Source organism: Amycolatopsis sp. lyj-84, from assembly GCF_046549075.1.
GTDB lineage: Bacteria > Actinomycetota > Actinomycetes > Mycobacteriales > Pseudonocardiaceae > Amycolatopsis.
In genome coordinates this window covers 390,373-447,023 of the sequence record NZ_JAJPWO010000008.1, presented here as the reverse complement: position 1 = coordinate 447,023, position 56,651 = coordinate 390,373, and the positions used below count along the sequence as shown (strand labels likewise).

General features: G+C 68.8%; 57 protein-coding genes (2 of these 57 only partly in view). 9 read left to right on the top strand and 48 right to left on the bottom strand.

Annotated features, from left to right (window positions below; all coding sequences use genetic code 11):
• The 22 genes from ACLJRM_RS26040 to ACLJRM_RS25935 form a co-directional block, all read right to left on the bottom strand.
• A protein-coding gene (locus ACLJRM_RS26040) for a hypothetical protein (protein WP_410664516.1) crosses the window boundary here: on the bottom strand, positions 1-358 show its 5' portion. The gene continues 251 nt to the left of window position 1, outside the view; only the first 358 of its 609 coding nucleotides appear in the window; it begins with the start codon at positions 356-358; its stop codon lies off the left edge, out of view.
• Positions 359-390: 32 nt separating this feature from the next.
• A complete protein-coding gene (locus ACLJRM_RS26035; protein WP_410664515.1) occupies positions 391-2,010 on the bottom strand; it encodes an alpha/beta hydrolase in 1,620 nt (539 codons plus the stop codon).
• Entirely contained in the window at positions 2,010-2,330 is a 321-nt protein-coding gene (locus ACLJRM_RS26030) for a hypothetical protein (protein ID WP_101612057.1), read from the bottom strand. Before ACLJRM_RS26030 ends, ACLJRM_RS26035 begins: the two co-directional genes overlap by 1 nt.
• 136 nt (positions 2,331-2,466) lie before the next feature.
• On the bottom strand, positions 2,467-4,032 hold the full coding sequence (nuoN, locus tag ACLJRM_RS26025; RefSeq protein WP_101612056.1) for an NADH-quinone oxidoreductase subunit NuoN: 1,566 nt from the start codon (positions 4,030-4,032) through the stop codon (positions 2,467-2,469).
• Positions 4,033-4,035: 3 nt separating this feature from the next.
• Positions 4,036-5,586, bottom strand: coding sequence for an NADH-quinone oxidoreductase subunit M (locus ACLJRM_RS26020; RefSeq protein WP_101612055.1), 1,551 nt, complete (start codon positions 5,584-5,586; stop codon positions 4,036-4,038).
• A complete protein-coding gene (nuoL, locus tag ACLJRM_RS26015) occupies positions 5,586-7,484 on the bottom strand; it encodes an NADH-quinone oxidoreductase subunit L (protein WP_410664514.1) in 1,899 nt (632 codons plus the stop codon). The genes ACLJRM_RS26020 and nuoL overlap by 1 nt, the downstream gene beginning before the upstream one ends.
• Positions 7,485-7,497: 13 nt before the next feature.
• On the bottom strand, positions 7,498-7,797 hold the full coding sequence (gene nuoK / locus ACLJRM_RS26010; RefSeq protein ID WP_101612053.1) for an NADH-quinone oxidoreductase subunit NuoK: 300 nt from the start codon (positions 7,795-7,797) through the stop codon (positions 7,498-7,500).
• Complete coding sequence (locus tag ACLJRM_RS26005) at positions 7,794-8,639, bottom strand: NADH-quinone oxidoreductase subunit J (RefSeq protein WP_101612052.1); 846 nt, start codon at positions 8,637-8,639, stop codon at positions 7,794-7,796. Before ACLJRM_RS26005 ends, nuoK begins: the two co-directional genes overlap by 4 nt.
• The gene (nuoI, locus tag ACLJRM_RS26000) at positions 8,636-9,178 is read right to left on the bottom strand and encodes an NADH-quinone oxidoreductase subunit NuoI (RefSeq protein ID WP_101612051.1); all 543 of its coding nucleotides are present in this window, start codon (positions 9,176-9,178) and stop codon (positions 8,636-8,638) included. Before nuoI ends, ACLJRM_RS26005 begins: the two co-directional genes overlap by 4 nt.
• Complete coding sequence (gene nuoH / locus ACLJRM_RS25995; protein ID WP_101612050.1) at positions 9,165-10,502, bottom strand: NADH-quinone oxidoreductase subunit NuoH; 1,338 nt, start codon at positions 10,500-10,502, stop codon at positions 9,165-9,167. The genes nuoI and nuoH overlap by 14 nt, the downstream gene beginning before the upstream one ends.
• Positions 10,499-12,970, bottom strand: coding sequence for an NADH-quinone oxidoreductase subunit G (locus tag ACLJRM_RS25990; protein ID WP_410664513.1), 2,472 nt, complete (start codon positions 12,968-12,970; stop codon positions 10,499-10,501). Before ACLJRM_RS25990 ends, nuoH begins: the two co-directional genes overlap by 4 nt.
• A complete protein-coding gene (gene nuoF / locus ACLJRM_RS25985; RefSeq protein WP_101612048.1) occupies positions 12,967-14,247 on the bottom strand; it encodes an NADH-quinone oxidoreductase subunit NuoF in 1,281 nt (426 codons plus the stop codon). The genes ACLJRM_RS25990 and nuoF overlap by 4 nt, the downstream gene beginning before the upstream one ends.
• Positions 14,247-15,119, bottom strand: a complete 873-nt coding sequence (gene nuoE / locus ACLJRM_RS25980; protein WP_101612047.1) for an NADH-quinone oxidoreductase subunit NuoE — start codon at positions 15,117-15,119, stop codon at positions 14,247-14,249. Before nuoE ends, nuoF begins: the two co-directional genes overlap by 1 nt.
• Positions 15,116-16,456 (bottom strand): NADH-quinone oxidoreductase subunit D, encoded by a 1,341-nt coding sequence (locus ACLJRM_RS25975; RefSeq protein WP_101612046.1) that lies wholly within the window; start codon positions 16,454-16,456, stop codon positions 15,116-15,118. The genes nuoE and ACLJRM_RS25975 overlap by 4 nt, the downstream gene beginning before the upstream one ends.
• Positions 16,453-17,214 carry an NADH-quinone oxidoreductase subunit C gene (locus tag ACLJRM_RS25970; RefSeq protein WP_410664512.1) on the bottom strand — a complete coding sequence of 254 codons (762 nt, stop codon included), beginning with the start codon at positions 17,212-17,214 and terminating at the stop codon, positions 16,453-16,455. Before ACLJRM_RS25970 ends, ACLJRM_RS25975 begins: the two co-directional genes overlap by 4 nt.
• A 5-nt stretch (positions 17,215-17,219) precedes the next feature.
• Entirely contained in the window at positions 17,220-17,768 is a 549-nt protein-coding gene (locus tag ACLJRM_RS25965) for a NuoB/complex I 20 kDa subunit family protein (RefSeq protein WP_005151847.1), read from the bottom strand.
• 6 nt (positions 17,769-17,774) lie between these two features.
• Positions 17,775-18,182, bottom strand: coding sequence for an NADH-quinone oxidoreductase subunit A (locus ACLJRM_RS25960; protein ID WP_076164505.1), 408 nt, complete (start codon positions 18,180-18,182; stop codon positions 17,775-17,777).
• A gap of 628 nt (positions 18,183-18,810) precedes the next feature.
• A complete protein-coding gene (locus ACLJRM_RS25955; protein ID WP_410664511.1) occupies positions 18,811-20,097 on the bottom strand; it encodes a geranylgeranyl reductase family protein in 1,287 nt (428 codons plus the stop codon).
• Positions 20,098-20,099: 2 nt separating this feature from the next.
• Complete coding sequence (locus ACLJRM_RS25950) at positions 20,100-20,852, bottom strand: demethylmenaquinone methyltransferase (RefSeq protein WP_233223080.1); 753 nt, start codon at positions 20,850-20,852, stop codon at positions 20,100-20,102.
• A gap of 68 nt (positions 20,853-20,920) precedes the next feature.
• The gene (locus ACLJRM_RS25945) at positions 20,921-21,691 is read right to left on the bottom strand and encodes an AfsR/SARP family transcriptional regulator (protein WP_410664510.1); all 771 of its coding nucleotides are present in this window, start codon (positions 21,689-21,691) and stop codon (positions 20,921-20,923) included.
• Positions 21,692-21,758: 67 nt separating this feature from the next.
• Positions 21,759-22,862, bottom strand: coding sequence for a glycosyltransferase family 4 protein (locus ACLJRM_RS25940; RefSeq protein WP_410664509.1), 1,104 nt, complete (start codon positions 22,860-22,862; stop codon positions 21,759-21,761).
• A 1-nt stretch (position 22,863) separates the two neighbouring features.
• Entirely contained in the window at positions 22,864-23,982 is a 1,119-nt protein-coding gene (locus ACLJRM_RS25935) for a glycosyltransferase family 4 protein (protein ID WP_199192950.1), read from the bottom strand.
• A gap of 111 nt (positions 23,983-24,093) precedes the next feature.
• On the opposite strand from ACLJRM_RS25935, the gene ACLJRM_RS25930 reads away from it, so the two are divergent.
• On the top strand, positions 24,094-24,924 hold the full coding sequence (locus tag ACLJRM_RS25930) for an inositol monophosphatase family protein (RefSeq protein ID WP_101612041.1): 831 nt from the start codon (positions 24,094-24,096) through the stop codon (positions 24,922-24,924).
• A gap of 157 nt (positions 24,925-25,081) precedes the next feature.
• Here the strand turns inward: ACLJRM_RS25930 and ACLJRM_RS25925 are convergent, their stop codons facing one another.
• The 3 genes from ACLJRM_RS25925 to menD all read right to left on the bottom strand — a co-directional run bounded on the left by ACLJRM_RS25925 (position 25,082) and on the right by menD (position 28,863).
• Positions 25,082-25,534 carry a DUF3592 domain-containing protein gene (locus ACLJRM_RS25925; RefSeq protein ID WP_410664508.1) on the bottom strand — a complete coding sequence of 151 codons (453 nt, stop codon included), beginning with the start codon at positions 25,532-25,534 and terminating at the stop codon, positions 25,082-25,084.
• A 22-nt stretch (positions 25,535-25,556) separates the two neighbouring features.
• Positions 25,557-27,077, bottom strand: coding sequence for a M1 family metallopeptidase (locus ACLJRM_RS25920; RefSeq protein WP_101612037.1), 1,521 nt, complete (start codon positions 27,075-27,077; stop codon positions 25,557-25,559).
• A gap of 109 nt (positions 27,078-27,186) precedes the next feature.
• The gene (gene menD / locus ACLJRM_RS25915; RefSeq protein WP_168214481.1) at positions 27,187-28,863 is read right to left on the bottom strand and encodes a 2-succinyl-5-enolpyruvyl-6-hydroxy-3-cyclohexene-1-carboxylic-acid synthase; all 1,677 of its coding nucleotides are present in this window, start codon (positions 28,861-28,863) and stop codon (positions 27,187-27,189) included.
• Positions 28,864-28,920: 57 nt separating this feature from the next.
• Between menD and ACLJRM_RS25910 the strand changes: the two genes are divergently transcribed.
• The 4 genes from ACLJRM_RS25910 to ACLJRM_RS25895 all read left to right on the top strand — a co-directional run bounded on the left by ACLJRM_RS25910 (position 28,921) and on the right by ACLJRM_RS25895 (position 32,206).
• Positions 28,921-29,844 (top strand): 1,4-dihydroxy-2-naphthoyl-CoA synthase, encoded by a 924-nt coding sequence (locus ACLJRM_RS25910; protein WP_101612035.1) that lies wholly within the window; start codon positions 28,921-28,923, stop codon positions 29,842-29,844.
• A 53-nt stretch (positions 29,845-29,897) separates the two neighbouring features.
• A complete protein-coding gene (menE, locus tag ACLJRM_RS25905) occupies positions 29,898-31,022 on the top strand; it encodes an o-succinylbenzoate--CoA ligase (RefSeq protein WP_410664507.1) in 1,125 nt (374 codons plus the stop codon).
• A gap of 62 nt (positions 31,023-31,084) precedes the next feature.
• The gene (locus tag ACLJRM_RS25900; RefSeq protein WP_168214479.1) at positions 31,085-31,243 is read left to right on the top strand and encodes a hypothetical protein; all 159 of its coding nucleotides are present in this window, start codon (positions 31,085-31,087) and stop codon (positions 31,241-31,243) included.
• Positions 31,244-31,336: 93 nt separating this feature from the next.
• Positions 31,337-32,206, top strand: a complete 870-nt coding sequence (locus tag ACLJRM_RS25895) for a 1,4-dihydroxy-2-naphthoate polyprenyltransferase (RefSeq protein ID WP_410664506.1) — start codon at positions 31,337-31,339, stop codon at positions 32,204-32,206.
• A gap of 398 nt (positions 32,207-32,604) precedes the next feature.
• Here the strand turns inward: ACLJRM_RS25895 and ACLJRM_RS25890 are convergent, their stop codons facing one another.
• From ACLJRM_RS25890 to ACLJRM_RS25880, 3 genes are read right to left on the bottom strand one after another with little or no spacing between them, the layout of a single operon-like run.
• Positions 32,605-33,687, bottom strand: a complete 1,083-nt coding sequence (locus ACLJRM_RS25890) for a PLP-dependent cysteine synthase family protein (RefSeq protein ID WP_410664505.1) — start codon at positions 33,685-33,687, stop codon at positions 32,605-32,607.
• Positions 33,684-33,962, bottom strand: a complete 279-nt coding sequence (locus ACLJRM_RS25885) for a DUF4229 domain-containing protein (RefSeq protein WP_101612032.1) — start codon at positions 33,960-33,962, stop codon at positions 33,684-33,686. The genes ACLJRM_RS25890 and ACLJRM_RS25885 overlap by 4 nt, the downstream gene beginning before the upstream one ends.
• An 11-nt stretch (positions 33,963-33,973) precedes the next feature.
• On the bottom strand, positions 33,974-34,447 hold the full coding sequence (locus ACLJRM_RS25880) for an Lrp/AsnC family transcriptional regulator (RefSeq protein ID WP_168214478.1): 474 nt from the start codon (positions 34,445-34,447) through the stop codon (positions 33,974-33,976).
• Positions 34,448-34,713: 266 nt separating this feature from the next.
• Between ACLJRM_RS25880 and ACLJRM_RS25875 the strand changes: the two genes are divergently transcribed.
• A complete protein-coding gene (locus ACLJRM_RS25875; protein WP_016330944.1) occupies positions 34,714-34,926 on the top strand; it encodes a BldC family transcriptional regulator in 213 nt (70 codons plus the stop codon).
• A gap of 149 nt (positions 34,927-35,075) precedes the next feature.
• Positions 35,076-35,258: a hypothetical protein gene (locus ACLJRM_RS25870; protein ID WP_101612031.1), complete on the top strand. Its 183-nt coding sequence runs from the start codon at positions 35,076-35,078 to the stop codon at positions 35,256-35,258.
• Here ACLJRM_RS25870 and ACLJRM_RS25865 read toward each other — a convergent pair.
• The 8 genes from ACLJRM_RS25865 to hemL all read right to left on the bottom strand — a co-directional run bounded on the left by ACLJRM_RS25865 (position 35,255) and on the right by hemL (position 43,889).
• Positions 35,255-36,610, bottom strand: a complete 1,356-nt coding sequence (locus ACLJRM_RS25865) for a MinD/ParA family protein (protein WP_410664504.1) — start codon at positions 36,608-36,610, stop codon at positions 35,255-35,257. The two genes, ACLJRM_RS25870 and ACLJRM_RS25865, sit on opposite strands and share 4 nt — an antisense overlap.
• 79 nt (positions 36,611-36,689) lie before the next feature.
• Entirely contained in the window at positions 36,690-37,670 is a 981-nt protein-coding gene (gene ccsB, locus ACLJRM_RS25860) for a c-type cytochrome biogenesis protein CcsB (RefSeq protein ID WP_410664503.1), read from the bottom strand.
• Between the two features lie 5 nt (positions 37,671-37,675).
• Positions 37,676-39,175 (bottom strand): cytochrome c biogenesis protein ResB, encoded by a 1,500-nt coding sequence (locus ACLJRM_RS25855; RefSeq protein ID WP_233223112.1) that lies wholly within the window; start codon positions 39,173-39,175, stop codon positions 37,676-37,678.
• A 74-nt stretch (positions 39,176-39,249) separates the two neighbouring features.
• On the bottom strand, positions 39,250-40,035 hold the full coding sequence (locus ACLJRM_RS25850; RefSeq protein WP_410664502.1) for a cytochrome c biogenesis CcdA family protein: 786 nt from the start codon (positions 40,033-40,035) through the stop codon (positions 39,250-39,252).
• Between the two features lie 360 nt (positions 40,036-40,395).
• On the bottom strand, positions 40,396-41,067 hold the full coding sequence (locus tag ACLJRM_RS25845) for a rhomboid family intramembrane serine protease (protein WP_101612027.1): 672 nt from the start codon (positions 41,065-41,067) through the stop codon (positions 40,396-40,398).
• Positions 41,068-41,377: 310 nt separating this feature from the next.
• The gene (locus tag ACLJRM_RS25840) at positions 41,378-41,959 is read right to left on the bottom strand and encodes a TlpA family protein disulfide reductase (RefSeq protein ID WP_410664501.1); all 582 of its coding nucleotides are present in this window, start codon (positions 41,957-41,959) and stop codon (positions 41,378-41,380) included.
• Entirely contained in the window at positions 41,956-42,588 is a 633-nt protein-coding gene (locus ACLJRM_RS25835) for a histidine phosphatase family protein (protein WP_101612025.1), read from the bottom strand. The genes ACLJRM_RS25840 and ACLJRM_RS25835 overlap by 4 nt, the downstream gene beginning before the upstream one ends.
• On the bottom strand, positions 42,585-43,889 hold the full coding sequence (gene hemL, locus ACLJRM_RS25830; protein WP_410664500.1) for a glutamate-1-semialdehyde 2,1-aminomutase: 1,305 nt from the start codon (positions 43,887-43,889) through the stop codon (positions 42,585-42,587). Before hemL ends, ACLJRM_RS25835 begins: the two co-directional genes overlap by 4 nt.
• A gap of 122 nt (positions 43,890-44,011) precedes the next feature.
• On the opposite strand from hemL, the gene ACLJRM_RS25825 reads away from it, so the two are divergent.
• Complete coding sequence (locus ACLJRM_RS25825) at positions 44,012-44,503, top strand: TspO/MBR family protein (protein WP_101612023.1); 492 nt, start codon at positions 44,012-44,014, stop codon at positions 44,501-44,503.
• Here the strand turns inward: ACLJRM_RS25825 and ACLJRM_RS25820 are convergent.
• From ACLJRM_RS25820 to hemB, 4 genes are read right to left on the bottom strand one after another with little or no spacing between them, the layout of a single operon-like run.
• On the bottom strand, positions 44,500-44,874 hold the full coding sequence (locus ACLJRM_RS25820; RefSeq protein ID WP_101612022.1) for a hypothetical protein: 375 nt from the start codon (positions 44,872-44,874) through the stop codon (positions 44,500-44,502). The genes ACLJRM_RS25825 and ACLJRM_RS25820 overlap by 4 nt on opposite strands.
• Positions 44,852-45,307, bottom strand: coding sequence for a hypothetical protein (locus tag ACLJRM_RS25815; protein ID WP_410664499.1), 456 nt, complete (start codon positions 45,305-45,307; stop codon positions 44,852-44,854). The genes ACLJRM_RS25820 and ACLJRM_RS25815 overlap by 23 nt, the downstream gene beginning before the upstream one ends.
• A complete protein-coding gene (locus tag ACLJRM_RS25810) occupies positions 45,304-45,849 on the bottom strand; it encodes a hypothetical protein (RefSeq protein ID WP_410664498.1) in 546 nt (181 codons plus the stop codon). The genes ACLJRM_RS25815 and ACLJRM_RS25810 overlap by 4 nt, the downstream gene beginning before the upstream one ends.
• Before the next feature lie 10 nt (positions 45,850-45,859).
• On the bottom strand, positions 45,860-46,831 hold the full coding sequence (hemB, locus tag ACLJRM_RS25805) for a porphobilinogen synthase (protein WP_410664497.1): 972 nt from the start codon (positions 46,829-46,831) through the stop codon (positions 45,860-45,862).
• 150 nt (positions 46,832-46,981) lie between these two features.
• Here hemB and ACLJRM_RS25800 point away from each other — a divergent pair, with 150 nt between their 5' ends.
• Entirely contained in the window at positions 46,982-48,268 is a 1,287-nt protein-coding gene (locus ACLJRM_RS25800) for an Nramp family divalent metal transporter (protein WP_410664496.1), read from the top strand.
• A 279-nt stretch (positions 48,269-48,547) separates the two neighbouring features.
• On the opposite strand, the gene ACLJRM_RS25795 is transcribed toward ACLJRM_RS25800, so the two are convergent.
• The 8 genes from ACLJRM_RS25795 to ACLJRM_RS25760 all read right to left on the bottom strand — a co-directional run.
• On the bottom strand, positions 48,548-48,916 hold the full coding sequence (locus ACLJRM_RS25795; RefSeq protein ID WP_410664495.1) for a hypothetical protein: 369 nt from the start codon (positions 48,914-48,916) through the stop codon (positions 48,548-48,550).
• Positions 48,917-49,338: 422 nt separating this feature from the next.
• Entirely contained in the window at positions 49,339-50,871 is a 1,533-nt protein-coding gene (locus tag ACLJRM_RS25790) for a uroporphyrinogen-III synthase (protein ID WP_101612017.1), read from the bottom strand.
• 60 nt (positions 50,872-50,931) lie between these two features.
• Complete coding sequence (gene hemC / locus ACLJRM_RS25785) at positions 50,932-51,879, bottom strand: hydroxymethylbilane synthase (protein WP_168214476.1); 948 nt, start codon at positions 51,877-51,879, stop codon at positions 50,932-50,934.
• Positions 51,876-53,192, bottom strand: a complete 1,317-nt coding sequence (locus ACLJRM_RS25780) for a glutamyl-tRNA reductase (RefSeq protein WP_101612016.1) — start codon at positions 53,190-53,192, stop codon at positions 51,876-51,878. The genes hemC and ACLJRM_RS25780 overlap by 4 nt, the downstream gene beginning before the upstream one ends.
• 2 nt (positions 53,193-53,194) lie before the next feature.
• Positions 53,195-54,022, bottom strand: a complete 828-nt coding sequence (locus ACLJRM_RS25775) for a redox-sensing transcriptional repressor Rex (protein WP_369862300.1) — start codon at positions 54,020-54,022, stop codon at positions 53,195-53,197.
• 349 nt (positions 54,023-54,371) lie between these two features.
• On the bottom strand, positions 54,372-55,907 hold the full coding sequence (locus tag ACLJRM_RS25770) for a molybdopterin-dependent oxidoreductase (RefSeq protein WP_410606025.1): 1,536 nt from the start codon (positions 55,905-55,907) through the stop codon (positions 54,372-54,374).
• 57 nt (positions 55,908-55,964) lie between these two features.
• A complete protein-coding gene (locus ACLJRM_RS25765; protein ID WP_101612013.1) occupies positions 55,965-56,201 on the bottom strand; it encodes a glutaredoxin family protein in 237 nt (78 codons plus the stop codon).
• A 48-nt stretch (positions 56,202-56,249) separates the two neighbouring features.
• On the bottom strand, positions 56,250-56,651 hold the end of the coding sequence (locus tag ACLJRM_RS25760) for an AMP-binding protein (RefSeq protein WP_410664494.1). Its footprint extends 1,083 nt past the window's final position; the window shows 402 of its 1,485 coding nt (coding positions 1,084-1,485); the start codon falls outside the window, past its right edge; the stop codon is at positions 56,250-56,252.

The following is a 56,651-nucleotide window of genomic DNA, read 5'->3' as shown; positions in this document are numbered from 1 at the left end:
CGAGCCACAGATACTCGTTGGGCCGATTGTTGTCCAGGACCCGAAAGTCATGAGTGCCCGCCCAGGCCTTCACCGCGGTGAAGTACGACGGAATGTTCTCCTTAGGCAAACCGAGGACTTCGTAGCTTCGATTCGCGACGACACGTTTGTTCGACCCGCCATCCGTCGGATCAAGGCATGGACCTTGCTCCTCGGCACGCTTCAATTCGTAACGGGCTTCGACAGGCAAAGCCTCCCGCACTCGGGTCAAGTGGTCCTCGACCCTCTGATTGGCTTGCTTGATGGTGATAGTCGGTTTCATGTCACTCCCTCCTGAGCAACCGGCCACCAGCGTGACCAGCATCGCAAATGCCGCCATTGTCATCGAGTACCGCATGGTGTCCGATCCAGTCAGGAGGTGGGCTTACCGGCGATGATCCGCCCCATGTTGATCAGTGCCCTGTTTTCAGGATCCCAGTACTTCGAATGTGCCGCTTCGTCGTATCCCTCCCACGAAGACGGTGGCGGCGCGTTCAGCTGTCCCGAAGCGAACACATCCGCGCCCTCGAAATGTTGCGGCTCTATCCCGTGGATCGGCACCAACTGGATCGGATCCTTAGGATCCACGGTCGCGTGAACACGGTCGGCGGGCAGGCCGAGTTCCTCCGCCTGGTTGACCCCGACACCAGGACTCGCGACGAAAACGATGTCGTCGACCGCCAAGTGCTCGTCACGCGCGGCGTGCCCGATGACGGTCGTACCGTAGCTGTGCCCGATCACCGTATTGTGCGACGGGGTTCCTTCGTGCGTGGCCCGCAAGCCATCCTGGAAACGGTCAAGGTCCTTCTTCGCGTTGTACGCATAGCTCTCACTCATCGCGTTCGGAACGACATCGTCCGGCGCGTCGTAACCGACCCACGAGATCACAGCTGTCGATGGTGAGCCCCCTCGCATCGCAGCTTCCACCATCCGGTCGGAGCGGATTATTTCACCGCCGATTCCCGCCAGGTCCGCGCCAGTGCCCGGAACGTAAGTGGCGACATTCACTGTCTTGTCGGGGTTACCCGCCGAAATGATCGCCTTGCCGTCTCCGTTCACGTCCAGTCCGAGCAGAAATGCCTGCTGGTCACCAGGCCCCGGATGATCGAGACGGCTTTGGATCGCCCGCAGCCCGTCCAGTTTCGCCGCGATTTCGTCGAGCTTCTCCTTACCCGCCCAGTCGCCCTGGTTCGGCGTGCGCGGATCGTTCGGGTTGGCGCGCGAAATCTCGGTCGCCTCGCTTTGCAGGCGGTCGATCTCCCGCTGCAGAACGGCGCGGTTGGCCGAGTCGCGATCGACCGCCGGGACACCGTCCAGGTTGCGGATCAGGTCCGGCGCGTTCTGCAGCAGGGCGACCTTCGCCGTGTCGGACAGGCTGTCCCACCACGCCTTGTTGTCGCTCGGCGTGCCACCTTCGGGCGGACCGATGATCGACAGTCCGCTTTGCGCGGCACCGACGTCGGCGGCTTGGGCGAGGGTGCCGACGCCCTGTTCGCTGATCTCGCCGCGCATCGCCCTGGTCATGATCGCGGCGAAATCGGCGTCCACGTCCGTCGCCCGGCGCAGGATCTGCTCGACCTTGTCCGCGATCTCCGTTTGAACCCGGTGACGGATCGCCAGCACCTCCGGCGCGAGCGGCGGCTGACCGGGGATCGGCACCACACAACCGTCACCGATCGTCAGCCCGTGACGATAGGTGAGGTCTTCGGTCTCCCGGACGAACGCGCTGATCCGCTCGAGCGCGATCTGCACCTCATGGGCACCTCGGCGGACGGCCGATGCCTGCGCGACCAACTGTTCCGCGGTGGTGATCAGCGAGTTTCCCCGCGTCGAAGCGGCGACGGACGCGTCGCCGGTCCAGCCGTCGAACCGCGCCATCGCTTCGACGTCGTCGTTCGCGCCGATGATCCGGGTGCACCACGCGTTGAGGTCGTCGGCGACCCGCCCCACCGCGGCCGGATCCCATCGTCGGACGTCGGCCCACGTGACCATCAGACCGGCCTCCGCCCACCGCCGGGGGCCATCGGACGCAGGTCGTGGACGGCGGACTGTTCGTTCGACCGGTATCGCGCCGCGGCCTGGTCCAGCTGGGCCGAGTAGGCATCGACGTTCTCGACCCACGTCGGCACCGCGCGGCCCCAGGCGTCGGCGAGCAGCCTGGCCGCTTCACCGGAGACACCGCCGGGCAGTCCTGCCGCGACGCCGGTCAATCCCGCCGCGAGATCTGTCGGCCGGACCACCTCGGCCGCGCGCTTCGCCGCACCGGCCGAAGACTCGATCGCCGTCAAGACGACCTCATACCCGCCTGACATCGCACCCCTCCCCAAGCGTGACAACGTGACCACACTATGACGCGCGAAGCGTGCTCGCGGACCCCTCACCGGGCAACTACCCACATACGCGTGAAGGCCCCCTCACAAGAGCGAGGGGGCCTTCACGCGCGAAGAACTACTTGAGGGCGAAGCCGCCCGAGGCCGCCCAGTCGAGGGCGAACGCCGGGATCAGGCCGAGCACCAGCGTGACGATGACGCCGAGCGTGATCGCCGTCGTGGTGAACGCGCCGGGCACGGTGACGGTCGGGCCGTCGGGGGCCGGCTCGGAGAAGTACATCAGCACGATCACCCGCAGGTAGAAGAACGCGGCGACGGCGCTGAAGATCAGGGCGATGACGACCAGCGGCGCCATCCCGTCGGACAGGGCCGCCGAGAACACCACGAACTTGCCGACGAAACCACTGGTCAGCGGGATACCGGCCAGGGCGAGCAGCAGGAAGGTGAACACGCCCGCCAGCACCGGAGACCGTTTCGCCAAGCCCGCCCACGCGGACAGGTGCGTCGCCTCGCCGTTCGAGTCCCGCACCAGCGAGACGACACCGAACGCGGCGAGCGTGGTGAAGCCGTAGGCCAGCAGGTAGAACAGCGTGCTCGACAGGCCTTCCTCGGTCATCGTGATCGCACCGATGAGCAGGAAGCCGGCGTGCGCGATGGACGAGTAGGCGATCATGCGCTTCACGTCGGTCTGCGTGAGGCCCAGCACCGCGCCGATCAGCATCGAGATGATCGCGACGCCCCAGAGCACGCCGCGCCATTCCCAGCTGGTCGATTCGAACGCCACCGAGAACACCCGCAGGATCCCGCCGAACGCGGCGACCTTGGTGCAGGCGCCCATGAACGCGGTGACCGGGGTCGGCGCGCCCTGGTAGACGTCCGGGGTCCAGGTGTGGAACGGGCCGACCGAGCCCTTGAACAGCAGGCCGACAGCGAGCAGGCCGAGCCCGGCGAACAGCAGTGTGTCCGAACGGTCCGAACCGGCGGCGGCGTTGGCGATGTCCGACAGCTGCACGGAGTTCGCGTAGCCGTAGAGCAGCGCGAGACCGTAGAGGAAGAACGCCGACGAGAACGCGCCGAGCAGGAAGTACTTGACCGCGGATTCCTGCGAGAGCAGGCGACGCCGCCGCGCCAGACCGCACATCAGGTACAGCGGCAGGCTCAGCACTTCGAGCGCGATGAACATGGTCAGCAGGTCGTTGGCCGCGACGAACGCCATCATGCCGCCGAGCGCGAACAGCGTCAGCGGGAAGACCTCGGTCTGCATGCCGGTGGTGCCGACCTGCGCGCGGTCCTGGACGGTGCCCGGGCGGATACCGGCCTGTGCGACGAACGCGCCGCCCGGTTCGACCGAGCGGTCCGCGATCAGCAGCAGCGCGCCGAGCGCCAGCGCCAACAGGGTGCCCCACAGGAACAGCGACGGCCGGTCGACGGCGATCGCGCCGCTGAAGGTCGTGACACCGCCCTCCGGCGCGGACGAGCTGGCGTACCAGGCCAGGAAGACACCCGCCGCCCCGATCCCGAGCAGGGAGAGGAAGACCTGCGACGGCCACCGCATGTGCTTGGGCAGGAAGGCTTCGAACAGCACGCTGACACACGCCGCGCCGAGGATGATCAAGATCGGCGTGACGGCGAAGTAGTCGATCGACGGCACCTTCACCGGTGGCGCCTGAGTCAAGAAGAGCACTGTTTACTTGCCTCCCTGTACGGACGACATCGTCGCCTGCACCGACGGGGTGATCGTGTCGAGCACCGGCTTGGGGTAGAACCCGAGCGCGATGATCAGCACCACCATCGGCGCCAGGATCGCGATCTCCTTGCCGCCGAGGTCCTTGATGGCCTTGGTCGCGCCCAGTTCGGGCGCGATAGCCGTGCCCGGGCCCCCACCGGCGCCCATCAGGGCGTCACCGCGGACGGGGCCCTGCATGACGCGCTGGTAGAGCCAGAGCACGTACGCCGCGGCCAGCACCATGCCGACCGTCGCGATGATCGTGTACACCGGATAGTCCACAAAGGATCCCAGCAGCACCAGGAACTCACTGATGAAGGAGTTCGTGCCCGGCAGGGACAACGTGGACAGACCGGCGATGAGCAGCATCCCGCCGAGCAGCGGGGTCACCTTCGCCATGCCGCCGTAGTCGGAGATCTTGGTGGATCCGCCGCGCATCACGATGAGCCCGACGACCACGATCAGCATTCCGGTGGCGAGGCTGTGGTTGAGCATGTACGACACCGAGCCGACCATCGCCTGCTCGTTGAAGGTGAAGATGCCCAGCGCGATGAACCCGAAGTGGGCGATCGACACGTAGGCGATGAACCGCTTCATGTCGCGTTGCCCGGCGGCGAGGATCGAGCCGTAGAGGACACCCGCGACGGCGAGCACCAGCACCCACGGCGCGAGTTCCTTGCTGGCCTCCGGGAACATCGGGAGGCAGTAGCGCAGGAACCCGAACGTGCCGACCTTGTCCAGCACGCCGACCAGCAGCACCGCGACGCCGATGGGCGCCTGGCCCGCGGCGTCCGGCAGCCAGGTGTGGAACGGCACCAAAGGGGCCTTGATCGCGAACGCCAGGAAGAACCCGAGGAACAGCCAGATCTGGGTGCCCGTCGGCGCGTCGCGGACGACCGTGACGAGCGTTTCCCAGTCGAAGGTGCCCTTGCCGAGTTCGTCCGACGCCATCGAGTACGCCCCGATGGCCGAGGCCAGCATGATCAGGCCGCCGAGGAACGAGTACAGGAAGAACTTGACCGCCGCGTACTGCCGGTTCGCGCCGCCGTAGCCGCCGATCAGGAAGTACATCGGGATCAGCATGATCTCGAACAGCACGTAGAACAGGAAGACGTCGGTCGCGGCGAACACCGCGATGGTCAGCGACTGCTGCACCAGGATCAGCGAGAGGTACCCGCCCGCCGAGCGCCCGGCCGGGAGCTTGTCGGTCAGGCCGAGCGAGCCGACCACGATCGGCACCAGCAGCCCGATGACCGCGATCATCACCAGCGCGATGCCGTCGATGCCGAACGAGATGTGGATGCCGAAGTTCGGGATCCAGTCCATCGAGGACTTCTGCTGGATCCGGTCCCCCGTCGGCGAGTAGCTCGCCCACAGCGGGATCACCAGCAGGAACGTCAGGATGGACACGCCGAGCGCGGTGAGCGTCGCCAGGCGATCGTTCTTCTTCAACCCCGCCACGACCGCCGCGCCTACCAGCGGCACCAGGATGGTTGCCAGGAGCCAAGTCATCAGGAGAACCTCACCAGCAGGAGTGCCGCCAGAAGCAGGAATGTGCCGCCCAGCATGGACAGTGCGTAGGAGCGGACGAAGCCGGTCTGCAGGCGGCGCAGGCGCCCGGATCCGCCGCCGAGCGCGGCGGCGAGGCCGTTGACCGCGCCGTCGACCCCGCGGTTGTCCACGTAGACCAGCGCGCGGGCGAGCCAGGTGCCCGGACGGGCGACCAGCGTCTCGTTCAGGGTGTTGCCGTAGAGGTCGTTGCGCGCGGCCTTGACCACGGCGGAGACCCGCTCGGGGCGTTCCACCGGAACGTCCTTGCGACCGACGAAGAGCCACGCGGCCACCGCACCGAGCACGGACAGCGCCACGGTGAGGAACGGGACCAGCAGGTGCGGGATGACACTGTGGCCACCCTCTTCGAGCGGTCCGACCACCGGCGAGAGCCATTCGGCGAACCGGTCGCCGAGGGCGAAGAACGCGCCGGCGCCGATCGAACCGACGGCCAGGATGATCATCGGCCACTTCATCACCGCTGGGGACTCGTGCGGGTGGAAGTCGCGGCCGTCGCTGCTCTTGATCTCCTTCCAGCGTTCCTTGCCGAAGAAGGTCATCACCATCAGGCGCGTCATGTAGAACGCGGTGAGCCCGGCGCCGAGCAGTGCCGCGCCGCCCATCACCCAGCCGCGCCAGCCGCCCTGGGACAGGGCCGCTTCGATGATCGCGTCCTTGGTGAAGAAGCCGGAAAGCGGCGGGATGCCGATCAGGGCGAGGTAGCCGAGGGCGAAGGTCCAGAAGGTGACCGGCAGGTGCTTGCGCAGCCCGCCGAACTTCCGCATGTCGACCTCGTCGTTCATGGCGTGCATGACCGAACCGGCCCCGAGGAACAGCCCGGCCTTGAAGAAACCGTGCGCCACCAGGTGCATGATGCCGAGCGCGTAGGCGATCGGCCCGAGGCCGACGGCGAGCATCATGTAGCCGATCTGGCTGACCGTGGAGTACGCCAGGACCTTCTTGATGTCGTCGTAGGCGCAGCCGATGATGCACCCGATCAGCAGCGTGACCGTACCGACGAGGGTGACGATCAGGCGGCCGTCCGGAGTGGCGTTGAAGATCTCGTGCGCGCGGGCGACCAGGTAGACGCCGGCGGTGACCATCGTCGCCGCGTGGATGAGGGCCGAGACCGGGGTCGGGCCCTCCATCGCGTCGGGAAGCCAGGCCTGCAGCGGGAACTGACCGGATTTACCGCAGGCGCCCAGCAGCAGCAGGATCGCGATCGCGGTGACCGCGCCGGTCGGGATCTGGCCGACGGCGCCGAAGACCTCGGCGTAGCCGGTGCTCCCGACGTACTTGAACATCAGGAAGATCGCCAGCGCGAGCCCGACGTCGCCGACGCGGTTCATCAGGAACGCCTTCTTCGCCGCGGTGGCCGCGGACGGGCGGTCCTGGTACCAGCCGATGAGCAGGTACGACGCGAGGCCGACACCCTCCCAGCCGAGGTACAGCGTCACGAAGCTGTTGCCCAGCACCAGGATCAGCATCGAGGCGACGAACAGGTTGAGGTACGCGAAGAACCTCGACCGGTCGCGGTCCTCGGCCATGTAGCCGATCGAGTAGAAGTGGATCAGCATGCCGACGCCGGTGATCAGCAGGACGAAGGTCAGCGAAAGCGCGTCGATCCGGAGTCCGAAGTCGACCTGCAGCGCCGAGACCGGGATCCACGAGAACAGCTTGACGTCCGCGATGTTCTTCGTGTCGGCCGCGAAGAAGAGGATCAGGCCGTACACAAAGGACAGTGAGACGGTCGCGCTGCCGAGGAGGTGCCCCCAGGGACGAGCGCGTTTACCGGCCAGCAGGAGAACAAGGGCGCCGAGGGCAGGGAAGGCCACCAGCAGCCACGATGATGCGGTCACTTTCGGTGCTCCCTCAGTACTTCAGCAGGTTGGTGTCGTCGACCGAGGCCGAGCGCCGGGTGCGGAAGATCGCCATGATGATCGCGAGGCCCACCACGACTTCGGCGGCGGCGACGACCATCACGAAGAACGCCATCACCTGACCGTCGAGTCCGCCGTTGATCCGGGCGAACGTGACCAGGGACAGGTTCGCCGCGTTCAGCATCAGCTCGATGCACATGAACACGACGATCGCGTTGCGGCGCACCAGAACCCCGACAGCGCCGATGGTGAACAGCAGCGCGGACAGGAGCAGGTAGTACGTCGGGGTCATTCCTCGTCCCCTTCTTTCTTGCCGACGAGCGCGTGGGCGTCCGGGCCCGGTTCCGCACCGGACACCTGCTTGCGCTCGTCCTCCAGTCGCGAGGCCGAGGTCGACTCGATGATGTCCGAGAGCGACTCCGGGGCGATCGAGCCGTCCGGCAGCAGAGCCGGGGTGGCGATCGAGTTGGCCGTCGCGAAGACACCCGGGCCGGGCAGCGGCGAAGGCCTGTCGTGCTTTCCGGTGAACCGGTCGACGACGAGTTCCTTCTGCGACTTCTTGCCGCCCTTGGCGTGCCGGTCGGTGAAGGCGAGCACCATCGCGCCGAGCGCGGCGGTGATCAGCAGTGCCGACGTGAGCTCGAACGGGAACAGGTACTTCGTGAAGATGAGCCGTCCCAGCCCACCGGGGCCGCCGCCGTCGACGTTCGCCGGGTCGAGCGGCAGCGCCGGGGTGACGTTGGCCAGCGAACGGGCGAGCCCCGCCGCGAGCAGGCCGCCGACGCCGACGCCGAGCAAGGTCGCCATGACCCGTTGCCCGCGCAGGACTTCGACGACCGAGTCGGAACTCTCCCGGCCGACCATCATCAGCACGAACAGGAACAGCATCATGATCGCGCCGGTGTAGACGATGATCTGCGTGAAGCCGAGGAACGGCGCCTGCTGGATCATGTACAGCGCGCCGAGGCACAGCATCGTGAGCACCAGCCACAGCGCCGAGTGCACGGCGTTGCGGGAGAAGATCATGCCGAGCCCGCCGAGCAGCGCGAGCGGGCCGAGCACCCAGAACGCGATGGTCTCGCCGGTGGTGATCCCGGCCGAAACGTCGGTCTGGGCGAGGAAGGCCGTAATCACTTGGCGGCCTCCGTGCTCTCGACGGGCTTGGGGCGCGCCAGTTCCGGGCCGTTGACGTAGTAGTCCTGCTCGTTCTCGCCGAGCCGCATCGGGTGCGGCGGCTGCTCCATACCCGGCAGCAGCGGCGCGAGGAGGTCTTCCTTGGTGTAGATCAACCGCTGCCGGTCGTCGTCGGCCAGCTCGTAGAAGTTGATCATCGTCAGGGACCGGGTCGGGCAGGCCTCGACGCACAGCCCGCAGCCGATGCAGCGCAGGTAGTTGATCTGGTAGTCGGCGCCGTACCGCTCACCGGGCGAGAAGCGTGCCTCTTCGGTGTTGTCGCCGCCTTCGACGAAGATCGCGTCCGCCGGGCAGGCCCACGCGCACAGCTCGCAGCCGACGCATTTCTCCAGCCCGTCCGGATGCCGGTTGAGCTGGTGCCTGCCGTGATAGCGCGGAGCGGCGGGGGCGCCGGCCTCCGGGTACTCCTCGGTGGCGACCTTCTTGAACATCATCCCGAAGGTGACACCGAAACCCTTGATGGGATCAAACATCCCCATCGCCGGCCTCCCTTCCACTGGAAACCGCCGCGGGCTTGCGCTTGGCCGCCCGGGCTTCGGCCTTCTCTAGGGCCTTCTGACGCGGAGTCTTGTCCGGAACCTGGAGGTCGAGCGGTGGCACCGGGAACCCGCCGCCGGTCACCGGGACGTAGTCGTCGTCCGGGACCTTCTTGTCCGGCAGCAGCAGGCTCAGGATGACGACGACGAGAATGAGCGCGCCGCCGCCGATGAGGATCTGCGGGGTGGAGAGCCCGCCCGAGTTCTTGATCGCGCGGACCGAGACGATCACCACGATCCAGACCAGGTTGACCGGGACCAGGACCTTCCAGCCCAGCCGCATGAACTGGTCGTACCGCAGCCGCGGCAGCGTGCCGCGCAGCCAGATGAAGCCGAACAGCAGGATGAACAGCTTCGCGGTGAACCACAGCAGCGGGAGCCAGCCCTGGTTGAGCGCGTGCTCGGCGCCGACGAACGGGAACTTCCAGCCACCGAGGAACAACGTGGTCGCGAACGCCGAAACGATCACCATGTTGACGTACTCGGCGAGGAAGAACATCGCGAACTTCATCGAGCTGTACTCGGTGTGGAAACCGCCGACCAGCTCGGATTCGGCCTCGGGGAGGTCGAACGGCGCGCGGTTGGTCTCACCGACCATGGAGATCAGGTAGATCACGAAACTCGGCAGCAGCAGGTAGAAGTACCAGCCGGTCTGCTGCGACTCGACGATCTGCGAGGTCGACATCGAACCCGCGTAGAGGATGACGCCCACGATGGACAGGCCCATCGCGATCTCGTAGGAGATCACCTGCGCGGCCGAGCGGAGCCCGCCGAGCAGCGGATACGGGGAACCGGAAGACCAGCCGGCCAGCACGAGGCCGTACACGCCGATCGAGGAGCAGGCCAGGATCACCAGCACGCCGACCGGCAGGTCGACCAGCTGGAGCGTGGTCCTCTCACCGAAGATCGAGACCACCGGGCCGAACGGGATCGCCGCCAGCGCGATCAGCGCGGGCACCGCGGAGATCACCGGCGCGAGGAAGTACACCTTGCGGTCGGCGGTGTCCGGGATGATCTGTTCCTTGAACGGCAGCTTGATCGCGTCCGCGAGGGACTGCAGGTAGCCGCCGGGCCCGACCCGGTTGGGGCCGGGACGGTTCTGCATCCGGCCGACGGCCTTGCGCTCCCAGACGATCAGGAAGATCGTCAGGATCGGGCCGATCAGCAGGATGACGACCGTCTTGATCAGAATCAGCCACAACGGGTCGTCCGCCAGCAGCGCCGCCCGCTCGGCGGCGTCCGGCATCTGGGTGAGCAACGGAGTCACTTCTCACCTCCGGTGAGGGTGACGGCCGAGCCGTGTCCGGCCGCGAGCGCGGCGCGGACGGCTGAGCCGTCGGAGTTGCCCGGGAGCCACACGACGCCGTCCGGCAGGTCCGCGACCTCGATCGGCAGCGTGATGGAGCCGCGTTCGGTGGAGACCTTCACGGTGCCGCCCAAGCCTTCGGCGGTCTTCGCCGAGAGCTTCGCGACGACCTCGCGCTGTGTGCCCTTGAGGTGCGGCTCGTCGTCCTGCAGCGAACCGTTGTCGATCAGCTGACGCCAGGTGGCCAGCAGGACCTTGCCGTTCCCCGCGATCGAGGCCGCCGCGGCGGCGATCGGCTCGAAGGCCGCGGGCTCGGTCTTGCCCTGCAGCTTGGCCAGATCGGCGGCGGAAGCGGCCGGGGTCTGGGTGAAGATGTCCGCGTCCATTTCGACGGCGAGGGTGTCGAGCACCCGGCAGTCCGGCAGGGCGCCGGTGCCTTCGAGGGTGACGGCGAACTCGCGGCGGCGGCCTTCCCAGTTCAGGTAGCTGCCCGCCTTCTCGACCGCCGGGGCGATCGGGAGGACGACGTCCGCGTGCTCGGTGACCGCGCTGTGCCGCAGTTCCAGGCTCACCACGAACTTCGCGTTCTCGAGGGCGCGACGGGCCAGATCCGGGTCCGCCAGGTCGTCCGGGTCGACGCCGCCGACGAGCAGGCCGTCGAGGTCGTGACCGGAAGCGGCCTTGAGGATCGCGGTGGTGTCGCGGCCCGCGGCGGCGGGAAGCGTGACGCCCCAGGCCTTTTCGACCTCGGCGCGAGCCGAGGCGTCGGTGACCGGCCGGCCGCCGGGAAGCAGCGTCGGCGTCGCGCCCGCCGCCAGGGCACCGCGCTCACCCGCACGACGCGGGATCCACGCGAGCCGGGCGCCGGTGCGCTCCACCAGCCGGTGCAGGGCCGAGAACAGGCCGGGGACCTCGGCAGCGCGTTCGCCGACCAGTACCACCGAGCCGTCACCTGACAAGTGTTCGTCCAGATCGCGTGCGTGCTGCGCGATGCCGTCGAGCGCGGCGGCTTCGCTGCCCGGCGCGCAGGCCAGCAGCTCACCGAAGGTCTTGCGGACCGAGGAGGTGGTCCACTGTCCCAAGTGGACGACGCGGGTGCGGTTCTTGCGGGCCGCCTTGCGCAGCCGCAGGAACACGATCGGCGCCTCGTCCTCCGGCTCGAACGCCACGCACAGCACCGTGCGCGCCCGCTCGATCTCGCCGAAGGTGACGCCGCTCTCCGGCGTCGTCCCGACCACGTGCGACGCGAGGAAGTTCAGTTCCTCGGCCGAATGCGGACGGGACCGGAAGTCGATGTCGTTGGTGCCCAAGGCGATCCGCGCGAACTTCGAGTACGCGTAGGCGTCCTCGACGGTCAGGCGACCGCCGGTCAGCACCGCGGCGCCCTTGCCGTCCCGCGCCTCGGTGAGCCCGGCGGCGGCCGCGCGCAGCGCGTCGGTCCAGGAAGCCTCTTCCAGGACACCGTCGGCGTTGCGGACCAGCGGACGGCGGATGCGGTCTTCGGCGGAGGCGTAGCGGAAGGCGAACCGGCCCTTGTCGCAGAGCCACTCTTCGTTGACCTCGGGGTCGTCGCCCGCGAGCTTCCGCATGACCTTGCCGCGGCGGAAGTCGGTCCGCTCGGCGCAGCCGGACGAGCAGTGCTCGCACACGCTCGGCGCGGACACCAGGTCGAACGGCCGCGAACGGAACCGGTACGCGGCCGACGTCAGCGCGCCGACCGGGCAGATCTGGATGACGTTGCCGGAGAAGTACGACTGGAACGGCTGGCCCGATGTGGTGCGGGAAGCCAGGTCCAGCACGTCGGCCGTCTCGGCCGTGCCGATCTGCTGGTGGGCACCGCGTTCGAGCAGCTCGATGAACGGGTCACCGGCGATCTCGCGGGAGAACCGGGTGCAGCGCTGGCAGAGCACGCAGCGCTCCCGGTCCAGGAGCACCTGCGAGGAGATCGGCAGCGGCTTCGCGAACGTCCGCTTCGTGTCGACGAAGCGGGATTCCGCGCGGCCGTGCGCGAGCGCCTGGTTCTGCAGCGGGCATTCGCCGCCCTTGTCGCAGATCGGGCAGTCCAGCGGGTGGTTGATGAGCAGCAGCTCCATCACACCCTGCTGGGCCTTGTCCGCGACGGCCGAGGTCAGCTGGGTCTTCACGACCATGCCGTCGGCGACCGTCATGGTGCACGAGGCCTGCGGCTTCGGCATCGGACGGCCACCCATTTCGACCTCGACGAGGCACTGGCGACAGGCACCGGCCGGGTCGAGCAGCGGGTGGTCGCAGAAGCGCGGGATGACCGTGCCGAGCCGTTCGGCGGTGCGGATCAGCAGCTCGCCCTTGGGCGCGATGACCGTTTCACCGTCGATGACCAGCTTGACGTGGCCTTCGGGAACCGGAATGTCCTCTGTGGACGTTTCGGGCTTGTCGGGTGCGATCGTCATGCCTGCGCCCCCACCAGTTCGCGCTTGTTTGCGTTACACAAAGCCAGGAATTCATCCCGGAAGTACTTGATCCCGCTCTGGATCGGCGAGACCGCGCCGTCACCGAGGGCGCAGAACGACCGGCCGAGGATGTTGTCGCAGACGTCGAGGAGGGTGTCGATGTCCTCTTCGGTGCCCTTGCCCTCGACCATGCGCTCCAGGATCTGCGCCAGCCAGTACGTGCCCTCGCGGCACGGCGTGCACTTGCCGCAGGACTCGTGCTCGTAGAACTGCGTCCACTTCATCACGGCCCACGGCACGGAAACGGTCTCGTTGAAGACCTGAACGGCCGTCGTGCCCAGCATCGACCCGGCTTCCGCCGCGCCTTCGAAGTCCAGCGGAACATCGAGGTGTTCCTTGGTGAACATCGGCGTGGACGAACCACCCGGCGTCCAGAACTTCAGCGGGACACCGTCCTTCATGCCGCCGGCCATGTCCAGCAGCTCGCGCAGCGTGGTGCCGAGCGGGCATTCGTACTGGCCGGGATTCTCGACGTGGCCGGAGATCGAGTAGATCTTCGGGCCGGGCGACTTCTCGCGGCCCATCTGGCGGAACCAGTCGGACCCGCCGTTGATGATGTACGGCGCGCTGGCGATGGTCTCGACGTTGTTCACCGTGGTCGGCGCGGCGTAGAGACCCGCGGCGGCCGGGAACGGCGGCTTGAGCCGCGGCTGGCCACGACGGCCTTCCAGCGAATCCAGCAGCGCCGTCTCCTCGCCGCAGATGTACGCCCCGGCGCCCGCGTGCACGGTGATGTCGAGGCCGAATCCGGAGTCGAGGATGTTCGGGCCGAGGTAGCCCGCTTCGTACGCCTCGCGCACGGCCGCGTTGAGACGGCGGATGCAGTGCAGCGCCTCGCCGCGGACGTAGATGAAGCAGTGGTGCGAGCGCATCGCGTACGAGGCGATGATGCAGCCCTCGATCAGCGAGTGCGGGTCCGCCATCATCAGCGGGATGTCCTTGCAGGTCCCCGGCTCGCCCTCGTCGGCGTTGATCACCAGGTAGTGCGGCTTGTCCTCGTTCGGAGGCATGAAGGACCACTTGATGCCGGCCGGGAAGCCCGCGCCGCCACGGCCGCGGAGGCCGGAGTCCTTGACCAGCTGGACGATCTGCTCGGGAGTGCCCTTGAGCGCCTTGCGGATCGCGGTGTAGCCCTCGAGGGCTTCGTAGGACTGGATCGTCCAGGAGTTGGGCGAAAGCCAGCGCTTCGTGAGGACCGGAGTGATGGGGTCTGCCATTACTTCTTCTCCACTTCAGGGAGCGCTACGTCCTTCATGGCGGGCGCCGTCCAGCCGCGGTCCTGCGCGACCTGCGCGCCCCGCAGGGTTTCGACGGCCTGCGAAGGACCGTCGACGTCCGTGCGGTACTGCTGCGCGTCGTCGGGGAAGAACCCGGCGAGCTGCAGCTCGGCGCCCTTGAAGCTGCTCAGCGGCGCGCCGCGCGTCGGGGCGGGCTTCTTGCCCGCCTGCAACGCGTCGACCAGCGCGACGGCCTTGTCCTCGGTCTGGTTGTCGAAGTACTCGTAGTTGACCTGGATGACCGGGGCGAGGTCGCAGGCCGCGAGGCATTCGGCGTGTTCGAGGGTGATCGAGCCGGGCTCGTTCGGCGTGCCCGCGGTCTCGTTGTGCCCCAGCGGCTTCTCCTCGGAACCGAGGTGCGTCTGGAGCTTCTTGTAGATCGCGTCGCCGCCCATGGCCGCGCAAAGGGTGTTGGTGCAGACGCTCACCAGGTGCTCGCCGCACGGGCGGCGCTTGTACATGGTGTAGAACGTCGCGACCGCGCTGACCTCGGCGTCGGACAGGTCCAGCTGCGCGGCGCAGAAGGCGATGCCCTCCTGGCTCACGTAACCCTGCACCGACTGCACGAGGTGCAGCAGCGGCAGCAGCGCCGAGCGCGACTGCGGGTAGCGCGAGATCAGGTTCTGCGCCCTGGCGTAGGTGTCGGCGTCGAAGATGTCTTCGAGCTTCGCGTTCTCCAGGATCCCCTCCGCCTCGGCGGGATCCGGCGCGATCGCGATCACGTCGACGTCACCACCGGCGGCGACGTGGGTCTGCTCGGCGAAACTGGTGCCGGGCTCGGGCGTCGGTGTCGTTCCGGGCTGGGTGCTCAACGGTCCACTCCCCCCATGACGGGGTCGATCGAGGCGATGGCGGCGATGACGTCCGCCACCAGGCCGCCTTCGGCCATCGCGGGCATCGACTGCAGGTTCACGAAACTCGGTTCGCGCACGTGGACCCGCAGCGGCCGGGTGCCGCCGTCGGACACGAGGTGCACGCCGAGCTCGCCACGCGGCGACTCGACCGTCGTGTACGACTGGCCCGCCGGGACCTTGAAGCCCTCGGTGACCAGCTTGAAGTGGTGGATCAGCGATTCCATCGACTGGCCCATGATCTTGCGGACGTGTTCGAGCGAGTTGCCCAGGCCGTCGCTGCCGAGCGAGAGCTGCGCGGGCCAGGCGACCTTCTTGTCCTCGACCATGACCGGGCCCGGCTCGAGCTTCTTCAGGCACTGCTTGATGATCCGCAGGCTCTGGTGCATCTCCTCGACGCGGATCAGGTACCGCGCCCAGCAGTCCGCGTCGGTCGAGGTCGGGATGTCGAACTCGAACTCGTCGTAGCGGGAGTACGGCTCGGTCTTGCGCAGGTCCCACGGGAGACCGGCGCTGCGCAGCACCGGGCCGGTGACACCGAGCGCGAGGCACGCGTCCACCGGCAGGTAGCCGACGCCCTTGAGCCGGTTGCGCCAGATCGGCTGACCGGTGAAGAGCTTGTCGTACAAGGGAAGCCGCTCGTCCATCGTCTTGACGAACGCGCTGACGACCTCTTGGTAGTCGTCCGGCATGTCCTGCGCGAGGCCGCCGGGGCGGATGAACGCGTGGTTCATCCGGAGACCGGTGAGGTGCTCCAGCAGGTGCAGGACCTCTTCGCGCTCACGGAAGCCGAGCGTCATCGCGGTGGTGGCGCCGAGTTCCATGCCGCCGGTGGCGATGTAGACCAGGTGCGAACCGATGCGGTTGATCTCCAGCAGCATCACGCGCAGCAGTTCGGCACGGCGCGGGGCCTGGATGCCGAGCAGCTTCTCGACGCCGAGGCAGTATGCGAGTTCGGTGGAGAGCGGCGCGAGGTAGTCCATGCGCGTCACGAAGGTGACGCCCTGGGTCCACGTACGGTACTCGCAGTTCTTCTCGATCCCGGTGTGCAGGTAGCCGATGACCGAGCGGAGCTGGGTGACGGTCTCGCCCTCCATCTCCAGCACGAGCCGGAGCACGCCGTGCGTCGACGGGTGCTGCGGGCCCATGTTGATGACCATGCGCTCGTCGTGGCGCGAGTCCTCGATGACGTCTTCCCAGTCACCGCCGGAGACGGTGTAGACGCGACCTTCGGTGGTGTCCCGGGAATCGGCCTCGGGGACTTCCGTTGCTTCTGCTGCGTTCTCGCTGATGCTCACGAGTACGACCTCCGCTGGTCCGGCGGCGGGATCTCCGCGCCCTTGTATTCGACCGGGATCCCGCCGAGCGGGTAGTCCTTGCGCTGGGGGTGGCCGTCCCAGTCGTCCGGCATGAGGATGCGGGTCAGGGCCGGGTGACCGTCGTAGACGATGCCGAACATGTCCCAGGTCTCCCGCTCCTGCCAGTCGGCGGTCGGGTAGAGCCCGACCAGCGACGGGACGTGCGGGTCCTCGATGTCGAGGGTGACCTCGATGCGGATGCGGCGCCGGTAGGTCATCGACGTGAAGTGGTAGACCGAGTGCAGCCGCTGCGGGACGTCGACGCCGTAGTCCACGCCGGACACCGAGCTGAGCAGCTCGAACCGGAGACCGGTGTCGTCGCGCAGGGTCCGCGCGATCTCGACGAGGTGCTCGCGGGCGACGTAGAAGGTGATCTCGCCGTGCGCGACCGTCGTCTGCAGGACCGCGCTCGCCGGAACCTTGTTGTCCGCCAAGGCGGCGTAGAACTCGTCGGCGAACTCGTCGAACCAGCCGCCGTACGGGCGCTCCGCCGGGGGCGGGTTGTACGCGGGGAGACGGACGCCGCCGTAACCGGAGGTGTCACCGGTGCCGTGCACGCCGAACATGCCCTGGCGCTCTTTACCGGTGACGACCGGTTCGGCCGGGCGGACGCCTCGCGGCTCCAAGCCGCCTTCGGGCCGGTCGGCGCTGGACTGCTCGCCGCCGGTCTCCGGGGTTTCGGGGGTCTCTTCAGGCACGTCGCTCACTTCTTCGCGTACTTGATCGAGGAGGCGATCAGCTCGGTGCGCTCACCACTCGCGGCGCGGATCGCGGCGCGACGGGCGTTGATCGGTTCGTCCTGGATCTTGGCGTGCAGTTTCAGGATCGCGTCGAGCAGCATCTCGGGGCGGGGCGGGCAGCCGGGGAGGTACATGTCGACCGGGACGATGTGGTCGACGCCCTGCACCACGGCGTAGTTGTTGAACATCCCGCCGGACGAGGCGCAGACGCCCATCGCCAGCACCCACTTGGGCTCGGCCATCTGGTCGTAGATCTGGCGGAGCACCGGCGCCATCTTCTGCGTGACGCGGCCGGCGACGATCATCAGGTCCGCCTGGCGCGGTGTCGCGCTGAAGCGCTCCATGCCGAAGCGGGCGATGTCGTACCGGGAACCGCCGACGGTCATCATCTCGATCGCGCAGCAGGCGAGACCGAAGGTGGCAGGCCACATCGAGTTCTTGCGCGCCCAGTTGACCAGGCCTTCAAGACTCGCGAGAAGGATGCCGTTGGGGAGTTTTTCTTCGAGGCCCATGCTTCTCTAGTTCCAATCCAGGCCGCCGCGACGCCATACGTAGGCGTACGCGAAACCGACCGTCGCGATGAACAGCACGATCTCCACCAGGCCGAACATGCCCAGCGCGTCCGCGGAGACCGCGAACGGGTAGAGGAAGACCATCTCGATGTCGAACAGGATGAACAGCATCGCGGTGATGTAGTACGCGACCGGCATCCGGCCGCCGCCGACGACCGGCTGCGGCGACGGTTCGATACCGCATTCGTAGGCCGCGGTCTTCGCCCTGTTGGGACGGCTCGGGCCGACGAGCGGGCCGAGCAGTACCGAGAGCACCGCGAATCCGAGAGCGAGGACGAACAGGAGGACCAGGGGGAGGTACATGTTCAGGTTGGGCACCGAGGGGGTGCCGGCCTGGGTCAGCACGGGCAACATCAGCACGGGGTTTTCGCCATCCTTTCCGCGCCGCTGCGGTTTTCGAGTCGGGGTTCACCGCTTCCCTCGGTCGGCACCCTAAGTCACCTGGGTCACACCGCCGAGGGTTAGGCAACCCTTACGGGCCGTGCATGACGACCCCCTTGCTTGTGAAATAGTTCACAAGCCTCCCGTCGAGGATGTGAAGCGATTCACAAAGCATGGGGCGAGTGTAGGACGTGACTCACATTCTTGTCCCTAGGCCCCGTGCTATAAGGCTGCCCTAACTTGGCCGCACGGCCAGTACGGTTACTTCCGACGTGCGGTACCGGTGACCTGCGACGTCGTTCCGAAGATCGACTCCGATGCGGGTTTTGACCGGTTCTGTCCTGTGACCGATACCACTGCCCGGAGTACTGCTGAAGGGGACTTTGCCCGCGTCAGACGGGGTGAAAGGAGCCTTCACCGCATGCGATGCGGGCATGGCGTCCTTCGCGAAGCGAGGGTGCGGGTGGGCGAACCGTGAGCACCAGCGGCCCGGTAGCCGCCGCCCCCAATGCCACATTGGAGACGCTCAGTGTCCCCAATGTGGCATTGGGGACACTGACAGCAGGGCGTTTCCCGGCTCAGCGGCGAGTTCCCGGAGCCATCAGCGCGGAGTGGGCGTAGCCCGAGCCAGCGCGGCGATGAGACGGTCCACGCCGTCCCCGCCCTTGGCGTCGTAGCAGCCCGAAAGTCCCTTGTAGACCAGCGGAAGGATCGAGTTGATCCGCAGTCCGTACTTCGTCGCGGCGTGCATGATCTTCGGCTTTCCGATCAGCTTCGCGAACACGTTGCCGAGCCGGTAGTAGCCACCCATCAGCTCCCCGACGGCGCGCGGGTAACCCTCCAGCGCCCGCTCGCGCGAAGGTCCCTCACGCCGCGCCAAGGCCTGCACGACGAACTCCGACGCCAGCTGCGCGGACTCCATCGCGGCCGAGATGCCCTCGCCGTTGAACGGGCTGACCATGCCGCCCGCGTCGCCGAGCAGCAGCAGGCCGTCGCGGTAGTGCGGCGTGCGGTTGAAGCCCATCGGGAGACCGGCGCCGCCGACCTTGCCGATGGCGTTCTCCTCGCGGTAGCCCCATTCCTCGGGCGTCCCGTCGAGCCACTGGCGCAGCAGCGCGCGGTAGTCGGTGCTGCGGAACGCGGCCGACGTCGACAGCATGCCGAGGCCGACGTTCACCGTGCCGTCGCCCAGCGGGAACGCCCAGCCGTAGCCGGGCAGCAGCTTCGGGTCGCGCGGGTCCGAGCGGTCCCACAGCTCCAGGTGGCCCTCGATGAACGGGTCGTCGTGACGCGGGCTCTTGTAGTACTGCCGCACCGCGACGCCCATCGGGCGCTTCTCGTTCTTCTGGATGCCGACGCTCAGCGCGAGCCGCGCGGAGACGCCGTCGCAGGCCAGGACCAGCGGAGCGCGGTAGCTCACCGGCGTCTTCTCCGGGCCGACCTTCGCCTCGACGCCGATCACGCGGCCGGTCGGGCCGGTGATCGCGCCGGTGACGGTGGTGCGCTCGTAGAGCCGCGCGCCCGCCTTGACCGCGGTCTTCGCGAGCAGGTCGTCGAAGTCCTGACGAGTACGCGAAACGCCGTACGGCGGGTAGCTGGTCAGGTCCGGCCAGTCGAGTTCGAGCGTCAGCTCGCCGGTGAGGATGCGCAGGCCGCGGCTGTGCACCCAGCCCGCGTCCTCGCTGGTGTCGATGCCGAGGTCGATGAGCTGTTTGACGCCGCGAGGGGTCAGGCCGTCGCCGCACACCTTCTCGCGCGGGAACTCGGTCTTCTCCAGCAGCAGCACGTCGACGCCCGCGCGGGCGAGGTACGTGGCGACGGTGGAGCCGGCCGGTCCGGCACCGACGACGATGACTTCGGCGTCGTGGTCTGCGTTGCGACGGGTCATGCTTACGAATCTACAGTCGAGCGAAGCTCGTCCGTTGAGGGTGGCGGTGGGGAGGAAGGCGGAGCTACAGAGGGCTTCTTCGCGCGGTGGATGGCGACGACGCCGAACGTGAGGTTCAGCCACTCCACCTCGGTCCACCCGGCGCTCGCGATGATCTCGCCGAGCGTGCGCTGATCCGGCCACGCCAGCATGGATTCGGCCAGGTAGGAGTAGGCCTCGGGGTTCGACGAGGTCCGGCTGCCGACCCAGGTGAGCAGCTTCGCGATGAACGTCCGGTGCAGGAACCGGATCGGCGGGAATGTGGGCGTCGACACTTCGCAGATGACCAGGCGCCCACCCGGTTTGACCACGCGCGCGATCTCGGTGAGGGCGGCCTTGGTGTCGACGAAGTTCCGCAGCGCGAGCGAGATGGTCACCGCGTCGAAGCTGTCGTCGGCGAACGGCAGCTTCAGCGCGTCGGCGGCGACCATCGGCACGCCGCGGTGCTTGCCCGCCTTGAGCATGCCGACCGAGAAGTCCGCGGCGAGGCACCAGGCTCCGTTGCGCGCGTACTCGACGGTGGACACGCCGGTGCCCGCCGCGAGGTCGAGCACCTTCTCGCCGCGTTTGGCGTCCAGCACCCGTGCGGTGGTGGTGCGCCAGCGGCGGTCGAAGCCGAAGGTCATGAACGAATTCGCGCGGTCGTAGCCGTCCGCGACGTCGTCGAACATGGCGGCGACTTCGTGCGGATCCTTGTCAAGACTCGCTCGGGACATACCCGAACATTAACCCGGCCTCTCTGAGACACGTCGGCCAAGCAGGAGCAAAGCGGCGCGCCGTAGGGTCACCTGGCCCGGTGAAGCAACGCCGGGGCACGGTGCGCACCGGCCCCCGCGACCTCGCCGGCGAGGATCCGCCGCTCCAGCAACCGCAGTTCCGGCCCCGGTTCGAGGCCGAGCTGATCGACCGAGACCCGGCGCGCGCGCCGGTACGCCGCCAGGGCGTCGGAGGTGCGCCCGGCTCGCCAGAGAGCGTCCATCAGGAGGTACTGGGCACGCTGCCGCAACGGGTGCCGACGCACCAGATCCGCCAGCTCGACGGCCGCGCTCGCGTGCCGCCCGAGGCTCAGTTCGGCCTGGTAGAGCTCTTCGAGCAGGACCAGGCGGTGCTCCGAGAGGCGCATCGTCTCGTCCGAAAGCAGCGGGACGTCGAGGCCGTCGTAGGGCGCTCCGTGCCAGTGCGTGAGGGCCTGTCGGATCAGTGACGCGCGCTGCGCGGGGTCCGCGGACTTCAGCGCCTGGCTTCCCAGCGTCTCGAAGGTCTCGACGTCGAGCTCGCCGGGGTGGACCTCCAGCCGGTAGCCACCGTTGTCGAAGCCGAGCCGGTCCCCCTCGGGCAAGGCCTGCCGCAGCTTGTGGACGTGCCAATGCAGCTTCGGCACCGCGCGCGGCTCCCACCGGCTGTCCCACAGGGCCTCGGTGAGCACGTTCACCGGCACGAAGGTGTTCGCCCGGACCAGCAGAACCCCGAGGAGCGTTCTTCTCATCCGGCCGCGCAACGGGATCGACCTCGGACCGGAAGAGATGCTGAACGTGCCCAGTACTTCGAACCTCACGTGCCGTCCTCTCGCTCGATGGCTGAGGGGACGATGAATGCCGGTTGTACAAATTGGATACAAAAGCTCAAATGAGGACGGAGAGCATCCCCTGAACCGACTGTGGCCAGGCGAATTCCTCCGCCCGTGCCCGCGCCGCCGCCCGTCGGGTCCCCTCGGGACGCTCCAGTAATCCGGTGACGGCGCCCGCGAACGCCGGGGCCCGGTCGTCGACGGCCTCGCCGCAGCCGGGGCGCACGATCTCCCGCAGCGCCGACGACGCCGAGACCACCACCGGCGTTCCCGAAGCGAGCGCCTCCAGCGCGGCCAGCCCGAACGTCTCGTGTGGACCGGGCGCGAGCGAGACGTCCGCGCTGGCCAGCAGGCGCGCGACGTCACCGCGTCCGGAAAGGAAGCCGAGGAAGGTCACCGGGAGCCCGCGCGCCCGCCGTTCCAGCGCTCGCCGCCGGGGCCCGTCACCCGCGATCACGAGCCGCACCCGGTGCCCGGCCTCGGTCAGCTCGGCGACCGTGTCCACACTGCGCTCGACGTGCTTCTCCGGCGACAAGCGTCCACAGTGGACGAGCAGCGCGTCCGCGTCGCCGGACAGGGTGTGCCGCCAGCCGTCGTCACGCCGGGCAGGGGCGAACGTCGTGAGGTCGACACCGAGCGGGACGCGGCGCACGTTCGGCGCGGCGATCCGGTCGAACTCCGCACGGGCGAACGCCGTCGTGCAGACCACCGTGTCGTAGTGCCGCGCCATCCGTCGGTTCGCGACGTCGGCGACGCGCCGAGCGACGGGTTCCGGCATCAAGAACTGCTCCAGCAGCCTGTCGAGCCGCTCGTGCGAGATCACCATGCTGGGCACGCCGTTGCGCCGCGCCCACCCGCCCATACCGCGCAGCGTGAGGCGGTCGGACACCTCCAGCCTGTCCGGTTCCAGCCGGTTCAGCACCGCGCGCACCCGGTGCGGATCGACCGCGCGATAGCCGCCCGTGCCCGGGATCCGGGGTGCCGGAAGGGAAAACCGGCGGACGCCGGAAGGCAGCGTCTCGTCCGCGTAGCGCCGCCCGGGCACGACGAGGGTCACCTGATGACCGCTCGCCACGTACCCGGCGCCGAGATGATGGAGCGCCGTCCGCAATCCGCCCGAGCGTGGCCCGTAGAAGTTGGCCAGCTGGACTATATGCATTTCAGGCCGCGCGCGCGATCTTGCCCTGAACAGCCTCGTAGTGGCCGACGAGTTCCCGGCAGACCGCGGGCCAGGTCCGGTTCAGCACCACCTTGCGCGCCTTCTCCCCCAGCCTGGCGCGCAGCGCGTCGTCACGCAGGTCGTTCACCTTCTCCACCAGCGCCGACGAGAACCCGGCGCGGTCGGCGGGCAGCAGGTAGCCGGTGCGACCGGGCAGGACCAGGTCCTTCGGACCGCCCGCGTTCGGCGCCAGCACCGGCAGCCCGGAGGCCATCGCCTCCTGGATGGCCTGGCAGAACGTCTCGTGCGGTCCTGTGTGGACGAAGACGTCGAGACTCGCGTACGCGGCGGAAAGCTCTTCGCCGTACCGGGCGCCCAGGAACGCGGCCCCCGGGATCCGCTCGCGCAGCATCGGCAGTTCCGGCCCGTCGCCGACGACGACCACGCGGATCCCGTCGACCCCGGCGAGCGCGGTCAGCCGCTCGACCTCCTTTTCGGGCGCGAGCCTGCCGACGAAACCGACCAGCAGTTCACCGTTCGGCGCCAGCTCGGCCCGCAACGCGGGATCGGCGTGGACCGGCGAGAACCGCTCGATGTCGACGCCACGCGCCCAGCGGTGCACCCGCGGGATCCCGTGCAGTCTCAGCTGTTCCACCGAATCCGACGAGGGCGCGAGCGTGCGGTCGGCCCGCGAGTGCAGCCGTCGCACCCAGCGCCAGGCCGCGCGGGCGGCGAGACCGAAGCCGTACGCGGAGGCGAAACCGGCGATGTCGGTCTGGTACACCGCGACGCACGGCACCCGCAGCCGTCTCGCCGCGGCGAGACCGCGGGCGCCGACCACGAACGGCGACGCCAGATGCACCACGTCCGGCCCGAAATCGGCCAGCGCGGTGAGCACCGTCCTGGTCGGCACGCCGACCGGGAGGGAGTTCACCCCGGGGAAGTCGAGGGCGGGAATGCGCACGACCGGGGCGCCGAGGTACTCCGAGGGACCCGGTCCCGGGGCGATGATCAGCACGTCGTGCGCGCGGTCGCGGAGGTGTTCCACGACGCGGAGCACGGAGTTGGTCACGCCGTTCACCTGGGGCAGGAAACTTTCGGTGACTATCGCGACTCGCACGATGCTCACTGTCGCATCCGGTTGTGACGCCCACGCCAACAAAAACGGAACAGACGACATGTCATCTCAAGGTCGTGTTCCGGAAACCAGTTTCGGCCACACTAGGCAGGCATGACCCTCCTGTCGTCAAGGCCGCCGCAACCCGTCGAGCCCGGGTTGCTGTCGAGGGCCCTCGAAGTGGCCGGGCGGCTGGCCAACGACGCGACCGACGTGATCACCGCGACCGCGGGCCGGGGCGCCCAGCCGGATCCGAACGACTCGCCCTTCGACTGGGTCACCGACACGGACCGGATCCTCGAACGCCACACCCGCCGGGTGCTGACCGCGGAGTTCCCCGGCATCCCCGTCGTCGGTGGCGAATTCGGCGCCGACCACGGTGCCGACGTCGCCGAGTACCGCTGGGTCGTCGACCCGGTCGACGGCACCGCGAACTACGTCGCCGGCGTCCCCTGGTGCGCCTACAGCCTCGCCCTGATCGACGCTTCGGGGCCGGTGGTGGGCGTGGTCGCGGACCCGTACCGCGCCCAGATCTACGCCGCCGCACGCGGCCGCGGCGCCCGGGCGAACGGCAAGCCGATCACGCTGACCGACCGCTGCGGGGTCGCCGGGGCGATCGTCTGCACGGAACTCACGCGCAAGGGTGTGTGGCCCGGGATGGGCCACTTCATCGAACGGGCCGCCGCCGCGCACGCCGGGGTCCGGGTGCTGGGCTCGGCGGCGCTGGCGATCGCGCAGGTCGCGCTGGGACACGCGGCCGCGGCGGTGCTGCACAACTACCGCGAATGGGACGTCGCGGGCTCGGTCGCGCTGGCCATCGAGGCGGGGGCCGTGGTGCTGGACCGGCACGGGGAAGGCTCGGCGCTGCCCGTCGACGCGCTGCTGGTCGCGGCGCCGGGGGTGGCCGACGAGGTACTGGGGTGGTGGCAGGAGTCGGTCGGCTGAGCGCTCGTCTCCGCCCGCGCGCGTGAGAGGAACGACTCGTTACTTGCGGCGCGCCAGGAAAGGCCCGTTCCTTGCGGCGCGTGAGAGGAAAGGCCCGTTACTTGCAAAATTTGCAAGTAACGGGCCTTTCATAGCGTCTCTCTGGGGACCGGACCGCTCAGGCGGCGACTTCCGCGAGCGAGCGCCGGTGAGCCAGCCGCTGCCGCCGGATCCACCACAGCAGTGGCCCGGCGACCAGCCAGGTGAAGAAGATCATGCTGCCCAGTGGCAGCAGCGTGTTCGCCGCCGAACGCCCGGCCACCCGCGCGAGTTCCGGGTCGCCGACGTCGTACTCGATGTTCACGAGCTGCCCGGCGGCCAGCCCGGCCGGGTAGAGGACACCGTTGGCCGGGCTGTGCACGATGCCGTCGGGGGTGGCGTAGTTGATGATCGTGCGGTCGAACGTCACCGACTCGACCTGCGCGGTGGCCTGGCCGAGTTCGGCTTCGATCGCACTGTCGTTGCGGAACGCGGCGAACAGCAGCGAGACGCCGAGCACGGTGACGAGTGAGGCGACAACGAGGGCGGCATACCACCCGATGCGCCTCACCCGCTCCGCTTTGGCCGTCACGCCGCGAGCGTAGCGCTACCCGTCAGTGGGCGTGTCGCTCGCCGAGGAATTCGTGCGTCGCCTTGATCTGCGGGTAGGACTTCGGCGCGACCGGGGCCGTGGCGGCCCGGAGTGCCGAAGCCGGGGTCCCGTTAGGACTCACCGACGGCTTGCCCTTGGTGTAGAGCCAGGTCTGGAACAGGTCGTACAGCGGCTTGCCCGAGATCCTCTCCGCGAGCGCGATGAACTCCGGGATCACCGCCGACTTGCCCTTCTTGACCTGCTGCCAGGTCTGCAGGATCCGGAAGAACGTGTCGTCGCCCACAGCCTTGCGCAACGCGTGCACCGCGAGCGCGCCGCGGTCGTAGACGGCCGCGTGGAACTGGTTCGGCTCACCGGGGTCGGCGGGCAGGACCTGCCAGAACGGGTCCTCGGCCGGGGCCGAGTCGTAGATGTACTGGGCGAGTTCGTCGGCCGTGCCCTCGCCGGTCTCCTCCGACCACAGGAACTCGCCGTAGGAGGCGAAGCCCTCGTTCAGCCAGATGTCGCTCCACTTGCCGAGCGTCACGTTGTCGCCGAACCACTGGTGCGCCTGCTCGTGCGCGACGATCGAGGTGTTGGAGCCGGACCGGAAGGCCCGCGCGCCGTACACCGGACGCGTCTGGTTCTCCAGCGCGAAGGTGATGCCGGTGGTGACGACGCCGCCCTGCGCCTCGAACGGGTAAGGCCCGAACTTCGAGGCGAGCACCTCGGTGATCTCCGGCGTCCGCTCGATGCTGGCCTTGGCCGCGCCGAGCGATTCGCCGAGGTCCGCGCCGTAGGCGGTGATGAACGGCTTGCCGTCCGGCGTGGTCTGCTCGTTCACCTCGAACTTGCCGACTTCGAGCGACGTGAGATACGTCGCCTGCGGTTTGGTGCTGCGCCAGTTCCAGCGCGTCCAGCCCGGCCGCTGCACCGTCTTGCGCACGAGGGTGCCGTTCGACAGCGCGGCGACGTCGTTCGGGACCTCGACCGAGATGTCGTAGGTGGCCAGATCGGTCGGGTGGTCGTTGGACGGGAACCACCAGGCCGCGCTCTGCGGCTCGTCGACGGCCAGCGCGCCGTCCGGGGTCTTCTTCCAGGCGGTGAAGCCGTCGATCTTCACCTTCGACGGCGTGTCCGCGTAGGCCACGACGACGGTCGCCGTCTGGCCCTTCTTCAGCGGCGTCGACGGCGTGACGGTCAGCTCACCGGTGCCGTCGGTCGACGTCGCGAACTGCGCGGGCCGGTTGTTGACCCGGACGCTCGACACCTTGAGGCCGAAGTCGAGGTTGAACCGCGACAGGTCCTGCGTCGCGGTGAGCAGGATCGTCGTGGCCCCGGACAGCAGGTCGGTCGAGGGCTGGTAGGTCAGTCTGAGGTCGTAGTGCCCGACGTCGTAGCCGCCGTTCCCGGCGTGCGGGTAGTACGGGTCACCGACGCCGATCGAGCCAGGCGCGGGTGCGGCGGCCGCGGAGCCCACGAGCAGCACCGAGACGACGCCCGCGGTCAGTCCGGCGAAGCCGGCGCGAGTCTTCAAGCGCATTGCGAATCCCTCCCAGGATTTGTCAGCGCGCTCGAACGTAGCCAGATGATCACCACGCAGACACGTCCGAAGGAGGGGTTCCTACCCTCTGGACTGAGACGGAAATCGGCTAGACAGCCCGTACCGCGGAGGAAACCGCCGTACGGAGGCGCCCGTGCAGCTCGCGATGGCGCGTTCGGTCCACCCGGACCTCCACCACCCGCAGACCCGGCGCGGGCTTCAGCGCGGCCCGGAACTCGGTGAGCGTCTCGGCGACGACGTGCGGGACGCGGTAGCCGGCGCACAGGGCACCGAGATCGGCGCCGTGCGGCGTCCCGAACACCCGCTCGAAGCTGGCGTTGTGCTCGGGCGCGCCCTGCTCCAGCAGCGAGAAGATGCCGCCGCCGTCGTCGTTGAGGACCACGATCGTCAGGTCGGGGCGCTGTTCGGCGGGCCCGGTCAGCAGGCCGCTCGCGTCGTGCAGGAACGTCAGGTCGCCGAGCAGGGCGTACGAATGTCCCCTGTGGACGGTCGCGGCGCCGATCGCGGTCGAGACCATGCCGTCGATCCCGGCGACGCCGCGGTTGCGGTGCACGAGGACGTCGGGCCGCAGCCGTCCGGCGAGCGCGACGTCGCGGGTCGGGTTGGACGAGCCGACGACCAGCAGTGATCCCTCCGGGACCGCGTCGACCAGCTCGGTGGCCAGGCGCAGCCCGCTCGGCCACGGTTCGTCGGCGAGCACCTCGGCCACCGCCGACGACGCCGCCTTGTCCGCGCGCTGCCAGCTGGCGAGCCACTCCGGATCCGCCGGTTTGGTCGGTTCGTCGAACCACTGGCCGACCTGCCGGACGTTGTGCGCGGGCGCGGGCCAGTCCGAATCGGGCCGGACCAGCAGCACCTCGACGTCCGGATCGGACAGGACCCGCTGGACCTGCCGGAACACCGTCGGACGGCCGATGCAGAGCACCTGCTCGGGCTTGTGCCGCGAGATGAACTCCTCGACGCCGAGCAGCCACGCGCCGGACGAGATCGCCGTCGCTCCGGCCAGCCCGATGCCACCGGTCTCGGAGACGACCGGCCAGCCGTGCAGCTCGGCCCATTCGCTGGCGGCCTGCACGCCGGTGTCGCACGCGATGACCAGACCGTGACGGGCCGAGGGCACCACGAACGAGGGAAGCGCGCCGAAGTCGGGGAGCTCGGTCCAGCGAGCGCCGTCGGGGCGCCCTTCGAGTGACTCGTACCACTCGCCGTCATCGTCGATGTCCGGCACGAGCGGCTCGCGGAACGGGATGTTCAGGTGTACCGGCCCGCAGCGCCACTCGCCGTACGCGGCGTTCCAGGCGCGGCAGATCTGGCCGCGCCAGTACGAGTTCTGCCCGGCACGGCGTTCGGCGACGGCGAGCTCGTCGAAGTAGCGGATGGCGTTGCCGTAGAGCTGGTGCTGGTCGATGACCTGGCTCGCCCCGGCGGCCCGCAGCTCGGGCGGGCGATCGGCGGTCAGCACGATCAACGGGACGCCCGCGCGGTCGGCCTCCAGCACGGCGGGGTGGAAGTTCGCGGCCGCGGTGCCCGAGGTGCACAGCACGGCGACCGGGCGGCCGGTGCGCGCGGCGATGCCGAGGGCGAGGAAGGCGGCGCCGCGTTCGTCGATGCGGACGTGCAGCTGGAGACGTCCGGCGGCCGCCGCGTCGTAGAGCGCGATCGACAGCGGGGCGTTCCGGGAACCCGGGCAGAGGACGACGTGGGAGACGGTGTTGCGGACGAGTTCGTCGACGATGACCCTTGCCTGCGCGGTGGAAGGGTTCACCGGCAGACCTCGGGTTTCACACTACGACTCACGGCCACACGTCCTATTCTCCCAAACGTGGATGACGCCCAGGTTTCCGAGCTGTTCGACCCCGCCTCGTGGACGGAAGTCGAAGGTTTCGACTTCACCGACATCACCTATCACCGCTCCTCTGAGAGCCGCTCAGGCAAACGTGTCGTGCGCATCGCGTTCGACCGTCCCGAGGTCCGCAACGCCTTCCGTCCGCACACCGTCGACGAGCTGTACCGCGCGCTCGACCACGCGCGGATGAGCTCGGACGTCGGCTGCGTCCTGCTCACCGGCAACGGCCCGTCGCCGAAGGACGGCGGCTGGGCGTTTTGTTCCGGTGGTGACCAGCGTATTCGCGGACGCTCCGGGTATCAGTACGCGGATGGGGAGACCTCCGACACGATCGATCCGGCCAGGGCCGGACGGCTGCACATTCTCGAGGTCCAACGGCTGATCCGGTTCATGCCGAAGGTGGTCATCGCGGTGGTCCCGGGGTGGGCCGCGGGCGGCGGGCACTCGCTGCACGTGGTGTGCGACCTCACGCTCGCCTCCGCCGAGCACGCGCGGTTCAAGCAGACCGACGCCGACGTCGGCTCGTTCGACGGCGGCTACGGCTCGGCCTACCTGGCCAAGCAGGTCGGGCAGAAGTTCGCGCGGGAGATCTTCTTCCTCGGGCGCGAGTACACGGCCGAGCAGATGCAGGCGATGGGCGCGGTCAACTCCGCCGTCCCGCACGCGGAGCTCGAGGCCGAGGCGCTGGACTGGGCGTGGGCGATCAACGGCAAGTCGCCGACGGCGCAGCGGATGCTCAAGTACGCGTTCAACCTCACCGACGACGGCCTGGTCGGCCAGCAGCTCTTCGCCGGAGAGACCACTCGGCTCGCGTACATGCAGGACGAGGCGGTCGAAGGCCGGGACGCCTTCCTGGAGAAGCGAGACCCCGACTGGTCGGCCTTCCCGTACTACTACTGACCTGCGTTTAGCGGGCTAAACGCGATCTGTGGGCGCGGGCCTAGGCTGGCGGGATGCGCACAGTAGGGGTGGACGGGAGTCCGGAGTCGATCACCGAGCTGACCTCGGCACTGGCCGAGGCGCTCGGCGGCGGCCCGGCCGTCCTCCCCTACGCGTCGGAGGCCTTGCGGGACGCAATGGAGCCGACACGCCCGGCCGAGCCCGGGACGGCCGTGATCATCGCCACCTCGGGGTCCACCGGCGAGCCCAAGGGTGTCCTGCTCTCGGCTGCCGCGCTGGCCGCGTCGGCGCGGGCGACCCACGCGCGGCTCGGCGGGCCGGGACACTGGCTGCTCGCGACACCGGCGCAGTACATCGGCGGGCTGCAAGTGCTGGTCCGCTCGCTCCTGGCCGGGACGACGCCCGCCGTGCTGCAGGCCCCCGGGTTCCGCCCGGACGACTTCGCCGAAGCCGCCGCGCCGCTGCTGGCGCTGGAGGGGCCTCGCTACACCGCGCTCGTGCCGACTCAGCTCGGGCGACTGCTGGACGACGCCGGGCCGGGACTCGCGGCGGCCCGCGCGTTCGACGCGATCATCGTCGGCGCCGCGGCGACCACCGCGGAACTCCGCGAGCGCGCGGCCGAAGCGGGCGTGAAGATCGTGCCCGCGTACGGCATGAGCGAGACCGCAAGTGGCTGCGTCTACGACGGCGTACCGCTGGATGGAGTACACGTCGAACTCGAAGACGAGCGGGTCTGTATCACGGGTGAGATCCTCGCGCACGGCTACCGACTGCGACCTGACCTGACTTCGGAGGCCTTCGAGGGAGGCCGGTTCCGCACCTCCGATCGCGGCCGTTGGTCACCGGATGGACGCCTGGAGGTCCTCGGCCGGGTCGACGACATGATCAACACCGGCGGCGTGAAGGTGGCCGCCGCGGCCGTCGAACGGATCTTGACCGCACAGCCCGGAATCCGGGACGCGTGCGTGGTCGGAGTACCTGACCCCGAGTGGGGCGAAGCCGTCGTCGCGCTCGTCGTCGGCGCTGGTTGCGACGTCGATTCCCTGCGTGCCGCGTGCCGCGAAGAGGCCGGTGCGGCGGCCGCTCCGAAGCGGGTCGAATTCACGGAAGAACTACCGTTGCGAGGCCCCGGAAAGGTCGACAGGACGGCCGTCCGGAATCTCCTACGAAGGTCGTGAATTCTCCACCGATTACCGGGACGTAGTTGACAGGATCATTACCCGCGGGTTTACGTCTAACCATGACGCGCTGGACACGCACAGTATTGGCCTGCACCGCCGTCACGATGGGACTGGTCGCTTTGGCCGGGCCCGCGCTGGCGGACGAACCGGAAACCGCCGTTCCGAACAGCGGCACACTCACCTGGACGCTCGAAGACACGATCAAGGATCTGAAGTAGCACGATTCGTCCCCTGCTCGCGGTGGCTCGGCACCGCGAGCGGGTGACGAGCCCCGCATACCGGCGGGTAGTCGCCAGGGCCAGAATGGCGGAATGGCGACTGCTGGTGAATGGATCGAAGGGGCGCGCCCGCGGACGCTGCCCAACGCGGTGGCGCCGGTGGTCGCCGGAGTCGGCGCGGCGGTCGCGCTCGACGGCTTCTCCTGGTCCCGGTCGCTCCTCGCGCTGCTGGTCTCACTGGCCCTGATCGTCGGCGTCAACTACGCCAACGACTACTCCGACGGCATCCGCGGCACCGACGAGAACCGCGTCGGCCCGCTGCGGCTGGTCGGCTCCGGGGTCGCGAAGCCGAAAGCCGTCCTGACGGCCGCTCTCGTGTCCCTCGGGCTCGCCGGATTCCTCGGGCTCGTGCTCGTCGCGATCAGCGGACTGTGGTGGCTGCTGGCGATGGGCGCGGTCTGCATCCTCGGCGCCTGGTTCTACACCGGCGGCAAGAAGCCTTACGGCTACTACGGTTTCGGCGAGATCGCGGTCTTCGTCTTCTTCGGGCTGGCCGGCGTGCTGGGCACGGTGTACGTCCAAGCCGGACAGCTCAGCTGGACTGCGTTCGGCTGTGCGGTCGCCGTCGGGTCGTTCTCGACCGGCGTGCTGACGGCCAACAACCTCCGCGACATCCCGACCGACATCGAGTCCGGCAAGCGCACGCTCGCCACCCGGCTCGGTGACAAGGGCACGCGGCGGCTTTACCTGGTGCTGATCGCGGTGCCGTACGTCGTGAGCGTGCTGCTCGCCTTCGTGACACCGTGGGCGCTGCTGGGCTTGCTGACCGCGCCGTTGCTGCTGAAGTCGGTCAAGGCCGTCGGCGGCGGACAGCAGGGACGGGCGCTGATCCCGGCGCTGCGCGACACCGGGTTCGCCATGCTGGGATGGGCGATCCTGACCGCGGTCGCTCTCGCGCTCTGACGTCTCTTTAGTGGGCTGAAGGGGCCCTTCACCGAGTGCGACGCGGCGAAGGGCCCCTTCGCTGCATCTGATGCGGGGAAAGGGCCCTTCAGCCCACGTCGGGCTCGGGTGGGCGAGGAGGCGTGAACGGACCGTTCATGCCTTGGGTTTCCCGCTTCGACCCACTATCCGTGGGTCTCGCCGGAGGCGGCGCCCACTACCGGTGGCCCAGGCGATAGCAAAGGTCCCTCGCTCCTTTGGCGATCCCGCGATCTTGAGGTAAAGCCCGGGTTTTGAGTGGCGATTCGGGTCCGTGAGTGTCGCGAAAGCCACTTTCGGGACATCAGACGTCGCGAAAGTGGCTTTCGCGACACCCCGAACCGGCTGACGTGCCCCGGCCAGCGACCACTCACGAGCCCCTAGACCTCCGGAGCGAGCTTCCCGCTCACCAGGAACTCCTGGTACTTCTCCAGATAAGGCGCGATGTCGATGTTCTTCCGCGCCAGCCACTCGTCGTCGTAGTACGTGTTCGCGTACCGCTCGCCGCCGTCGCACAGCAGCGTGACGATGCTGCCCGCCTGGCCTTCCGAGATCATCCGCGAGATCAGGGTGAACGCGCCGAAGAGGTTCGTCCCGGTCGAGCCGCCCGCCCAGTGCCCGGTCCGCTCGCGCAGCACGCGGATGGCCGCCAGCGAGCCGGCGTCCGGCACCTGGAACATCTCGTCGATCACGCCGGGCACGAACGAAGGCTCGACGCGCGGCCGTCCGATCCCCTCGATCCGCGAAGGCATCCCGGTCGCGTAGTCGAGCGCGCCGGTTTCCCAGGCGCCGAAGAACGACGAGTTCTCCGGGTCGACGACGGCGATCTTCGTGGTGTGCCGCTTGTAGCGCACGTAGCGGCCGAAGGTCGCGCTCGTGCCGCCGGTCCCGGCGCCGACCACGATCCACGTCGGCACGGGGTGCCGCTCGGACTGCATCTGCGCGTACACCGATTCGGCGATGTTGTTGTTGCCGCGCCAGTCCGTCGCGCGCTCGGCGTAGGTGAACTGGTCGAGGTAGTGGCCGTTGCACTCCGAAGCGAGCCGCTCCGCCTCCGGGTACATGTCCGGCGCGCGGTCGACGTAGTGGCACTCGCCGCCGTAGAACTCGATGAGCGCGATCTTCTCCGGCGAGGTGCTGCGCGGCACCACGGTGATGAACCGCAGCCCGAGCATCCGCGCGAAGTAGGCCTCCGAAACCGCCGTCGAGCCGCTGGACGCTTCGACGAGCACGGTGTCCTGCCCGATCTGGCCGTTCACCAGGCCGTACAGGAAGAGCGAACGCGCGAGCCGGTGCTTGAGCGAGCCTGTCGGGTGGACGGACTCGTCCTTCAAGTACAGGTCGATGCCCCAGTCGGCGGGCAGCGGGAAGACGTGCAGGTGCGTGTCGGCACTGCGGTTCGCGTCGGCCTCGATGATGCGGACGGCTTCGCGGACCCAGCTGCGGCTGTGGAGCCTGCTCACGCTGCCCCGTCCGCCCGGTCGCCGCGGAGCTGGGAGCGCAGTTCGGCACGAGCGCGAGCGCGCTTCTCGTTGCGGCGGGCGAGCCCGGCCGTCACGCGCGCGTTCAGCGGGCGGAACAGCAGCAGGCCCAGCGGCAGGCCCACGACCAGGCCGATCAGCAGCGCGACCAGCAGCGGGACGTTGACCAGCAGCAACCCGCCGCCGATGACCCCGACCAGAAGGAACCTGGCCAGCACGTACAGCGTCAAGTCACGGGGCAGGTGATTATCGCTCACATCAACGGAGGCTACGCGTTGCCGTTCTGCACGTCGTCCAGGCCCGCGTTGTTGGGCCGCCCTTCGAAGCGGGTGGAGAGCACGACGGTGGTGTTCGTCCGGCCGACGCCGGGGATCCGCCGCAGCCGGTTGAGCGACCGCTCCAGATCGTCGACGGTCGCCACGCGCACCTTGACCACGAAAGCCTCGTCACCTGCGACGGCGTAGCAGCTTTCGACCTCGTCCAGTGCCCCCAGTGCGGCCGCGACGTCTTCGTCGGTCGCGGTGTCGGTGGGGTGGATGCCGACCAGCGCCGTCACCCCGAGTCCGACCGTGCTGGGATCGACCATGGCGTGGTAGCCGGTGATCACGCCGGCGGCCTCGAGTTTGCCGACCCGCTCGTGCACTGATGAAGCCGAGAGCCCGACAGACCGGCCGAGGTCGGCGTAGGTAGCCCGGCCGTTCTCCCGCAATGCCGCGATGATCTTCCGATCCACCTGGTCCACCGCTACACCTTAGGTCCCATGGCCCGATTCGCATGACCAGGGCGCGTTTTCGTACATCCGTGACAAGACCGCGGGGTCCGGCCACACATGTCGCGGTTGTCGGTTTTGACCTTTAAGGGCTCTTTACTGTTGGACAACCGTTCGAGTACCTGACGGGTGAGATGCAACGATTGCCGTGTTGGCTACCCGAGCTCGACGGACACAAGGCCTCTCTCGGTTTTGGCAGTGGAGCCGGTTTAGCAGTTGAGCCGTGAAGGAGGCGGAAAATGACCGCGACCATGGGCGGAAGGTTGCTCACCCCCGGTGAAGTGGCGGCCCTGTTCCGGGTTGACCCCAAGACCGTGACCCGATGGGCGACCGCGGGCCGGATCGGCTCGATCCGCACGCCCGGCGGACACCGTCGGTTCCGTGAGGCCGAAGTGAACGAGCTCCTCGCCGAGCTGACCACCGACGCCAGCGAGCCCACTCGCAAGGTCTGACCTCGCATTACTCCCAAACGGGACTCCGGTGACGAAGGGTTCGTAATGGCCCTTCGTCACATTGGGGTATCCGTGAGTCCCCCCGCGCGCGGCAAAGAGGCTAGCCTCGTGGGACTGAGCAACGTCCTCCACGCGGAAAGGGACCGAGCATGATCTATTTGCTCGCGGCCATCGGAGCGCTCACCGTCGCCGTGGTTTTGTGGCGCGCGTTCGGGATCGAGCGTGTCGGGGTGCCCTCGCCGCGGCCGACGCTGGCCCCGGACGACGACCCCGACTTCCTGCGCAAGCTCGGTGAGCAACAGCGCAAAGGTAAAGACGAGGACAAAGACTAGGGCTGGACCTGCCGGTACTGCTGGCCTCCGAAACCGTCGGCAACGGTGGCGGCCAGCTCCAGCAGCGCGAGCCGGGTGTCCGCGTCGAGCCGGTCCAGTTCGATCTCGGCGCCCTCTTCCAGGTGCGGGTCGAACGGGATGCGGCAGACCGACCGGACTCGCGCGCCGAAGTGCGCGGAGAGCTTGTCGAGGTCGACGGAGCCACCCTTCGGCCGCACCGAGTTGATCACCGCGACGGACCGTTTGACCAGGTCACCGTAGCCGTGCGCCTCCAGCCAGTCGAGCGTGGCCGAGGCACTGCGCGCGCCGTCCACGGACCCTGACGAGACCACCACCAGCGCGTCCGCGACGTCCAGGACGCCCTTCATCGCCGAGTGCATCAAACCGGTCCCGCAGTCGGTGAGCACGATGTTGTAGAAGTGCTCCAGCAGGTTGACCGTGCGCCGGTAGTCGTCCTCGGAGAACGCCTCCGAAACCGCCGGGTCCTGCTCGCTGGCGAGGATCTCCAGCCTGCTCCCGCCCTGCGAGGTGTACGACCGGACGTCGCTGTACCTGGTGATCTTGTCCGCGTCCCGCAGCAGGTGCCGGACGGTCGCGGTGGTCTCGATCGGGATCTTCTGCGACAGCGTCCCGCGGTCCGGGTTCGCGTCGACGGCGACGACCCGGTCACCGCGCAGCGACGCGAACGTCGAGCCCAGCGTGGTGGTCGTGGTGGTCTTGCCGACGCCGCCCTTGAGGCTCAGCATCGCGATCTTGTAGCACCCGCGCAGCGGCTGGTTGATCTGCGCGATCAGTTCACGCTTGCGGGTGTCGGCCGGGCTTTCACCCGGGTTGAGGAGCTTGCCGGTGCCCACGTAGAGCGCCTTGCGCCAGCCCGACTGCGGCTTGCGCTTCTGCGGCTTGACCAGGCTCGCGGTGGCGAGCTCGTCCGGGAGCGCGTGCCTGCCCTGCGGCTGCGGGAGCCCCGGCACCCCGGGCTGCTGGACCGCCTGCTGTTGCGGAGGCGGCGCGTACTGCTGCTGCTGAGGCGGGTACTGGGCGGCCTGCTGCGGCGCCTGCTGCTGAGGCTGAAGCGGGGGCAGGTTCTGGTCGTAGGCCTGCTGGTACTGCCCCTGCGACGGCTGCGGCAACGGCTGCTGCGGCAACGGCGGCTGCTGCTGGGCGGGCTGCTGCGGGTACTGCGCCTGCTGCGGGTACTGGGGCTGGACGACCTGGGTCGGCTCGGCCTCGAAGGCGCTCGCGGGCGGGTGCGGCGCCGAGTCCGTCCTGTCCTCGGAGAACAACTCCGAGGACTGGTCGCTCTCGACGGGTTCGGGGTGGCCAGGAGCCGATTCTTCGTTGGGTCCGGTCACCGCTGAATTCCTCCTCCGCGCACGTCTTCCCCCATTACCTCAGTATTGACGGTAGTCGGCTCGCGTGCAGCGGCGACGGTCAGCCCCCGGCGTAGGAGTGCAGGCCCGACGTCACCAGGTTCACGAAGAACATGTTGAAGATCGTCGCGGAGAAGCCGACGATGTTGATGATCGCGGCCCGCTTCCCCCGCCAGCCGGCGGTGGCCCGGGAGTGGAGGTACGCCGCGTAGACGACCCACGCCACGAACGCGACGGTCTCCTTGGGGTCCCAGCCCCAGAACCGGCCCCACGCCGCCTCGGCCCACACCGCGCCGCAGAGCACGCCGAAGGTGAAGATCGGGAAGGCGAAGATGGTGGTCCGGTAGGCGATGCGGTCGAGCACGTCCGCGGCGGGCAGCTTCGGGCCGAACTTGGCGAACTTCGCCGGGTTGTCGTCGTGGGCGGCGCGGAAGAGGTAAAGGACGCTCGCGACACCCGGCACCAGGAAGACACCCGAGCCGATGATCGCCGCGGAGACGTGGATGATCAGCCAGTACGACTGCAGCGCGGGCTGCACCGGCGCGGCCGTCGTGTAGAGCATGGTGCCGTTGACGAACATCAGGATGACGACCGGCAGCAGCAGGAAGCCGGTGAGGTGGCGGACCGGGAACTTCCGCATGATGACGATCCAGGTCACCACGGCGATGAAGGTCGTGGCCATGCCGTACTCGTAGAGGTTGCCCCACGGCGCGCGGTTCACGGCGAGCCCGCGCAACACGATCGCGGACAGGTGGAGCAGCGCGGCGAGCACCAGCAGCGCGGCGCCCATGCGGCCGATGCGCTCGGGGCGGCCGATCTCACGCGGGGGCTCGGCGGGCGTCCCGTAAGCCGGCGGCGTCGACGGCGGACCGCCCGCGCCGACCAGTTCGCGGGAGCGCTGCATGCTGCGTTCGGCCGCCAGGCGGCCCTTCGCCCCGAAACCCTGCTCGATGAGGGCGAACATCAGCGCGATGACGTAGATCGCCGCCGCGGTGGTGTAGGAGTAGTCGCTGTACTGGGACAGCGTCTCGTTGATCGGCATGACCTCTAGTTGCCTCTCTGCCCCTGGACCAGCTTGTCGCCGATCCGCTGGAACTCTTCGCCATAGCCCGCTTGATCGGTGCGCGCCAGCCCGGCGACCTCGATCACGGTACCTGTCCCGCCCTCACGCGCCGGGATCACCCGGACCCAGACCCGGCGCCGCTTGACCAGCAACGATCCCGCCAGCCCGATCAGCATCGCGACCGCGCAGACCAGCACCCAGCCCTGGACGGGATCGTGCGAGACCTGGATGGCGACCCATTCCTGGACGCCGTCGAAGCGGACCTTCGTGCCGTCGTCCAACACGGTCTCCTGGCCCTGGTTCAGGTTCTGCCGGGTGAGCTTCTTGAGCCTGCCGTCCTCGACGAGCGACTGGTCGATCTGGAAGATCGACTGCCCGCGGCCGGCGTCGAGGCCGAGGTCGCCGCGGTAGATGTCGACGGCCACGGCCGGCTTGCTCGCCTCGGGCCGCGACGACGTCAGCACGTTGCCGTGCAGGAACGCGGTCGGGGCGAGCAGTCCGGTGATCGCGAGCTGCCGGGTGCGGCGTTCGATCGGGTCGGCGATGCCGGGCTGGTCGATCTTCGTCGCGCCTTCGGAGAGCTTCGTCGGCTCGTCGGCGGGACGCCAAGGCGTGATGTTGGTGCGCACGGTGCCGTCGGGGAAGGTCACCGTGAACTTCGGGGAGTACCCGAAGTTCAGCAGGTAGACGCGGTCGCCCGCGGTGCGCAGCGGCGAGTTGACCTCGAGTCCGTACGGCTTCCACGCGCCGGTCTGCAGGTCTTCGCCGGACTGGTACTCCATGTTGGAGTGGTAGTAGTTCGCCTGTCCGGCCTCGGTGTAGCGCGCCTCGAAGTCCTTCAGGCGGATGCAGAAGGGGTTCAGGTCGGTGCCGTCGACGCGGAGGCCCGCGTTGAAGGTGTCGTAACCGAGGATCCCGGAGTTGCACCACTGGCTGTTGTCGGCCTGGACGATGACCTGGCCTTCGTAGCCGAAGAGTTTGCCCAGCGCGAAGAAGATGATCAGGCCGAGCATGCCGAAGTGGAAGACGAGGTTGCCGGTCTCGCGGAGGTACCCGCGTTCGGCGGAGATGCTTCGGGCTCCGTCGGCCTCTTCGTGCTCGACGCGGCGCCAGCCCTTGAGCAGCGCGTGCGTGTCCTTCATGACCGCTTCGGGAGTCCGGTCGGTCGTGGTGGACAGGTGGTGCGGCATCCGCGCGAGCTTGCGCGGCGTGAGCACCGGCTTGGCGCGCATCGCCTTCGCGTAGTCGAGACTGCGCGGCGCGAGGCAGCCGATGAGCGAGACCATCAGCAGGATGTAGATCGCCGAGAACCACACGCTGCCGTAGACCTCGAAGAACTGCGTGCGGTCGAGCAGCTCGCCCCACCAGCCGTGCGCGGCGATGTACTCGTCGGTCTTGGCGACGTTGAGGTTCCGCTGCGGCAGCAGGGCGCCGGGCATCGCGGCGAGCGCGAGCAGGAACAGCAGCACCAGGGCGGTGCGCATCGACGTCAGCCCGCGCCAAGTGTTGCGCAGGAAGGCGAGGACCCGCTTCAGCGGCGTCTGGCGGTATTCGGTGGTCACAAGGGCAGCCTGAGGTCGGTCACGAGGGTGTCTCTGATCCAGCCGGTCATGTCGCCCCACAGTCCGGTCACCAGCAGGATGCCGACGATCATCAGCAGGGCGCCGCCGAAGACCTGCACCTGACGGCCGTGGCGGCGCAGCCAGTCCGTGGCGCGGACGGCCCAGCGGGCGCCGAACGCGATGAGCAGGAACGGCAGCCCGAGGCCGAGACAGTAGACCAGGATCAGCACGTAACCGCGCGCCGCCGCCCCGCCGGTGGCGCTGGCCATGGAGATGACCGCGGACAGCGTCGGCCCGATGCACGGCGTCCAGCCGAGCCCGAACACCGCGCCGAGCACCGGCGCGCCCCAGAGGCCGCCGCGCGGCACGTGGTGCGACCGGAACTCGCGCTGCAGGCCGGGGATCCAGCCGAGGAAGACGAGCGCCATGGCGATGGTCAGCACGCCGCCGAGGCGCTGGAGGAGGTCCATGTTCACCGCGACGGCGTCGGCGATCCAGACCAGCGTCCCCAGCGTCACGACGAAGACGACGGTGAACCCGAGCACGAACAGCGCCGCCGCACCGACGACGGCGTAGCGGCCCTTCTTGCGCTCCTCGTCGGGGCTGACCGCGGGAGCGTCCGCGCCGACCAGCGCCGCCAGGTACGCGAGGTATCCGGGCACCAGCGGCACGACGCACGGGGACGCGAAGGAGATCGTCCCGGCCAGCAGCGCGACACCCGCAGCGAGCAGCAATGGCCCTGAGAGGGCCAGCTCGGTTACACCCGTCGCCAACGTGGCCACGCATCTTGCGGAGTTACTGCGTTCACTCGGCTGAGCGTAGGCAGTGTGGTCGGAGTCAAAACGCCGGGGCTGGCCCAACGGGACCTACGTCGCACCCGGTCAGGACGTTGGTCCCGTCCCCCTCTCCCGCGTTTCGTCCTCTGGTTGCGGTAGTTGCACGCGCAAGGACCGCAACCAGAGGACTAAACGCGGGGCGTGGGGTGGGGGCTGAAGGGGCCCTTCGCCGCATGCGACGCGGGCAAGGGCCCCTTCCCCGCATCAGATGCGGGGAAAGGCCCCTTCAGCCCTGTCGTGACCGAGGTTCCCGCGTTTCGTCCTCTGGTTGCGGTAGTTCGCTGACGAACTACCGCAACCAGAGGACTACTTGAGGGTGTCGGGCGGCGTCAGCGGGATGGTGGGGAAGGCGGGCGCGGCGTCCACCGGCTTGGGACGACGGTCCCGGAACACCCAGCCGCCGATCAGGCCACCGAGGAAGCCGAAGAGGTGCGCCTGCCAGCTGACGCCCGCGTCCTGCGGGAACAGGTTCGTGAACTGGTACGCGAAGCACAACGCCATGACCAGGCCGATCACGATGTCGATCTTGTGCCGGTCGAAGATCCCGCGCACGAGCACGTACCCGAAGTACCCCATCACCAGCCCGCTCGCGCCGACGCCGATCGTGCCGGAGTCGTGCAGGGCCCACGCGCCGAGGCCGCTCGTCACCGCGATCAGGACCGTGACGCTGAGGAACTTCTTCACCCCGCGATACGCCGCGAGGAACCCGAAGATGAACAGGGGCCCGGAGTTGAACTCGATGTGCCCCCAGCTGGCGTGCATCAGCGGCGCGGTGAGCACGGTGGGCAGCGAGCTGATCTCCCGCGCCCGTGTCCCGTATTCGAGGGCGAGCGCGTAGCCGTCGATGGCGTTGTAGATCTGGATCAGCCAGAGGACCACGAGCACGCCGACCATGACGAAGAGGGCCTTCTTGGCCTCCGCGATCATGGCTTCGGCGTCACGCTGACCTGCTCTGGGCACATCTCCAGCAGTCGTCATTTCCTTCTCCCCAGTTCAGAGCCGCCCTACGCGGCAGACGAGGAGGATAACCAGCCTCCGCGTTTCGTCCTCTAGTTGCGGTCGTTGCGTGTGCAAGGACCGCAACTAGAGGACGAAACGCGCGGGTCAGGCGGCGGGCTGAAGGGGCCCTTCGCCGCATGTAACGCCCCGAAGGGGCCTTTCCCCGCATCAGATGCAGGGAAAGGCCCCTTCAGCTCCGAGCTCAGACCGCCGCCGCCCTCCGCGTTTCGTCCTCTGGTTGCGGTCGTTGCGTGTGCAAGGACCGCAACCAGAGGACGAAACGCGCGGGTCAGGCGGGTTCGGCCACCAGGCGTTCGACGACGGGCAGCAGGTCCGAAGCCAGCAGGTCCCGCAGGAACACCGCCGCGACGCGGTGCTGTTTGTCCAGCACGATCGTCGACGGGATGATGTTGCGCGGGTAGCCCGAGAGCTGCAGCAGCGTCCGCCCGGACGGGTCGTAGATCGACGGGTACGTCAGCTTCCGGTCCCGCATGAAGTCCTGCGGCGGCTGCCGGTCGTTGTCGCGCAGGTCGATGCCGATCACCTCGACGCCGGACGCCTTGGTCTGGTCGTAGACCTTCTGCATCTCGGGCGCCTCGACGCGGCACGGCCCGCACCACTGGCCCCACAGGTTCAGCACGATGACCTTGCCGGGGAAGTCGGCGATCGAGAGCTGTTTGCCCTCGTTCATGAGGTCGTCGCCGGACAGCGTCGGTGACTTCTGGCGGTCCGCGACGTCGTAGGTGATGTCGACCTTCCCGCCCGGCGACACGAAGTTGAAGCTGCCGCCGGTGACGACGGCGTCCTTGCCGGTCGTGCAGCCCGTGACGGCGAGCAGCAGCACCGCCATGGCCGCCAGCATCCGCTTCATGCCCCGGTCACCTTCGGATCGGTGGTGCCGGCGGGCTCGCTGTAGACGATCCGCACGAGTTCCTCGCCCTCGAAGACCAGGCTGGTCAGCGACGCGAGCGAGCACTGCCGGACGCGCGGGTCGTGCCAGAGCCGCTTCGCCTCCAGGAACCGCCGCACGGTCCAGATCGGCAGCTGGTGTGAGACACACAGCGCCTCGTGCCCCTCGGCCGCCTGCCGCGCGCGGTAGATCGCGCCGAGCATGCGGTGCGCGATCTCGACGTACGGCTCGCCCCACGACGGCCGGAACGGGTTGACCAGCTTCGGCCAGTGCTTCGGCTGGCGAAGGGCACCATCGCCGACGGCGACCCGCTCGCCCTCGAACTGGTTGTCCGCCTCGATGAGCCTCTCGTCGGTGTCGACGTCGAGCCGGTGCGCGGCCGCGATCGGCGCCGCGGTCTCCTGCGCGCGCTGAAGCGGCGAAGCGACGACATGCGTGATGTCGTGCGTCGCGACGGCTTCGGCGACGGTCAGCGCTTGGCGCTGGCCGCGGTCGGAGAGCTTGAAGCCGGGCAGCCGGCCGTACAGGATCTTGTCCGGGTTGTGCACTTCACCGTGGCGGAGCAGGTGCACGATCGTCGTCTCGCTCACGCCTGGACCGCCTCGGCCGCAGCGCGGGCGGCCACGCGTAGCGCGGACTCGATGATCTCGAACTCGGCGTCACCCATGGCCGCGTTGACGAACCACGCCTCGTACGCGCTCGGCGGCGCGTACACGCCGTTGTCCAGCAACGCGTGGAAGAACGCCGGGAACCGCCAGGTCTCCGAAGCCTGCGCGCCCGGGTAGTTCGTCACCGGGGTCTCGCTGAAGAACACGCTGACCAGGTTGCCCGCGTACTGCACGGTGTGCGTGACCCCGGCCTCGGTCAGCGACCGGTCGAACAGGTCGCCGAGCCGCTTCGCGTTGGCGTCGAGGGCCGCGTACACGGCGTCGTCGGCCGCGCGCAGGGTCGCGAGCCCGGCGGCGACGGCGACGGGGTTCCCCGACAGCGTCCCCGCCTGGTACACCGGCCCGCCCGGGGCCAGCTTCGCCATGACGTCGGCGCGGCCACCGAAGGCGGCGGCGGGCAGCCCGCCGGACATCACCTTGCCGAAGGTGTACAGGTCACCGGCGACGCCTTCGAGGCCGAACCAGCCCGCCTTCGAGACGCGGAACCCGGTCATCACCTCGTCCATGATCAGCAGCGCGCCGTGCTCGTGCGCGATCTCCTTGAGCCCGGCGTTGAAGCCCTCGACCGGAGCGACGGCGCCCATGTTGCCCGCGGCCGCTTCGGTGATGATCGCGGCGATCGACTCCGGGTTGTCCACAAAGGACTTCCGGACCGCGTCGAGGTCGTTGTAGGGCAGGACGATCGTGTCGGCCGCCTGCGCGCCGGTGACACCGGGCGACGTCGGCAGGCCGAGTGTCGCGACTCCGGAGCCCGCTTCGGCGAGCAGCGCGTCGACGTGACCGTGGTAGCAACCGGCGAACTTGATGATCTTCGCCCGGCCCGTGAACCCCCTGGCCAGCCGGATCGCGCTCATCGTCGCCTCGGTGCCGGAGTTGACCAGGCGGACCTGCTCCACCGGCTCGACGCGCCCGATGATCTCCTCGGCCAGCTCGACCTCACCGAGGGTCGGCGTGCCGAACGACAGGCCGTTGACGGCGGCTTCGCGCGCGGCGGAGACGACGTCCGGATGCGCGTGCCCGAGGATCATCGGCCCCCACGAGGAGACTAGATCGACGTAGCGGTTGCCGTCGGCGTCCCACAGGTACGGACCCTCGCCGCGCACCATGAACCGCGGGGTGCCGCCGACGGAGTTGAAGGCCCGCACCGGGGAGTTCACCCCGCCCGGGACCACGGCCTTCGCTCGTTCGAACCATGCCTTGGACTGATCGACTCCGGTAGTCACGCCCCCAGTCTCGCAAATCCCGGATGACACCCGCCGCCGAGTCCTCGCGGTTCCGGGCGCGGCGTGACCGGTCCCACTAGGGTGGGAAGCACTCCTGTCGAAACACTCGCGGAGGAACCCACGTGTCCACGGTGCCTTCACCGCCGACCCACCATCGTCGCCTGCGCTGGCAGGCCCTGGCCGGATTCATCGCCCTGTCGGTGATCGTCGGGGTGGTGGCCGCACTGGCCGTGGCCACCCGCTCCGAGGCGCAGAACGCGCTGGCGCGTCCGTCGTGGGCGCCGCCAGGGTGGCTCTACGGCCCGATGTGGTCGGTTCTGCTCCTCGTGGTCGCCGTCGCGGGCTGGTTCTACTGGCGGACGGACGGTGAAACGCGCGGCTTCGCCTTCTACGGCCTCTGCCTGCTGCTGACCCTGCTGTGGACGCCGTTGTTCTTCGCCGGCAGCGCGCACGCCCTGGCGCTGGCCGACGTCGTCCTGCTGGACTTCGTGGTGCCCATCACGATGATGGAATTCGGGCGCCGGTCGAAGCTCGCGGCCTGGCTGCTCGTGCCGTACCTGCTGTGGCTGCTGTTCTCGACCGCGGTCAACGCCGCCGTCGTCTGGCTCAACTAGTCCTTGGGCTTGCGCTGTTTGGTGCGGACGGCGAGGAGGAACTGGCGGATCGCGTCCACCACCAGGATCGCGGCCAGGACCCCCAGCCCGATGGCGCCGGCGAGCGGGCCGCCGAAGTAGCGCTGCGATTCGAGGGTCGTCGTCTCGCCGTAGGTGATCACGACCGGGACGACCCCGGCTTTCCAGCACGCGAAAACACCCCACACCGCGAGCGCGGCGAGGATCAGCTCGACGGCACCCACCACGGCGCGCAGGGGTTTGTGCAGGCGGGCCGCGGGCCGGGCGTCCTCCGGTGGCCACAGGTCGGCCCCGGTCGGCTGGGGAAGGTCGATCACAGTGAGCAGCTTCTCATGACTCTGTGGTGCGAGCACGCACCAAATCTTCGAGAGCCTCACGGAGGGCGTCCGGATCCTTGGCCCAGGCGCGGACGAAGACCCCGTCGTCGAGCTTCAGGCCGACCTCGCCGTGCTTCTTGGGGATCGTCCAGCCGCCGCCGAGGACCCGCGCCCCGACCGGGGCTTCTTCGTCATCGAGGACCTCGGTGATCCGGGCGGCCTCCAGGGTTTCGCGGCCCTGCCGGTAGCCGTCGGCGGTGACTTCGAGCGAGAGGTACCGGCGGCGGGCGTACACCCACGGCACGGTGATCAGCACCAGTCCCGCCGCGACCAGGATCCAGGCCAGCCAGTGGACCGGTCCGCCGGTCGCCAGTTCGGCGAGCAGCCCGGCGAGGGCGAACAGCGGTGCCCACAGCAACGCCGTCCAGCCGACGCCGGGTTCACCGTAGAGAGCCGGCTCGGGCGTCATGGCAGCTCGCGCCCGACCTTCGGGAAGTAGTCGGCGACGCTGGGCAGGTACATCAGGATCAGCGCGATCGCCGCGATCAGCGTGGCGATGACCACGAAGAGCGCGCCACCGAGGAGGAAGACCCCGACGAGCGCCAGGAAGATCGCGAGACCGGTCAGCACCGCCCTGGCCGAACGCGTGCCCTCGCGGGCCTTGTAAGCGAAAAGGCCGAACAGCAGGGCGAAGGTGATCGCTCCGACGAAGAGGTTCCTGATCAGGACATCGACGCCCTCGACGATCCGTGCCGGGTCGACCTTCAGCGCGGGGTCGGGCTGCACGGCGTTCTGCCTGGAGTACTCGTCGATCACCTGTTGCCTGCCGATCTGCAGCCAGGCGGGTCCGGCGATCAGGGTGAGACCGGTCGCGATCCACAGCCAGAACGAGAGGGCGACGGGCTTCGGCACGACCCGCTTCGGCGGCTCCTGACCCAGAAGGATCGGGTCGGGTGCCCTCCCCCGCTTGCGGCGCTCGTCGTCCGTTTCGCCCGCTTCGCTGTCGCTCACGCGAGGCAGCCTAGTCCAGCCAAGCAGCGGCTTCGGCCGCCCAGTAGGTGAGGATCATGTCCGCACCCGCGCGGCGGATCGACGTCAGCACCTCGAGGATCGTGCGCTCGCGTTCGAGCCAGCCGTTCGCGGCGGCGGCTTCGACCATCGCGTACTCACCCGAGATGTTGTACGCCGCCACGGGAACCGGCGACGCTTCGGCGGCGGCCCTGATGACGTCCAAATAGGACAGCGCGGGCTTGACCATGACCATGTCCGCGCCCTCGGCGATGTCCAGCTCGATCTCGCGCAGCGCTTCACGCACGTTGCCCGGATCCTGCTGGTATGTCTTCCTGTCGCCCTTCAGCTGCGAGTCGACGGCCTCGCGGAAGGGGCCGTAGAACGCACTGGCGAACTTCGCCGAGTAGGCGAGGATTCCGGTGTCGGTGCGCCCGGCGCGGTCGAGCGCGGCGCGGATGACACCGACCTGGCCGTCCATCATCCCGCTGGGCCCGAGCAGATGCGCGCCCGATTCCGCCTGCGCGAGACCCATCTCCGCGTACAGGCGCAAGGTCGCGTCGTTGTCGACACCGCCATCGGCGTCGAGGACGCCGCAGTGACCGTGGTCGGTGAACTCGTCGAGACAGGTGTCGGCCATCAGGACCGTCGCGTCGCCGAGCTCGGCCCGCAGATCGCGCAGGGCGACGTTGAGGATGCCGTTCGGATCGACCGCGCCGGAACCCTCCGCGTCACGCGTCTTCGGGATGCCGAACAGCATCAGCCCGCCGACGCCGGCGTTGACCGCCTCGACGGCGGCTTTGCGCAGCGTGTCACGGGTGTGCTGGACGACCCCGGGCATGCTGGAGATCGGGCGGGGCGCGTCGATGCCCTCGGCCACGAACATCGGGAGGATCAGCTGGCGCGGGCGCAGCGTCGTCTCACCGACCAGCCTGCGCATGGCCGGAGTGGTACGGAGCCTGCGGGGACGATGTTCGGGAAACACCCCTACGACGGTACTCCGGCCCGCTTGAGAACCGGTCCGCAGGCGCGGTGAAAGGCGCATTGGTCCAGTCGGGCGGCGTTCCCTAAGAGACGGTAAAGAGTCACCTTCGTCCGGTTTGTACCCACTGTGACGCGGGTTACATTCCACCGCATGTCGAGTTCAACGGTGACCGACCAACTGGAAGAACCGCCCGTCGGCTGGCGCGCACGGCTGCGCCAGGTCGGGCCAGGAATCATGGCCGCCGCGACCGGGGTCGGCGCGGGCGACCTCGTCGCGACGATGGTGGCCGGATCGCGCTTCGGGTACACGCTGCTGTGGGCGGTGCTCGTCGGGACGATCTTCAAACTCGCGCTGGCCGAAGCCGTCGGCCGCTGGCATCTGACGTCGGGCCGGACGATCCTGTCCGGCTGGCGGACGCTGGGGATCTGGGCGCTGATCTACTTCGGGATCTACGCGGTGATCTGGGGGTTCGTCTACGGCGCGACCGCGATGTCGGCGTCCGGGCTGCCGCTCAACGCGCTCTTCCCCGCGCTTCCGGTGCGGTACTGGGCGATGATCTGCGGCCTGCTCGGCTTCGCGCTGGTGTGGTTCGGCCGGTACGCGATCATCGAGAAGCTGATGACGGTGCTCACCGGCGTGATGTTCGTGACCGTGGTCGGCACGGCGATCCTCGTCATGCCGAACTTCACCGCGCTGTTCGAAGGCGCCGTCCCGACCCTGCCCGACGGCTCGCTCGTCTACGTCCTCGGCCTGGTCGGCGGTGTCGGCGGCACGATCACCCTGGCGGCCTACGGCTACTGGACGCTCGCGAAGGGCTGGCGCTCGGCGAAGTGGCTGCCGATGATGCGCACCGACAACGCCGTCGGCTACCTCATGACCGGGATCTTCGTGATCGCGATGCTGATCGTCGGCGCGGAACTGCTGCTGGGCCAGAAGATCATCTCGGGCGACAAGGGCCTCCTGTTCCTCGGTGACACGCTCGCCGCGGACTACGGGCAATGGGCGCGGATCCCGTTCCTCATCGGCTTTTTCGCGGTTTCGTTCACGTCGGTGATCGGCGTCTGGCACGGCGTGAGCCTGCTCTTCGCGGACTGGTGGCGCATCCTGCGGCTGCCCGCGGACACGACGGAAAGCGTTGAGGCGTACGAGAAAAAGGCCGGGGAGCGCAGTTTTGCCTATCGGGGTTACGTGCTGTGGCTGACTTTTCCGCCGATGGCGTTGCTGTTCCTCGACCAGCCCTTCCAGCTCACGGTGATCTACGGCGTACTGGGCTCGTTGTTCATGCCGTTCCTGGCGGCGACGTTGCTGGTGATGCTGAATACGTCGCGGGTGCCGAGGTCGGGGCGGTCCGGCTGGGTTTCGAACGGGCTGCTGGGCATCTGCCTGGCGATGTTCGCGTACCTGGCCTACACGGAGGTCGTGAAGTTCTTCAGCTGAGGCGGTCTTGAGTGGCGATTCGGGTCGACGGGACCGCTCCGGTTTCGGACTCCATCGCCGGAGGTGCGAAAGCCACTTTCGCAACGTTGATGGTTGTGAAAGTGGCTTTCGCGACATGCCGCCGCGGTCCTGAGGCCTCGCGACGTTGAGCCGTTCGCCGGGTGGTCGAGCCGGTCCGTGAAGGCCTCCTTCCCTACTCTGAAGGTAGGGAAGGAGGCCTTCACGGACCGGACCTCCGATCAGCCGAAGCCAGAATCCAGTAGGGCCACTCACGAGGCCTTACAGCCGGATGATGGACTTGCTGTTGCAGTTGGTCGGGGTGGAGCAGGCCTTCACCGTCAGCTGCTTCCAGCCGCTCGGCAACCTGACCAAGCCATGGAACGCCCCATCGTTGACGTGGACGATGCTGGTCTGACTCGGCGGGGACACGATGAACTGTGCGATGAGGGCCGCAGTCGGCGAGTTGTCGGTCAACGTGGTGAACAGCTCTCCCGGACCGATGGTGGCCTGGACGCTTTGCACCGCGCATCCGAGCGGGCTGCACACCTCCAGCGACGTGGTCGGCGCGGCGGAGGCGGTGCCCGCCAATCCGGCGAAACCGAGCGCCAGCACACCGGCGACCGTCGTGGCCCGAACAAGAAACTTCATGATCACTCCCCAGTGATTGTCGAGCCACCGAGGCTAAGTACCACCGCTACCCGCGCGATAAATATTCACTAAGGACCGAAAAAGCCCCCTTCCCACGCGAAACGTGAGAAGGGGGCTTCAGCGGTGATCGTCAGGAGACCAGTGTGCGGATCGCAAGTAGTCGACTACGTGCGAAGGGGTGTGTGGAAATAGGGACGTTGAGTGTCCCTATTTCCACACAGCCCACCACGATCGGACCAGTGACGACCGGACTGTGTGGATTTTGGGGCGTTAGATGACCCAAAATCCACACAGTCCACGAATCTCCACTCACGACCCCTACGCAAGTAGTCGACTACCTGCGCGAAGGGCCCAAGTACGTGAAGGCCCCCTTCCTTGCGTCTGGCGCAAGGAAGGGGGCCTTCACGTACTTCAACGAACCGTCAGGAGCGGCGGGCCCGCTTCGCCTTGCGCGGCGGCGGGAGCGCACCTTCGGCGCGAAGCCGCGCGGCGTGCTCGGCGAGCGCGTCGACCAGGTGCGGGACGTCGGCCTTCTCGGGCTGGACGTCGACCCGCAGCCCGAATTCCACGGCGGTTTCCGCGGTCTTCGGGCCGATGCACGCGACCAGCGTGCGGGTGTGCGGCTTGCCGGCGATGCCGACGAGGTTCCGCACGGTCGAGGACGAGGTGAAGCAGACCGCGTCGAAACCGCCGGTCTTGATCATCTCGCGGGTCTCGGCTGGCGGCGGCGCGGCACGCACCGTGCGGTACGCGGTCACGTCGTCGATCTCCCAGCCGCGTTCACGCAGGCCGGCCGAAAGGGTCTCGGTGGCGATGTCCGCCCGCGGCAGCAGCACGCGGTCGACCGGGTCGAGGACGTCGTCGTACGGCGGGAACTCGGCGAGGAGGCCTTCCGAGGACTGCTCACCTTCCGGGATCAGCTCGGGGATGATGCCGAACGAGCGCACCTTCGCGGCGGTCGATTCGCCGACGCAGGCGATCTTCACGCCGGAGAACGCGCGGGCGTCGAGGCCGAACTCCTCGAACTTCTCCCACACCGCGCGGACGGCGTTGGTCGAGGTGAAGACGATCCACTGGTAGCGGCCGTCGACGAGACCCTTGACCGAACGCTCCATCTGCGCGGGGCTGCGCGGCGGCTCGACCGAGATGGTCGGGACCTCGTGCGAGGTGGCGCCGTGGCCGCGAAGCCGCTCCGCCATCTCACCGGCCTGCTCCTTGGTGCGCGGCACCAGGACCTTCCAGCCGTACAGCGCGCGCGACTCCCACCACGACAGCTTCGAGCGCTGGCCGACGGCCTGGCCGATGGTCACGATCAGCGGGCCGACGAGCTCGCCTGCCTCGTTCGCGACGGTGGCCAGCGTGGTGTCCAGGGTGCGCTGGGTGTTGATGGTGCCGTTGGACGTCACCGCGACCGGGGTGCTCGACGGCAGCCCGTGCTCGGTCAGCGCGGACGCGGCCTCGGCCAAGTGCGCCGAAGTCGCGTGCAGCACGATCGGGCCCGGGGTGGCGGCCAGCGCGGCCCAATCGACGTCACCGCGGACGTCGACCTCGGTGTGCGTGCCGCCGAGCGCGACACCGGCGTATGCCGGGACGGCGGCGCCGGGCGAGACGCCCGGGATGATGTCGAAGACGGCGCTGGTCCGGGAAACGGCCTGCACCTCGGCGACGACGGCGGGCTGGGTCAGCGGGTCACCGGCGATCAGCCGGAGTACCAGCCGTCCCGCCTTGGCCTCGTTCACCAGGTCCTTGGCGACCTCGGTGGCCTCGCCGACGGCGGGGCGCACTTCGGCGCCCTCGGCGGTGAGGGCCAGGACGCCCGAAGGGACGTCCGGGTCGGTCACCACGACCTCGGCCTTGGCGAGCAGCTCCTGAGCGCGGACGGTCAGCAGACCGGCGTCACCGGGGCCCGAGCCCACGAAGGCGACACGCCCGGTGGTCTTACGCGCGGGGGTCATCTGTGCGTTCTCCTCTTGAGCGGCCGCAGTCGATCGCGGCCCTACCTTCAACGTTCTGACTCACTGGGCGGGGCCGGACAGTGCGCCGGCCCCCAGGTCGAGCAGCTCGGCGGCCAGTGTCCGGCCGAGTTGTTCGGCTTCGTGCTTGTCGGCGAGCGCGGAAGCGCGCACCATGTCGACCGCTTCCCCGTCAGCTTCGACGGCGGCGGTGCCCCGCAACGAGATCCGCTCGACGACCCGGCCATCGGCGTCCAGGTCTTCGACGATCTCCGCCAGCGCTCCGACCGGTGCGCTGCACCCGGCTTCCAGCGCCGCGAGCAACGCCCGCTCGGCGGTCGCCACGGCACGGGTGCCTTCATCGTCCACTGTGGACCCGAGCAGGTGCTCGATGTCCACGTCTCCGGCCCGGCACTCCACCGCCAGCGCGCCCTGTGCGGGCGCGGGCAGCATCTGGATCGGGTCGAGGGTCTCGGTGATCTCCTCCGCCCGGCCGATCCTGGCCAGTCCGGCACGCGCCAGGACGACGGCGTCGAGCTCTCCGTCGGTCACCTTGCGCATGCGGGTGTCGATATTGCCTCGGATCGGCACGATTTCCAAACCGAGACCGAGCGCGCGCAGTTGCGCGGTGCGCCGCGGCGAGCCGGTGCCGACGGTCGAACCGGGCGGCAGCTCGCCGAGAGTGAGCCCGTCACGGGCGATCAGCGCGTCACGCGGGTCCTCGCGGAGCGGCACGGCGGCGAGCACGATGCCCGGCTCCGGTTTCGTCGGCAGATCCTTGTACGAGTGCACGACGACGTCGACTTCCTCGCGCAGCAAGGCTTCGCGCAGCGCGGAAGTGAACACGCCGACCCCGATCGTCGGGATCGGGGCGGACGATTTGTCGCCGGGGGTCGTCACGGTGACGAGCTCGACCTCGGCCCCGGTGGCGCGCAGGGCGTCGGCGATGGTGCCGGTCTGCGCGAGGGCGAGTTTGCTGCCGCGCGTCCCGATCCGGATGACTCTGCTCACTGATGATCACTGTCTTTCGGCGTTGACGTAGGACTCGCCACGGCGGCGGGCGCCTGCGGGTCGAGGCAGAACAGCTCGCGCAGCGCGTTGGCGTAATCGGTGTCGGCCGTCTCGGCGGCCAGCTGCTTGACCCGCACTGTCGGCGCGTGCAGCAGCTTGTCGACCACTCGGCGGACCGTGCGGCCGACCTCCTCGCGGACCCCGGCTTCGAGGTCCGGCAGGCGGTTGTCCAGCCGCAGCAGTTCGGCGTCGACCACCTCGGCCGCCCGGCGCCGCAACGCCGTCACCGTCGGGGTGACCTCGGCGCTGCGCTGGCCGGCGAGGTACTCGCGCACCTCGTCGAGCACGATGCCGGTGGCCTTCGCGGTCTGGCGTTCCGTGGTCGGGGTGCCCGCTTCGCGCATGCGGCGCTGGATGGTCTCGAGGTCGACAACGGTGACGTCGGCCAGCTCGGCGACCTCGTGCTCGACGTCACGCGGGAGTCCGAGGTCGCAGACGACCAGCGGGCGACCGGCGCGGGCCGGGACGTGCGCGGTGGTGAACACCGCGGCGTTCGCGCCGGTGCAGCAGACGACGACGTCCGCCTCGGCGACCGCGTCCGCGATCCCGCTCATCTGGACGGCTTTCGCGGGCACTCCCTGCTCGACGCTCGCGGCGGCGAGGCGGGCGGCCCTGGCTTCGGTGCGGTTGGCGATGGTGATCTCGCCGATCCCGGACTTGCGCAGCTGGGACGCGGTCAGCGCGCCCATCGACCCGGCGCCGACGATCAGCGCGCGCTTGCCCGCGATGTCCCCGGCAGCGGCCAGCGCCTCGGAGACGACCGACGCGCCGAGCTTGTCCAACCCGGTTTCGCTGTGGACGCGCTTGCCGACGCGCAGCGTGGTCTGGATCAGCTCGTGCAGCGTGCGGCCGACGGTGCCCGCGTCGCGCGCGGTGGCGTACGACGACCGGATCTGGCCGAGGATCTGCGTCTCGCCGACGACCATCGAGTCCAGCCCGGAGGTGACCGAGAACAGGTGCTCGATCGCGGCGCCCGCGTAGTGCACGTACAGCGAGTCGTAAAGGTCCGCGGGCTCCATCCCGGCCTGCCGGGCGAGCACGTCGGAGACGTCGTTCAGGCCGCCGTGGAAGGTCTCGACGACCGCGTAGACCTCGATGCGGTTGCAGGTGGAGACGAGGATCGCCTCGCTGACGTGCTCGGCCTGCTGCAGCTCGTGGAGCACCTTGGTCACGTCGGTCGCGGGGACCGCGACGCGCTCCAGGGTGTTCAGCTCGGCACTGCGGTGCGAAAGCCCGACCGCCAACACGCTCATCTTCAGCGCACCACCATTCCGTTGCCGTGGCCGTTCACGCTGCCATTCTCGGCGCCCTTGGGGGCGGCGTCTCCTCCGCCGTTGCCGTGAGCGGCCAAATCCGCGCGGCGAGCGACGTGGAACGACAGGATCTGCAGCTCGACGGCGAGATCGACCTTGCGCACCTCGATATGGGCCGGAACCTGCAGCACCACCGGGGCGAAATTCAGGATGCACTGCACGCCACCTGCGACGAGCCGGTCGCAGACCGACTGCGCGGCGGTGGGCGGAGTGGCGATGACGCCGATGGAGATCTGCCGTTCGGCGCAGACTTTGGGGATCTCGTCGAGATGGGAGACCGGGAGGCCGCCGACCGGCACGCCGACCAGATCCGGGTCGAGGTCGAACAGCGCCTCGACCGGGAACCCGCGGCCGGGGAACCCGCCGTAGTTGGCCAGCGCGTGCCCGAGGTTACCGATCCCGACCACGGCGACCTTGTGCTTGCGGGTCAGGCCGAGGATCCGCTCGATCTGGCTGACCAGGACGCTGACCTCGTAGCCGACGCCGCGGGTGCCGTACGAGCCGAGGTAGGACAGGTCCTTGCGCAGTTTCGCGGAGTTGACGCCCGCGGCCTGCGAGAGCTCCTCGCTGGAGATCGTCGTCGCGCCCTGCTCGGCCAGCCCGGAAAGGACGCGGAGGTAGACGGCGAGGCGCGCGACAGCGGCCTCGGGAATCGACTTCGCGCGGACGGCTTCCGGCTCGGCGGTGGCCTCGACGGCGGGCATCTCCGCGGTGGGCGCGTTGTCGGCGTCCGGTGTCACCCGGGTGCGCCGGCCTCGTTGCGACACCACGCTTGTCCGCTCCTCTGGTCCTGCTGAGTACATGAGTCGCCCGAACCGGGAAATCGGCTCTTGACCCGCGGCGCTGAGTCCGGTTCGATGCCGGGCGCTTTCGGAGGCGACGTATCTACGGTAGCCACTTGTGAACGCAGGCACAAAGTCACTGGTAGGTGCTGTGTTCAATGTCGCGTAGAGCTTCTAACCCTACCGGCGGACCGTCGCTCGGGAGCGCGTCAGCTCGACGGGGGACTTCACCGGCGCGCGCCTCTCTTGGGCCGAAGGCCCACGGGAACGTTTTGCAGGGCGCCCTTCGCACCTGCGTGACGTGCAGGACGGCCCGGCGCCCTGCGAAAGGTTTCCGTCAGCGCGCGTTAAAAGACACTGCGTGCCAGCCGGTCGCCCCGTCGGGCACCGTTCCCACCCGCGTTTCCGTCTGCGTGTAGCCGGACTGATCCGTCGCCCGGACCGCGACCTGATGCTGACCAGCGGCGACGTCCACCTCGGCCCACCACATCCGCCAGGTGTCCTTCGACGTCTCGGCCGACAGGACGGTCTCCCGCCACGGCCCCTGGTCGACGCGGACCTCGACCTTCGCGACGCCGGTGTGCTGCGCCCACGCGATCCCGGACACGACGACCTTGCCCGCGGTCACGGCCGAACCCGGCGCGTCGATCCGCGACTGTGTCTTCACCGGTCCTTCGCGGCCCCAGCCGCGGTTGAGCCAGTACGCCTCGCGGTCCTTCCACGTGGTGATCTCCAGCTCGGTCACCCATTTCGTGGCGGACACGTAGCCGTACAGCCCGGGGATCACGATCCGCGCCGGGAAGCCGTGCTCGATCGGCAACGGTTCGCCGTCCATGCCGATGGCGAGCATCGCGCCGCGTCCGGGATCCAGCGCGGCTTCGACCGGGGTTCCGCAGGTCCAGCCGTCGACGCTGGTCGCGAACATCTGCTCGGCGCCGGGTTTCACGCCCGCCTCGGTCAGCAGGTCGCGCAGGTCGATGCCGATCCAGCGCGCGTTGGAGATGTACGGACCGCCGACCTCGTTGGAGACGCAGCACAGCGTGACGTCGCGTTCGAGCAGCGGCCGCGAGCGGATGTCGTCATACGTATAGGTGACTTCGCGATCGACCATCCCGTGGATCCGCAGGCTCCAGTCCTCGGTGCGGACCTGCGGGACGACCAGGGCAGTGTCGATCCGGTAGAAATCCTTCGATGGAGTGAGGTACGGCGGGGTGCCGAACTTCACGAAGTCCGCGTCGGGCGGGATCGGCGGCGCGGTCCTCGTCGCGACGAGCCTGCCGACGGCGGCGCGCGACTCCTCGGCGTTCTTCCGCGTTCCGACGAACTGGCCGGTCAGCGCGGCGACACCCGCGCCCGCCGCGACGGAAGCGCCGGTGATCAGCACCTTCCGCCGGTCCGGGCCCTCGCCCTCGCGGGCGTCGAAGAACACCGGCGGGCGGAAGAACGACTGCAACCAGGTGAAGACGACGAGCCCGGCGACCGTCGCGGCCACCGGCGCCAGCAACGAGACCTGCCCGAGGTCGGTGCGCACGTAGACGGCGGCGACGCCCGCCGCGCCGAGCAGGCCGACGATCACCTGGCCGGGCAGCGGCTTGCGGCGCGAAAGCTGACCCGCGAGCAGCGCGATCAGCACCAGCACCACGGCGAGGCCGATCTTGAGGATCGGCTTGTCCCACGTCTCCAGCGTCCGCTCGGCCCAGGCCACGACGGCGTGCGGACTGTGGTCGATGACGAAGTTCGCGACGGCGACGAACGGCGAGGCCGTGTACCCGACGAAGCCCGCGACGAGATGCCCGACGCCGAGCGCGGCGGCGAGGGCGAGCAGCCCGGTCAGAGCGGCTTGCGGGAAGGTGAGCCTGCGTTCGTCGTCCACGACTCCATCTTCGCCAGGGATACCCCGGAAGATCGGCCGTTCGCCCTTACGAGTGTGTTACGCCAGCGCCTTCCGGAGCCTGTCCTCTTCGACCCGCCAGTACCCGTGCTCGGCGTCGTCGATCAGGATCACCGGCACGCGGTCGCCGTATTCGGCCCGCCATTCGGGGTCGCTGTCGACGTCCGCCGCCGACCAGGCGACGCCCAGCTCGCCACAGATCCGCTCGATGTCCTGTTCCGCGACCTCGCACAGGTGGCAGCCCGTGCGGGTCATGACGGTCACGTGGTGCGCCATGCGTCAATCCTTACCTGGTCCGAGGCACTCTTTTCCGCCGAGGGCCCATCAGCGCAGTCGGAGGCGGCGCAATTTTCCGGTGGCCGAATGCGGCAGCGACTCCGCGAACTCGACGGTGTGCGGCACCTTGTACCCGGCCAGGTGCGCCGCGCAGTGCTCGACGACCTGCTGCTCCGAGAGCGAAGCGCCGGGCGCGGGAACGACGACGGCCTTCACCGCTTCGCCGGTCCGCTCGTCGACGACACCGACGACACCCGCCTCGACGACCTCGTCCAGCATCGAGATCACGTTCTCGACCTCGTGCGGGAAGACGTTGAAGCCGTTGACGATGATCAGGTCGTTGGCCCGGTCCACCAGGTGCAGGTCGCCGTCGGTGTCGAGGTAGCCGACGTCGCCGGTGCGGAACCAGCCTTCCTCGTCGGGACCGTGCGAGCCGTCGGGCCAGTAGCC

Bases quoted from the DNA above. Each gene is read 5' to 3' on its own strand.
- ACLJRM_RS26035 (WP_410664515.1), bottom strand. From the start codon at position 2,010: ATGGTCACGTGGGCCGACGTCCGACGATGGGATCCGGCCGCGGTGGGG.
- ACLJRM_RS26030 (WP_101612057.1), bottom strand. From the start codon at position 2,330: ATGTCAGGCGGGTATGAGGTCGTCTTGACGGCGATCGAGTCTTCGGCC.
- ACLJRM_RS26020 (WP_101612055.1), bottom strand. From the start codon at position 5,586: ATGACTTGGCTCCTGGCAACCATCCTGGTGCCGCTGGTAGGCGCGGCG.
- nuoK (WP_101612053.1), bottom strand. From the start codon at position 7,797: ATGACCCCGACGTACTACCTGCTCCTGTCCGCGCTGCTGTTCACCATC.
- nuoI (WP_101612051.1), bottom strand. From the start codon at position 9,178: ATGGGGATGTTTGATCCCATCAAGGGTTTCGGTGTCACCTTCGGGATG.
- ACLJRM_RS25990 (WP_410664513.1), bottom strand. From the start codon at position 12,970: ATGACGATCGCACCCGACAAGCCCGAAACGTCCACAGAGGACATTCCG.
- nuoF (WP_101612048.1), bottom strand. From the start codon at position 14,247: ATGGCAGACCCCATCACTCCGGTCCTCACGAAGCGCTGGCTTTCGCCC.
- ACLJRM_RS25965 (WP_005151847.1), bottom strand. From the start codon at position 17,768: ATGGGCCTCGAAGAAAAACTCCCCAACGGCATCCTTCTCGCGAGTCTT.
- ACLJRM_RS25960 (WP_076164505.1), bottom strand. From the start codon at position 18,182: ATGTTGCCCGTGCTGACCCAGGCCGGCACCCCCTCGGTGCCCAACCTG.
- ACLJRM_RS25955 (WP_410664511.1), bottom strand. From the start codon at position 20,097: ATGACCCGTCGCAACGCAGACCACGACGCCGAAGTCATCGTCGTCGGT.
- ACLJRM_RS25950 (WP_233223080.1), bottom strand. From the start codon at position 20,852: ATGTCCCGAGCGAGTCTTGACAAGGATCCGCACGAAGTCGCCGCCATG.
- ACLJRM_RS25940 (WP_410664509.1), bottom strand. From the start codon at position 22,862: ATGCATATAGTCCAGCTGGCCAACTTCTACGGGCCACGCTCGGGCGGA.
- ACLJRM_RS25930 (WP_101612041.1), top strand. From the start codon at position 24,094: ATGACCCTCCTGTCGTCAAGGCCGCCGCAACCCGTCGAGCCCGGGTTG.
- ACLJRM_RS25920 (WP_101612037.1), bottom strand. From the start codon at position 27,077: ATGCGCTTGAAGACTCGCGCCGGCTTCGCCGGACTGACCGCGGGCGTC.
- menE (WP_410664507.1), top strand. From the start codon at position 29,898: ATGCGCACAGTAGGGGTGGACGGGAGTCCGGAGTCGATCACCGAGCTG.
- ACLJRM_RS25900 (WP_168214479.1), top strand. From the start codon at position 31,085: ATGACGCGCTGGACACGCACAGTATTGGCCTGCACCGCCGTCACGATG.
- ACLJRM_RS25895 (WP_410664506.1), top strand. From the start codon at position 31,337: ATGGCGACTGCTGGTGAATGGATCGAAGGGGCGCGCCCGCGGACGCTG.
- ACLJRM_RS25875 (WP_016330944.1), top strand. From the start codon at position 34,714: ATGACCGCGACCATGGGCGGAAGGTTGCTCACCCCCGGTGAAGTGGCG.
- ACLJRM_RS25870 (WP_101612031.1), top strand. From the start codon at position 35,076: ATGATCTATTTGCTCGCGGCCATCGGAGCGCTCACCGTCGCCGTGGTT.
- ccsB (WP_410664503.1), bottom strand. From the start codon at position 37,670: ATGCCGATCAACGAGACGCTGTCCCAGTACAGCGACTACTCCTACACC.
- ACLJRM_RS25855 (WP_233223112.1), bottom strand. From the start codon at position 39,175: ATGCGCACCGCCCTGGTGCTGCTGTTCCTGCTCGCGCTCGCCGCGATG.
- ACLJRM_RS25845 (WP_101612027.1), bottom strand. From the start codon at position 41,067: ATGACGACTGCTGGAGATGTGCCCAGAGCAGGTCAGCGTGACGCCGAA.
- ACLJRM_RS25840 (WP_410664501.1), bottom strand. From the start codon at position 41,959: ATGAAGCGGATGCTGGCGGCCATGGCGGTGCTGCTGCTCGCCGTCACG.
- ACLJRM_RS25815 (WP_410664499.1), bottom strand. From the start codon at position 45,307: ATGACGCCCGAGCCGGCTCTCTACGGTGAACCCGGCGTCGGCTGGACG.
- ACLJRM_RS25800 (WP_410664496.1), top strand. From the start codon at position 46,982: ATGTCGAGTTCAACGGTGACCGACCAACTGGAAGAACCGCCCGTCGGC.
- ACLJRM_RS25795 (WP_410664495.1), bottom strand. From the start codon at position 48,916: ATGAAGTTTCTTGTTCGGGCCACGACGGTCGCCGGTGTGCTGGCGCTC.
- ACLJRM_RS25790 (WP_101612017.1), bottom strand. From the start codon at position 50,871: ATGACCCCCGCGCGTAAGACCACCGGGCGTGTCGCCTTCGTGGGCTCG.
- ACLJRM_RS25780 (WP_101612016.1), bottom strand. From the start codon at position 53,192: ATGAGCGTGTTGGCGGTCGGGCTTTCGCACCGCAGTGCCGAGCTGAAC.
- ACLJRM_RS25765 (WP_101612013.1), bottom strand. From the start codon at position 56,201: ATGGCGCACCACGTGACCGTCATGACCCGCACGGGCTGCCACCTGTGC.